Origin of the sequence: Micromonospora costi (assembly GCF_003626655.1) — a bacterium.
Classification (GTDB): domain Bacteria; phylum Actinomycetota; class Actinomycetes; order Mycobacteriales; family Micromonosporaceae; genus Micromonospora; species Micromonospora costi.
Genome location: NZ_RBAN01000002.1, coordinates 1 through 57,671 on the forward strand (window position 1 = coordinate 1; position 57,671 = coordinate 57,671).

At 69.5% G+C, this 57,671-nt stretch carries 52 protein-coding genes and 2 pseudogenes (1 of these 54 running past the window's edge); 31 read left to right on the forward strand and 23 right to left on the reverse strand.

What is annotated here, in order from left to right; translation table 11 throughout:
- Window positions 1–325: 325 nt before the first annotated feature.
- From D7193_RS10890 to D7193_RS34135, 3 genes are all read right to left on the reverse strand, one after another.
- Window positions 326–1,927: an FAD-dependent monooxygenase gene (locus D7193_RS10890; RefSeq protein ID WP_120779402.1), complete on the reverse strand. Its 1,602-nt coding sequence runs from the start codon at window positions 1,925–1,927 to the stop codon at window positions 326–328.
- A gap of 774 nt (window positions 1,928–2,701) precedes the next feature.
- On the reverse strand, window positions 2,702–3,928 hold the full coding sequence (locus D7193_RS10895) for an RNA polymerase sigma factor (protein ID WP_120779403.1): 1,227 nt from the start codon (window positions 3,926–3,928) through the stop codon (window positions 2,702–2,704).
- Window positions 3,925–4,515: a YciI family protein gene (locus D7193_RS34135; protein ID WP_147434356.1), complete on the reverse strand. Its 591-nt coding sequence runs from the start codon at window positions 4,513–4,515 to the stop codon at window positions 3,925–3,927. The genes D7193_RS10895 and D7193_RS34135 overlap by 4 nt, the downstream gene beginning before the upstream one ends.
- A 29-nt stretch (window positions 4,516–4,544) precedes the next feature.
- Here D7193_RS34135 and D7193_RS10905 point away from each other — a divergent pair, with 29 nt between their 5' ends.
- From D7193_RS10905 to D7193_RS10920, 4 genes are all read left to right on the forward strand, one after another.
- The gene (locus D7193_RS10905) at window positions 4,545–4,958 is read left to right on the forward strand and encodes a DoxX family protein (protein WP_120779405.1); all 414 of its coding nucleotides are present in this window, start codon (window positions 4,545–4,547) and stop codon (window positions 4,956–4,958) included.
- Window positions 4,959–5,004: 46 nt separating this feature from the next.
- Window positions 5,005–5,445: a DUF1579 family protein gene (locus D7193_RS10910; RefSeq protein ID WP_120779406.1), complete on the forward strand. Its 441-nt coding sequence runs from the start codon at window positions 5,005–5,007 to the stop codon at window positions 5,443–5,445.
- 385 nt (window positions 5,446–5,830) lie between these two features.
- A complete protein-coding gene (locus D7193_RS10915) occupies window positions 5,831–7,528 on the forward strand; it encodes a PHP domain-containing protein (protein ID WP_120779407.1) in 1,698 nt (565 codons plus the stop codon).
- Complete coding sequence (locus D7193_RS10920) at window positions 7,525–8,037, forward strand: hypothetical protein (protein WP_241562934.1); 513 nt, start codon at window positions 7,525–7,527, stop codon at window positions 8,035–8,037. Before D7193_RS10915 ends, D7193_RS10920 begins: the two co-directional genes overlap by 4 nt.
- Window positions 8,038–8,206: 169 nt before the next feature.
- On the opposite strand, the gene D7193_RS10925 is transcribed toward D7193_RS10920, so the two are convergent.
- Entirely contained in the window at window positions 8,207–9,469 is a 1,263-nt protein-coding gene (locus tag D7193_RS10925; protein ID WP_158674790.1) for an MFS transporter, read from the reverse strand.
- 75 nt (window positions 9,470–9,544) lie between these two features.
- Here D7193_RS10925 and D7193_RS10930 point away from each other — a divergent pair, with 75 nt between their 5' ends.
- Window positions 9,545–10,510: a DUF5937 family protein gene (locus D7193_RS10930; protein WP_120779409.1), complete on the forward strand. Its 966-nt coding sequence runs from the start codon at window positions 9,545–9,547 to the stop codon at window positions 10,508–10,510.
- 261 nt (window positions 10,511–10,771) lie between these two features.
- On the opposite strand, the gene D7193_RS10935 is transcribed toward D7193_RS10930, so the two are convergent.
- Window positions 10,772–11,617 (reverse strand): helix-turn-helix transcriptional regulator, encoded by an 846-nt coding sequence (locus D7193_RS10935; protein WP_120779410.1) that lies wholly within the window; start codon window positions 11,615–11,617, stop codon window positions 10,772–10,774.
- A gap of 102 nt (window positions 11,618–11,719) precedes the next feature.
- On the opposite strand from D7193_RS10935, the gene D7193_RS10940 reads away from it, so the two are divergent.
- Both D7193_RS10940 and D7193_RS10945 read left to right on the forward strand, forming a co-directional pair.
- A complete protein-coding gene (locus D7193_RS10940) occupies window positions 11,720–12,694 on the forward strand; it encodes an SDR family NAD(P)-dependent oxidoreductase (RefSeq protein ID WP_120779411.1) in 975 nt (324 codons plus the stop codon).
- Between the two features lie 57 nt (window positions 12,695–12,751).
- Window positions 12,752–13,315, forward strand: coding sequence for a histidine phosphatase family protein (locus D7193_RS10945; RefSeq protein ID WP_120780328.1), 564 nt, complete (start codon window positions 12,752–12,754; stop codon window positions 13,313–13,315).
- Window positions 13,316–13,644: 329 nt separating this feature from the next.
- Here the strand turns inward: D7193_RS10945 and D7193_RS10955 are convergent, their stop codons facing one another.
- The 4 genes from D7193_RS10955 to D7193_RS10965 form a co-directional block, all read right to left on the reverse strand.
- The gene (locus tag D7193_RS10955; protein ID WP_206611880.1) at window positions 13,645–14,532 is read right to left on the reverse strand and encodes a YwqG family protein; all 888 of its coding nucleotides are present in this window, start codon (window positions 14,530–14,532) and stop codon (window positions 13,645–13,647) included.
- A 35-nt stretch (window positions 14,533–14,567) separates the two neighbouring features.
- Complete coding sequence (locus D7193_RS34550) at window positions 14,568–14,699, reverse strand: hypothetical protein (RefSeq protein ID WP_277749897.1); 132 nt, start codon at window positions 14,697–14,699, stop codon at window positions 14,568–14,570.
- A gap of 457 nt (window positions 14,700–15,156) precedes the next feature.
- Window positions 15,157–15,318 (reverse strand): hypothetical protein, encoded by a 162-nt coding sequence (locus D7193_RS33405; RefSeq protein ID WP_158674791.1) that lies wholly within the window; start codon window positions 15,316–15,318, stop codon window positions 15,157–15,159.
- A gap of 385 nt (window positions 15,319–15,703) precedes the next feature.
- Complete coding sequence (locus tag D7193_RS10965; RefSeq protein WP_120779414.1) at window positions 15,704–16,084, reverse strand: hypothetical protein; 381 nt, start codon at window positions 16,082–16,084, stop codon at window positions 15,704–15,706.
- A 303-nt stretch (window positions 16,085–16,387) separates the two neighbouring features.
- Between D7193_RS10965 and D7193_RS10970 the strand changes: the two genes are divergently transcribed.
- The 5 genes and pseudogenes from D7193_RS10970 to D7193_RS34555 form a co-directional block, all read left to right on the forward strand.
- Complete coding sequence (locus D7193_RS10970) at window positions 16,388–16,951, forward strand: dihydrofolate reductase family protein (protein WP_120779415.1); 564 nt, start codon at window positions 16,388–16,390, stop codon at window positions 16,949–16,951.
- 271 nt (window positions 16,952–17,222) lie between these two features.
- A complete protein-coding gene (locus tag D7193_RS10975; RefSeq protein WP_187356250.1) occupies window positions 17,223–17,828 on the forward strand; it encodes a Chromate resistance protein ChrB in 606 nt (201 codons plus the stop codon).
- 5 nt (window positions 17,829–17,833) lie between these two features.
- The gene (locus tag D7193_RS10980) at window positions 17,834–18,289 is read left to right on the forward strand and encodes a YkvA family protein (protein WP_120779416.1); all 456 of its coding nucleotides are present in this window, start codon (window positions 17,834–17,836) and stop codon (window positions 18,287–18,289) included.
- Between the two features lie 21 nt (window positions 18,290–18,310).
- Window positions 18,311–19,042, forward strand: coding sequence for a sulfite exporter TauE/SafE family protein (locus tag D7193_RS10985; protein ID WP_120779417.1), 732 nt, complete (start codon window positions 18,311–18,313; stop codon window positions 19,040–19,042).
- Window positions 19,043–19,158: 116 nt separating this feature from the next.
- A pseudogene (locus D7193_RS34555) lies at window positions 19,159–19,739 on the forward strand (transposase); the annotation flags it as partial.
- Window positions 19,740–19,829: 90 nt separating this feature from the next.
- On the opposite strand, the gene D7193_RS10995 reads toward D7193_RS34555, so the two are convergent.
- The gene (locus D7193_RS10995) at window positions 19,830–20,267 is read right to left on the reverse strand and encodes a DUF2267 domain-containing protein (RefSeq protein WP_120779418.1); all 438 of its coding nucleotides are present in this window, start codon (window positions 20,265–20,267) and stop codon (window positions 19,830–19,832) included.
- A 744-nt stretch (window positions 20,268–21,011) separates the two neighbouring features.
- On the reverse strand, window positions 21,012–21,419 hold the full coding sequence (locus tag D7193_RS11005; protein WP_120779419.1) for a DUF2267 domain-containing protein: 408 nt from the start codon (window positions 21,417–21,419) through the stop codon (window positions 21,012–21,014).
- 346 nt (window positions 21,420–21,765) lie between these two features.
- Between D7193_RS11005 and D7193_RS11010 the strand changes: the two genes are divergently transcribed.
- On the forward strand, window positions 21,766–22,656 hold the full coding sequence (locus tag D7193_RS11010; RefSeq protein WP_120779420.1) for a hypothetical protein: 891 nt from the start codon (window positions 21,766–21,768) through the stop codon (window positions 22,654–22,656).
- A 360-nt stretch (window positions 22,657–23,016) separates the two neighbouring features.
- Window positions 23,017–23,253 carry a hypothetical protein gene (locus D7193_RS11020; RefSeq protein ID WP_147434357.1) on the forward strand — a complete coding sequence of 79 codons (237 nt, stop codon included), beginning with the start codon at window positions 23,017–23,019 and terminating at the stop codon, window positions 23,251–23,253.
- 36 nt (window positions 23,254–23,289) lie between these two features.
- On the opposite strand, the gene D7193_RS11025 is transcribed toward D7193_RS11020, so the two are convergent.
- The gene (locus D7193_RS11025) at window positions 23,290–24,288 is read right to left on the reverse strand and encodes a mechanosensitive ion channel family protein (RefSeq protein WP_120779423.1); all 999 of its coding nucleotides are present in this window, start codon (window positions 24,286–24,288) and stop codon (window positions 23,290–23,292) included.
- Between the two features lie 303 nt (window positions 24,289–24,591).
- Window positions 24,592–25,251, reverse strand: coding sequence for a DUF1345 domain-containing protein (locus D7193_RS11030; RefSeq protein WP_206611881.1), 660 nt, complete (start codon window positions 25,249–25,251; stop codon window positions 24,592–24,594).
- An 805-nt stretch (window positions 25,252–26,056) separates the two neighbouring features.
- Between D7193_RS11030 and D7193_RS11035 the strand changes: the two genes are divergently transcribed.
- Window positions 26,057–26,827: a hypothetical protein gene (locus D7193_RS11035; RefSeq protein ID WP_120779424.1), complete on the forward strand. Its 771-nt coding sequence runs from the start codon at window positions 26,057–26,059 to the stop codon at window positions 26,825–26,827.
- Window positions 26,828–27,185: 358 nt separating this feature from the next.
- On the opposite strand, the pseudogene D7193_RS11040 reads toward D7193_RS11035, so the two are convergent.
- A pseudogene (locus D7193_RS11040) lies at window positions 27,186–27,955 on the reverse strand (IS5 family transposase); the annotation flags it as partial.
- A gap of 293 nt (window positions 27,956–28,248) precedes the next feature.
- On the opposite strand from D7193_RS11040, the gene D7193_RS11045 reads away from it, so the two are divergent.
- The 3 genes from D7193_RS11045 to D7193_RS11055 all read left to right on the forward strand — a co-directional run bounded on the left by D7193_RS11045 (window position 28,249) and on the right by D7193_RS11055 (window position 33,956).
- Window positions 28,249–28,953 carry an NEW3 domain-containing protein gene (locus D7193_RS11045; protein WP_241563000.1) on the forward strand — a complete coding sequence of 235 codons (705 nt, stop codon included), beginning with the start codon at window positions 28,249–28,251 and terminating at the stop codon, window positions 28,951–28,953.
- A gap of 332 nt (window positions 28,954–29,285) precedes the next feature.
- Window positions 29,286–31,214, forward strand: coding sequence for a glycoside hydrolase family 97 protein (locus tag D7193_RS11050; protein WP_206611882.1), 1,929 nt, complete (start codon window positions 29,286–29,288; stop codon window positions 31,212–31,214).
- Between the two features lie 162 nt (window positions 31,215–31,376).
- The gene (locus D7193_RS11055) at window positions 31,377–33,956 is read left to right on the forward strand and encodes an NPCBM/NEW2 domain-containing protein (RefSeq protein WP_158674792.1); all 2,580 of its coding nucleotides are present in this window, start codon (window positions 31,377–31,379) and stop codon (window positions 33,954–33,956) included.
- Between the two features lie 782 nt (window positions 33,957–34,738).
- Here D7193_RS11055 and D7193_RS11060 read toward each other — a convergent pair.
- Window positions 34,739–35,956: a low temperature requirement protein A gene (locus D7193_RS11060; RefSeq protein ID WP_120779427.1), complete on the reverse strand. Its 1,218-nt coding sequence runs from the start codon at window positions 35,954–35,956 to the stop codon at window positions 34,739–34,741.
- Between the two features lie 490 nt (window positions 35,957–36,446).
- Between D7193_RS11060 and D7193_RS11065 the strand changes: the two genes are divergently transcribed.
- On the forward strand, window positions 36,447–36,965 hold the full coding sequence (locus D7193_RS11065) for a cupin domain-containing protein (RefSeq protein ID WP_120779428.1): 519 nt from the start codon (window positions 36,447–36,449) through the stop codon (window positions 36,963–36,965).
- Window positions 36,966–37,719: 754 nt separating this feature from the next.
- Here D7193_RS11065 and D7193_RS33195 read toward each other — a convergent pair.
- Window positions 37,720–37,920 carry a hypothetical protein gene (locus D7193_RS33195; protein WP_147434358.1) on the reverse strand — a complete coding sequence of 67 codons (201 nt, stop codon included), beginning with the start codon at window positions 37,918–37,920 and terminating at the stop codon, window positions 37,720–37,722.
- 817 nt (window positions 37,921–38,737) lie between these two features.
- Between D7193_RS33195 and D7193_RS11085 the strand changes: the two genes are divergently transcribed.
- Window positions 38,738–40,492: an alkaline phosphatase D family protein gene (locus D7193_RS11085; protein WP_206611883.1), complete on the forward strand. Its 1,755-nt coding sequence runs from the start codon at window positions 38,738–38,740 to the stop codon at window positions 40,490–40,492.
- A gap of 201 nt (window positions 40,493–40,693) precedes the next feature.
- Here D7193_RS11085 and D7193_RS11090 read toward each other — a convergent pair whose 3' ends face one another.
- From D7193_RS11090 to D7193_RS11115, 5 genes are all read right to left on the reverse strand, one after another.
- A complete protein-coding gene (locus D7193_RS11090) occupies window positions 40,694–40,930 on the reverse strand; it encodes a hypothetical protein (RefSeq protein ID WP_147434359.1) in 237 nt (78 codons plus the stop codon).
- A 220-nt stretch (window positions 40,931–41,150) separates the two neighbouring features.
- Entirely contained in the window at window positions 41,151–41,855 is a 705-nt protein-coding gene (gene deoC, locus D7193_RS11100; RefSeq protein WP_120779432.1) for a deoxyribose-phosphate aldolase, read from the reverse strand.
- Window positions 41,852–42,580, reverse strand: a complete 729-nt coding sequence (locus D7193_RS11105) for a GntR family transcriptional regulator (RefSeq protein ID WP_120779433.1) — start codon at window positions 42,578–42,580, stop codon at window positions 41,852–41,854. The genes deoC and D7193_RS11105 overlap by 4 nt, the downstream gene beginning before the upstream one ends.
- Window positions 42,581–42,899: 319 nt before the next feature.
- Window positions 42,900–43,853, reverse strand: coding sequence for a TRM11 family SAM-dependent methyltransferase (locus D7193_RS11110; protein WP_377456329.1), 954 nt, complete (start codon window positions 43,851–43,853; stop codon window positions 42,900–42,902).
- Between the two features lie 5 nt (window positions 43,854–43,858).
- Window positions 43,859–44,731 (reverse strand): hypothetical protein, encoded by an 873-nt coding sequence (locus tag D7193_RS11115; protein ID WP_120779435.1) that lies wholly within the window; start codon window positions 44,729–44,731, stop codon window positions 43,859–43,861.
- 689 nt (window positions 44,732–45,420) lie between these two features.
- Between D7193_RS11115 and D7193_RS11120 the strand changes: the two genes are divergently transcribed.
- From D7193_RS11120 to D7193_RS11160, 9 genes are all read left to right on the forward strand, one after another.
- On the forward strand, window positions 45,421–46,287 hold the full coding sequence (locus D7193_RS11120; RefSeq protein ID WP_120779436.1) for a hypothetical protein: 867 nt from the start codon (window positions 45,421–45,423) through the stop codon (window positions 46,285–46,287).
- A gap of 603 nt (window positions 46,288–46,890) precedes the next feature.
- Window positions 46,891–47,223: a PadR family transcriptional regulator gene (locus tag D7193_RS11125; RefSeq protein WP_120779437.1), complete on the forward strand. Its 333-nt coding sequence runs from the start codon at window positions 46,891–46,893 to the stop codon at window positions 47,221–47,223.
- A complete protein-coding gene (locus tag D7193_RS11130) occupies window positions 47,220–48,278 on the forward strand; it encodes a hypothetical protein (protein WP_120779438.1) in 1,059 nt (352 codons plus the stop codon). Before D7193_RS11125 ends, D7193_RS11130 begins: the two co-directional genes overlap by 4 nt.
- A 742-nt stretch (window positions 48,279–49,020) precedes the next feature.
- On the forward strand, window positions 49,021–49,401 hold the full coding sequence (locus D7193_RS11135) for a pilin (protein ID WP_120779439.1): 381 nt from the start codon (window positions 49,021–49,023) through the stop codon (window positions 49,399–49,401).
- A 5-nt stretch (window positions 49,402–49,406) separates the two neighbouring features.
- On the forward strand, window positions 49,407–50,327 hold the full coding sequence (locus tag D7193_RS11140) for a TrbL/VirB6 family protein (protein WP_120779440.1): 921 nt from the start codon (window positions 49,407–49,409) through the stop codon (window positions 50,325–50,327).
- 739 nt (window positions 50,328–51,066) lie between these two features.
- Window positions 51,067–51,393, forward strand: a complete 327-nt coding sequence (locus tag D7193_RS11145) for a PadR family transcriptional regulator (protein ID WP_120779441.1) — start codon at window positions 51,067–51,069, stop codon at window positions 51,391–51,393.
- Window positions 51,390–51,746 (forward strand): DUF1048 domain-containing protein, encoded by a 357-nt coding sequence (locus D7193_RS11150; RefSeq protein WP_120779442.1) that lies wholly within the window; start codon window positions 51,390–51,392, stop codon window positions 51,744–51,746. The genes D7193_RS11145 and D7193_RS11150 overlap by 4 nt, the downstream gene beginning before the upstream one ends.
- A 1-nt stretch (window position 51,747) precedes the next feature.
- The gene (locus D7193_RS11155) at window positions 51,748–52,062 is read left to right on the forward strand and encodes a DUF1048 domain-containing protein (protein ID WP_120779443.1); all 315 of its coding nucleotides are present in this window, start codon (window positions 51,748–51,750) and stop codon (window positions 52,060–52,062) included.
- On the forward strand, window positions 52,059–52,859 hold the full coding sequence (locus tag D7193_RS11160; RefSeq protein ID WP_120779444.1) for an alpha/beta fold hydrolase: 801 nt from the start codon (window positions 52,059–52,061) through the stop codon (window positions 52,857–52,859). The genes D7193_RS11155 and D7193_RS11160 overlap by 4 nt, the downstream gene beginning before the upstream one ends.
- A 20-nt stretch (window positions 52,860–52,879) precedes the next feature.
- On the opposite strand, the gene D7193_RS11165 is transcribed toward D7193_RS11160, so the two are convergent.
- Window positions 52,880–54,925 carry a recombinase family protein gene (locus D7193_RS11165; RefSeq protein WP_120779445.1) on the reverse strand — a complete coding sequence of 682 codons (2,046 nt, stop codon included), beginning with the start codon at window positions 54,923–54,925 and terminating at the stop codon, window positions 52,880–52,882.
- Window positions 54,922–55,344 carry a DUF5372 family protein gene (locus D7193_RS33200; RefSeq protein ID WP_338324086.1) on the reverse strand — a complete coding sequence of 141 codons (423 nt, stop codon included), beginning with the start codon at window positions 55,342–55,344 and terminating at the stop codon, window positions 54,922–54,924. Before D7193_RS33200 ends, D7193_RS11165 begins: the two co-directional genes overlap by 4 nt.
- On the opposite strand from D7193_RS33200, the gene D7193_RS11170 reads away from it, so the two are divergent.
- Both D7193_RS11170 and D7193_RS11175 read left to right on the forward strand, forming a co-directional pair.
- Window positions 55,302–56,276, forward strand: a complete 975-nt coding sequence (locus tag D7193_RS11170; protein ID WP_120779446.1) for a PrgI family protein — start codon at window positions 55,302–55,304, stop codon at window positions 56,274–56,276. The two genes, D7193_RS33200 and D7193_RS11170, sit on opposite strands and share 43 nt — an antisense overlap.
- Window positions 56,273–57,671, forward strand: the 5' portion of a protein-coding gene (locus D7193_RS11175; RefSeq protein ID WP_120779447.1) for a VirB4 family type IV secretion system protein. 389 nt of this gene lie beyond the right edge of the window; 1,399 of the gene's 1,788 nt are visible here — the first part of the coding sequence; the start codon lies at window positions 56,273–56,275; its stop codon lies off the right edge, out of view. Before D7193_RS11170 ends, D7193_RS11175 begins: the two co-directional genes overlap by 4 nt.

Sequence of the window (57,671 nt, forward strand, 5' to 3'; positions counted from 1 at the left end):
TCGCACGAGGAGATCCTCGAGATCATCGGGATCGTCATCAACATGAACGTCTGGACCCGACTCAAGATGGCCGAGGGCGCCACCCCCGGTCTCGCCGAGCAGTCGATGTTGTGAACCCGCCCACCTGTCCCGCTTCAGTGCACGCCGTGAGCGATGACTTGCCGGGCTGCTGCCCGACGCCGAGCGAGACCCGCTCGAGGACCACCTACTGCGACAGCTGCTCATGCGCCAGATCAGCCAGCAGTGGCCGGTGCCGGGCACACGAGTCCGTCGTGTGCCGGCTGTCGCGGCCGTCCGAATGGTGGTGACCCAGGTGGGGCGAGCCCTACGAGGCCTCGGGCGGCCTCCCGACCCATCGGTCGAGGTAGGCAAGCAGCCCGCTCAGGTCGTCACCGCCCGACCGGTACCCGATGTGCCCGTCTGGGCGGACAAGGTAGAGAGCAGCCGACCCGTTGGTAACGCCGAGCCGGCGTATGGCTGGAGCAGCAGCTGACTGCCCCGCCGCCGTCGGGTCGGGTGCGCCCAGGCCGTGCACGGTGAGCGCATAGCGGTCCAGCTGGGCGGTCGCGGAGGAAGGCCAGGCGTGTGGCGGCCCGCACAGCACCAGATGCCAGCCAGAGGCGGCCGTGAGTTGGTGAAGCGTCGGCCCGTCGCTGGACAGGGGGGTATCGGGCAACCGGTCGCCCGGGCGTGGCCCGCGGCGCGGCGCGCCGTGGCCTTGCGTTGACAACGGACTGTGCCGGTAGGTGATGCTCAGCTCCGAGATCGTCCGGAACGCGATGGAGCGCACGAACCGTGGTGCCATCACGACGGGGATCAGCGCGGGCGCGACCCGGGTACGGGCGAGCCGGACCAGCGGGTTGGTGGAGGTGGCGATGGTGAACGCCCGGTCGGTGAAGCGCAGGACCATCCGGCCGACCGGTGCCCGCTCCAGCTCGTAGGTATCCAGCAGCGCCGGGTCGCTGTCACCACGTAGGGCGTGGGCGATCTTCCAGCCGAGATTGACCGCGTCCTGGACGCCGGTGTTCATGCCCTGCCCGCCGGCAGGGCTGTGGATGTGCGCGGCGTCGCCGGCGAGGAACACCGGCCCGGCGCGGTAGCGGGCGGCGGCGCGGTGGTGCAGCCGGAAGTTCGTCATCCACACCGGGTCGTGCAGGCGTATGCGTCCTCCGGTGTAGGAGTCTGCCAGTGTCTGCATTTCGTTGAGGGTGACCGGCGCATCCGACGGTGTCGGGTCGGCGGGCGGGCGCATCAGCAGCATCCGCCAGCTGGCCGGATGGCCAAGCGGGAAGAAGAACAGCATTCCCCGCTCGGCCAGGAACGCGTGCGCGGCTCCCCCGTCGAGGCTGTCGGCCTCCAGGTCGGCCAGCACGAAAGTCTGCGGATAGGTGCCGCCCTCGAACCCGATCCCTGCGAGGTGACGGACGGTGCTGTGCGCGCCGTCGCATCCCACCACGTATCGGGCCGTCACGTGCTCCTCCCGGCCGTCGCCGTGTCGAAGGGACGCTACCGCGCCGTCGACACCGCGCTCGAGGCCAACCAGCTCGACGCCGCGCTCGATATGGACACCGACGTCGTTCAGGTGCTGACCGAGCAATCGCTCGGTCTCCGCCTGCGACAGAAACAGCAGATAGGGGTACGCGGTGTCCTGCATGCCCAGGTCGAACAGCGGCACTGACCGTTCCCTGCCGTGCGTATGCAGAGACATTCGCATCGCAGGATTACCGGCCGCTACCAGCTTGTCCGTCACACCGAGATTTCTGAGCACCTCAAGGGTGCGGGGCTGGATCGCCAGCGCCCGAGATTCGTGAGCCCGGTCCCAGGCCCGATCTATCAACCGTACCTGCGCGCCGAAGGCCATCAACTGGCTGGCAAGAGCCAAGCCGGTTGGTCCCGCGCCGACCACCAACACCTGGACGGAATTCATTGGTTGAGGCTTGTTCGTGAGGACGTCATCGGGAACCTCCCCCGACCAGCCGCGTCCCGTCGCTTACGCCGACCACGAGACACCTCCTCGCGTCGTGGGACTGGTGGTGTCCAAGCCCGACGATAGCCCGGCTGGCCGCACGTAGGGAGACGCATATGCGACCTCACGGCGGTGGCTACCAGACGACGGGTTGGCATCTGGCGGCGTGAGCGGGGCGGCGGTTGCAGAGTCAGGCACTGTTGCGGAGGCGGCGTACAACGGCGTCAGACCTATGCGGCTGAGTTGTTTCCCACCGGCCCTGAAGCGCATCGACGATCGTGGCCGTCGCCGTCATCGCGGGCATCATCGCGCTCGTGGGCTGACCCCAACCGGCCCCACGACGTCACCAGTTGGCGCGTCAGCCCGCCGGCGCCAACGTTGGGGGCTTCGGCTTGAGCCGGAACGTACACGCAACTTTCTGCCGGTAGATCTCCTGCGTCTACGGGTCCAGGGGTTGCACCAGCGGCCGAAACGCCGGGCCACTGGGGCTCGGCCCAGGCGAAGCCAGGTGGAGATGGCGTCAGCGGCGAGGCTCCGACCCACGCCCGCTGCGGGAACAACCGGCCGGTGTCGTGGAACGCCTTGGCCGTCTTCATGGCCGAGCAGCCGGACCGTTTCCCCGCGGTGATCGCGACAACCAGAATCGCCGGACACACCGTTACCGAGACAGCCCCGGCCGATCAACGATGAACTCGAGGTTGTCCGAAATAAGAACTTCGACGAGTAAGTGAAGGGTTACCGGGACGCGAGTCGGGCCTGTCGGAGCAGGTACTCGCGTTCCGGGATGCTCGCCGTCTGCTGTGCGGCGGCGCGGTAGTGGGCGGCGGCTGCCTGGTGATCACCGGCTTGGTGGAGCAGGTGGGCTCGTACGGCGGCGAGGCGGTGGTTGCCCGTCATCCGAGAATCGGAGTCGAGCGTTTCCAGCAGCGCCAGGCCGGCCTTGGGTCCGTAGACCATGGCGGTGGCGACGGCACGGTTGAGGGTGACGACGGGGTTGTCGTCGAGACGCTGGAGCATTTCGTACAGGTTGAGGATGTGCGGCCAGTCAGTGTCCTCGGCGCGGGCGGCTTGGTTGTGCGCCGCGGCGATCGCCGCCTGGATCTGGTAGGGGCCCGGTCGGCGGTGTGCCAATGCGGCGGTGAGCAGCATGACGCCCTGGTGGATCATGCGGCGATCCCAGCGGCTGCGGTCCTGCTCTGCCAGTGGCACCAGTTCACCCGCGGGACCGGTGCGCGCCGCCCGGCGGGCATCGGTGAGTAGCAGCAGGGCGAGCAGGCCGGCGGCTTCGGCATCGTCGGTGCGGGCCTGGTGGAGGGTACGGGCGAGCCGGATCGCCTCGGTGGCCAGGTCCGTGCGCTGCAGGGCAGCACCCGAGCTCGCGGTGTGTCCTTCGTTGAAGATGAGGTAGAGAACGTGGAGTACCGCCCGCAACCGACCGTCGTAGTCGTCCGGGGTGGGCGGTTCGAACCTGGCGCCGGCGTCCTTGATGCGCTGCTTGGCGCGGCTGATTCGCTGTGCCAGCGTTGCTTCGGGCACGAGCAACGCGTGGGCGATCTCCGCCGTGGTCAGCCCGCCCACCGCTCGCAGGGTCAGCGCGATCTGCGAGGCTGCGGTGAGCGCGGGATGGCAGCACAGGAGAAGCAGCGTCAGGGTGTCATCGGACGGTGTGTCGCCGATGTCGGCCGCCGGAGCCAGCCAGTCGGCGGGTGTTGTCTGCGTCGCGAGTGCCGTCTCGCGGCGCAGGCGGGACTGCTCGCTGCGCAGGTGGTCGATCAGGCGCCGGGAGGCGACGCGGATCAGCCAGCCACGCGGGTTGTCTGGTACGCCTTCGGCGGGCCATTGCGTCGTCGCGGCCAGCAGGGCTTCCTGAGTGGCATCCTCGGCCTCGTCGAAGTGCCCATAGCGGCGCGTCACCGCTGCCAAGACCTGAGGCGCCAGTTCGCGCAGCAGGTCAGCGCTCATCCGTGCACGGGTCGCAGTTCGACGCGGGTGGACACGACGCCGGCGAACCGTGCTGCCAGCTCCACCGCCCGTTCGTGGGTCGCCACGTCGATGATGCCGAACCCGGCCAGAAACTCCTTGGTTTCGGCGTAGGGCCCGTCGGAGACCACCGGCGTGCCGCCGTGGTTGTCGATCGTCTGCGCGGATGCCGGTTCGGACAGCCCGAAGGCGGTGACCAGCTCGCCAGTGGCGGCCAGTTCCTTCTGCAGCGCCTGCATCGCTTCGAAGTGGGCGGCGATCTCCGCGGGTGACATCGCGTTCGGGCCGGTACCGGCCAGCGCTTCCCAGGCCGACGGGCTGCCGTAGGTCATCACCATGTACTTCACCGTCACCTCCGCGTTCGCTCGATCGGACATTGATACCAGATGACAACGGTCGGCTCCGGCCGGCGGTCGCGGGCCTACCCGGTGCGGTGCGTGTTCTCCACGCGCCAAGCCCACGCCGGTGGCACAACCCTGACCGTGGGCCTCCGCCGCGGCGGAAAACATCTTCAAAAAATCTCGACCGGCGTGTAGAGAACCGGTGGCCGGCTCCGACGTCTCGGGCACAGCATCGATGATCCGACGAGGAGAGCCCAATGACCGCCAGCATCACCACCCGTTCCGCCAGCCGCTCGACCGCGCTGCGCCGCACCGGATCGATCGCCCGATGGGTACTGCAGGTGTTCCTCGCCGTGCAGTTCGCCTCGGGCGGGGTCCTCAAGCTCATCGGCGACGCGCGAATGGTCGACCTGTTCACCGACATCGGGGTGGGGCAATGGCTGCGCTACCTCGTCGGCGTCTGCGAGGTGGCGGCTGCCATCGGCCTGCTGGTTCCGCGGCTGGCTGCGCTGGCCGCCCTCGGCCTCACCGGGCTCATGCTCGGGGCCGTGGCCACCAACCTGCTGATCGGCGCGAACCCCGCGATGCCAGCCGCGTTCCTGCTGGTCGCCGGCGTCATCGTCTACAGCCGGCGCACTCAGCTGCGCCGCCCCATCGCCCCCACCCGCTGACACCCCGACCGCTCACCCACCCAATCTGGTGAAAGGAACCACGGCCATGACCGACGAGATCCTCGGCGGCGCCCCGTCCGCCAACACCCCCCGCCCGACCCTGAAGACCCTCGACGTGCTGGTCGGCACCTGGCACGTGTCCGGGCCCGGGCACCACGGCACCGTCACCTACGAGTGGATGCCGGGCGGTCACTTCTTGGTCCAGCACGTCGACCTGATCCAAGACGGCCGTTCCACCACCGGCGTCGAGTACATCGGGTACGACGCCGACAGCGGCACGCTGAAATCGCACTTCTTCGGCAGTACCGGAGACATCCTGGAGTACGTGTACGAGATGAACGACCGGGAGCTGACCATCTGGTTCGGCCAGCCGGGCTCGCCGGCGCGGTATCGCGGGACCTTCGACGCGGAGGGCACCAGCGCCACCGGAGCGTGGGCCTGGCCCGGCGGCGGCTACGAGTCCGCCATGACCCGCGTCCGCCCCTGAACCGGCAACGCCGGGCGGCTCGACACCCTGTGCAGGTGTCGAGCCGCCGTGACGGGAGTTGGCCGGGCTGCCGCTGCCGCTGAAGCGGGATCGGCCGGGTCGGACGTGTTGGCGGTGAAGGTGGCTGCCCGAAGGGGTGCCGGGATGGCCCGCGGTCAGCGGTTTACCACCGCCGACACTCTGCTGGTGGCCGGCGCCGCCACGCTGGCGGAGCTGCCCTGACGACGAGCATCCTCCTCGGCACCTTCCGCCCGCCCCTGGGCTGAACCGAGACATGCGCGGAGGCGCATGTTCGCATACCTGCCGTGCACGTGACACGCGCTGTTCCCTTGACCCGGCGAGATTGTCCGGCGGACCACTTTCCCTGATCCGACTGGAGCAGCACATGGGCCACGGCCACGCGCACGATCACGATCACGATCACGACTCGGCAGCCGGCGGCGACGTACGCCCGGCGCTGGACCTCGCCGTCCCGGACGCGGAACTGGCGCCCGGCGACCTCAGCCGGCGCGGCTTCCTGCGCAGCGCGGGCCTGCTGGGCGCCGGCGCGGCCACCACCGTGCTGGCGAGCGGCACCCCGGCCTTCGCGGGGGGCCACGACCACGGGCCCGGCGGCGACCACGGCCGCACCGGCGAGTTCCAATGGCTGGCCGGTGACCACCACATCCACACCCAGTACAGCTCGGACGCGATGTACCGGGTGGTCGACCAGGCTCGCCACGCCCGGGCGTACGGGCTGGACTGGATGGTCGTCACCGACCACGGCAGCGCCGCCCACGCCAAGATCGGTGTGGAGAAGGTCAACCCGGACATCGTCGCCGCCCGCGCCCAGCTCAAGGACCTGCTGATCTACCAGGGCCTGGAGTGGAACATTCCGGCCGCCGAGCACGCCACCGTCTTCGTCCACCCGGGACGCAACGAGGTGGCCGTGCTCAAGGAGTTCGAGAACGCCTTCGACGGCAGCGTCAAGAACGCGGGCGACTCCGCCCCGGCCAACGAGGCGCTCGCCATCGCCGGCATCAAGTTCCTCGGCGAGGCGGTCCGCAAGCGCCGCGTCGAGGGTGCGCTCTTCCTGGCCAACCACCCGGCCCGTCGTGGCATCGACTCCCCGCACGAGATCCGCGCCTGGCGGGACGCCGACCCCAGCGTGGCGATCGGCATGGAGGGCGCCCCCGGCCACCAGGCCGCCGGTCTGCCGGGCGGCGGCCGCAACCGCGGCTACTACGACAACAGCCCGTCCGCGGCGTCGTTCCCCGGCTACCCGCTGGAGAGTTACCGCACCTGGGGCGGATTCGACTGGATGACCGCCACCGTCGGCGGCCTCTGGGACAGCCTGCTCGCCGAGGGCCGGGCCTGGTGGATCAGCGCCAACTCCGACTCGCACGTCAACTACCTGGACACCTCGCAGCGGGGGCCGGACAGCAACTTCGACCTCAACGGCAGGCACGACGACCCGGTTTACGGCCCGCTGCTCAGCACGGCCGGCGACTACTGGCCGGGCCAGTACAGCCGTACGCACGTGGGCGCGAGCTCGTTCAGCTACGGGTCCGTTATGGACGGTCTGCGCGCCGGGCGGGTCTGGGTGGACCACGGCGGCCTGATCAAGGCGCTCGACGTCCGTGCCCGGGTCGCGGGCGACCGGCGCCGGGACTCGGGTACGCCGCTGGGTGGTGTGCTGCGGGTCAAGCGCGGCACGGTCGTCGAGGTGACGATCGACATCGACCTGGCGGACATCCCGAACTGGTCGCAGTTCGTGCCGGTGCTGGCCCGGGTCGACGTGATCGCGGGCCGGGTGACCGGCCCGGTCGCCGACAGGGACGCCTTCACCGCCCCGAACACCAAGGTGGTGAAGTCCTTCGAGGTCGCCAAGGGCACCGGCAAGGTCTCCTTCACCTACTCCTTCGGCCGCGTGGACCAGCCGTTCTACCTGCGCGTCCGGGGTACGGACGGCAAGCGGAGCCAGCCCGGCCTCATGGGCGCGGCGGTCGACCCGTTCGGCCCGGCGCTGGACGTCACCGGCGCCGCGGACCCGTGGGAGGACCTGTGGTTCTACGCCAACCCCATCTGGATCCTGCCGCAGTGATCCTCGGCCTCAGCCTCGGCCACCGGACCGTCCGCGAGGCGGAGCACTGGCTGGCCGCGTACGTCGTGTCGCTCGGCCTGCCGGACCTGGTGGCCTGCACCCACCTGGTCGCCGCGCCGTACCCGCACGTGGCGCTCAGCGTGGCCGTGCCGGCGGCCACCGAGCGGTTGGCCGAGCTGCCGGCCACCCCGCCGGAGCTGCGCGACGCGGCGGACCGGGCGGCGGCCGCACACGAGGCCCGCCGGTCGGGCCGGGCCGTGCGCTATCCGGGCGTGGACCGGCTGGTCGGGACGCTCACCGTCGGCGAGGTGCTGGCGGCGAGCACGATCGAGCGGATCGTGGTGCTCGGCGGTGCAACCGCCGGATCCGACACGCCGCTGGACACCCGGAACTTCGTCCGGCCCGAGTGGCGCGACGGTGAGTTGGTGCTGATGACCATGCCGCACCACACGGGGGGTCTGGCCCCGTTCGAGGTACCCGACCCGACGCCCTGCTGCGCCGACCACTGAACCCGGGCGCGGTCCGCTCGTGTGCGGCGGACCGCGCCCGGGCCTCGGCGACGGTCAGCTGCGCCGGAAGGCGTACCGGCGGGGCTGGCTGGTCCGCTGGCTGCTCCGGGCCGGCGCCGGTCGGTCCGGCGCCGGCCGGTGGACCGGCCACCGGTGCAGCTGCCGCTTCTCAAGATGCGTCGAGGGTCTGCTGGCGCATCGGGGAGCGCAGGATCGGCACCCACACGAACGCGAGCGCGGCGCAGGCAACCCCGGTGGCCGCGCGCGGGCCGGCGTAGTCGCCGACGAATGCCGCCGTCGCCGCGCCGAGTGTGAGCGCGCCACTGAACATCACGCGCAGGGTGCCGTTGACGCGTCCCAGGAGGCGTGACGGCGTGACGTGCTGGCGGAACGACATCAGGACCACGCTGTCGAAGCCGACTTTGAAGATCACCAGTGCCCACGCGGACGCGGCGACCAGCCCAGGAACGGGTTGACCGACGAGCGGCAGCACGAGCGAGGCGGGGGTGATGGCCAGCCCGATGGCAAGCACCGATCGGCCGGCGCCGAGGACCCTGGACAACCGCTCCCCGCAGAAGGCCCCGAGCAGGCCACCGACTCCACCGGCACCGAGGAAGAGGCCCAGTTGGCTTTCCGACCAGTGCAGTTGCTGAACCAGTAGCAGCGGCAGCATCGCGACCGTGCCTGCCGTCGCGAAGTTCACGAGGGCGCCGGCGACGGCGATCGCACGTAGGGTGTGGTTGCGCCGGACGAACGACAGGCCCTCCCGTACCTCGGCGACTAGCGAGCGCCGTACGGCGCCGACCCGGGGCGGCTCGGGCCGCTCGACGCGGCGGATCCACAGCGCCGACCACAAGTAGCCCAGTGCCGTCGCGACCAGAACTGCCGCCGCAGTCGACAGGCCGATCAGCCAGCCGGCCAGCGCGGGGCCGCCGATCAAGGCCATCTGGTCCACGATGCCGAGCCGCCCGTTGGCCGCGACCAGGCGCCTCTGGTTCCCAGGCCCGACAAGGTCCGGCAGGTGGCTCTGCATCGCGACGTCGAAGAAGACGGTCGCGACGCCGTTGAGGAACACCACCACCCAGAGTTGGGTCATGGTCAGAGCGGAAGCTGCGGCGGCGATTGGTACGGAGCCGATCAGCACGAACCGCGCCAGGTCCATGGCGATCATGATCGGGCGACGAGCAACCCGGTCGAGCCACGCGCCCGCTGGTAGCCCAAGCAGCAGAAAGGGGGCAGTGCCGACAGCGGCAAGCGCACCCGCCGCGCCCGGGCCAGCGCCGAGCGACGTAATCGCGACGAGCGGAACGGCCACCTTGGCGATGTTGAAGCCCCATTTCGCGGCTACGGCGGCGACGAGGTAACGAGCGAAGTCACGGGGCAGGGCGGGCGCGGCGTCGTGCCCACGACGAGAGGCGTGCTGGATCGACATGGCCGAACCTTCGGCGCCAGCCGCTGCCGGGCGCCAACGATTCAGACTACGGTGAATCCTCATGAGGTCGGTCTGATGCTGAAGATGTCGTTGTCCCTGGCCGATCTCGCCAGTGTCAGGTTCGCCATCTCTCCCGCCTGGGAGGTTGTGGCGAGTCTGCGCGTACTGCGCGATCCCGGTGCGCACGCCGTACACCTGCCGTGGGTGATCCGGCACCGGGCCACGGTGCTGGCCTCCCCGCAGCTGCGTGAGCTGCGGGACCTGATCATCGCGCCGGAGCGGCACCTGCCGGGCTTCCTGGCCCCGGCGCCGCTCTCACCCGTCGCCGAGCCCGAGGCGGAGTTCGCCGCGGTGCGGGAGACGCCGGCGGCGGTGGTACGCGAGGAACTCGCGGCGGTGTACGGCGACCGGCTGCCGGCCTCACTGTCGGACCTGCGTCGCGCGCCGCGCCGTAACCTGCCGCTGATCGTCAACCAGATGCGGACCTACTGGGGTCTGACGCTGGCGCCGTACTGGGAGCGGATCCGGGGGATTCTGGAAGGCGACGTGATGTTTCGGGCGCGGCGGCTGGCGGACGCCGGCCCCCACCGGATGTTCCCCGAGCTCGATCCCGCGGTCTCGTGGTCGGACGACGTCCTGTCGGTCGACCGGCCCAATCTGGACCGGGACTACGAACTCGGCGGCCGGGGCCTAGTGCTCGTACCGTCGCTGTTCGCGTGGCCGAACGTCTTCGTCAAGGCGTCCGAGCCCTGGGCTCCGGTGCTGCGATATCCCACGCGGGGCGTGGGCTCGATGTGGCAAGCCCCTTCACCCGCGCCCGAGCTCGCCCCGGTGATCGGTCAGGCTCGCGCGGCCCTGCTGGTCGAGCTGGCGACCGCGTCGACCACGACGTCGCTGGCCCGCCGCACCGGACTGACCCCGAGCGGAGTCTCGGCCCACCTCGCGCGGCTCGTGACCGCCGGCCTGGTCACCCGGCAGCGAGCCGGGCGTCTCGTCTACTACATGCGCACCCCGCGCGGCGACGCGCTCCTCGGCGACTGATCCGGCTGACACACGAGCGACGGCCGCCAAGGCGATCTCGTCCAACCCCGCGTCCGAAAGCCGACCGGGTGCCCACGACGCAGCCAGCGGGACGCTCGCCGCCATGGTCGAGCATCCGCTCATCAGCACGTCCGGGGTGCCGGCGGCCGTCACCGAAGTCACCGTCGGCGACGAGCGTTTTGCGGCATGAGCGGGACGTTAGGCAGAAACCCAGACGGACTCCCCGACGGCGCGTCACCCAACACGTCCGAACCTTCGTGTTCAGAGCTGTAGCGGCTGGGTGCCGAGGACGGCGGCGAGGGCCAGGCGGTCGGCGTCCTCGGTGCCGGGCTCGGCGGTGTAGACGCTGATGCGCAGGTCGCCCAGGGCGACTAGCAGCGTGTCGCAGTCGAGGGTGATCGGGCCGACCGCCGGATGGTCGATGGTCTTGCGCCGGGACGGGTCGGGCAGGGACGGCGGGGCTTCGGCGTCCCAGAGTTCGGCGAACCGCGGGCTGCCGGCGGCCAGGTCGGCGACCAGGCGCCGCAGCGCGCGGTCGGCGGGGTAGCGCGACGCGGTGAGGCGCAGGTCGGCCACGAGCCGGGCCTCGTGTTCGGCCTGTTCCCGCGGGGTGTGCACGACCCGCGAGGGCAGCCGGGTGACGTTGCGCCAGACGGCGTTGCGTTCCAGCCCGTGCCAGGTGGTCGTGTCGCCCATGAGCGCGTGGTACGGCGCGTTGGCAAGCACGAGCGTCCAGCTGGCGTCGTAGACGACCACCGGCGTGTCCGACAGCCGGTCGAGCAGCCGCTGCACGCTCGGGGTGACCCGCGACGGCACGACGTCCGGGCCGGGCGCGGCGTGCCCGGCCAGCCGGTAGAGCAGGCCACGGTCGGTGTCGGCCAGGCGCAGCGCGCGGGCCAGCGACTCCACGACCTGCGTCGACGGCGCCCTCGCGCGTCCCTGCTCGAGGCGGGTCAGGTAGTCGGCCGAGATGCCGGCGAGCGCGGCCAGTTCTTCGCGGCGCAACCCCCTGGCCCGGCGCCGCCGGCCTGCCGGGACACCGACGGCCTCGGGTGCCACCCGGTCGCGCCAGCGGCGCACCGTCCGGCCGAACTCCCATGCTTCCATGCGGTCGATGCTGCACGAGTCTGCACCGGTTGTCCTGGTCCTGGCAGTCCTACGAAAACCGGACGACTGGCCGCGACCCGGTCGTGCTCGGAGGCTGGAGCCATGACCGAAGGCGGAACCGTCCTCATCACCGGCCCCACGCGCAACTTGGGCCGCCACGCCGTGCTGGCCATGGCCGCCCGCCCGGACGGGCAGCGACCCGACCTGCTGCTCGTCGGCCGCGCCGGGCGCGACCTGACCGCGGTCGCCGACGAAACTCGTGCCCTCGGGGCCCGCGTTCACGAGATCGGCTGCGACCTGGCGAGCCTGGCCGACGTCCGTGCCGCTGCGGTCACCGCCCGCGGCCTGATTGCTGACGGCGCCGTCCGTCCGCTGCGCGCGCTGGTCGCCAACGCCGGCAGCATGTCAGCCGACACCCGGCGGGTCTCGGCCGACGGCTACGAGCTGACCTTCGCCGTCAACCACCTCGCCCACGCGCAGCTCATCGGCGACCTGCTCAGCTCGTTCACCGCGCCGGCGCGGGTCGTGCTGATCGGCTCGAACACCTACCACGCCAACTTCTGGCGCAGGGTGCTGCACGTGGCCGAGGCCGAGTGGGCCGACCCCGTCGAGCTCGCCCGCCCGGCCGGTGGCGAGCGAACGCCGGGCATGAAGGCCTCCGGCGTCGCCTACTCCAACTCCAAGCTCGCGATCCTCTACTACGCCCATGAGCTGCAGCGTCACGCCGGCCCGGGGATCAACGTGTCCGTGTTCGAGCCGGGCTGGATGCCCGGCACCGCGCTGGGCCGGGGCGCCCCCGCGGCGCTCCAGGCGATGAGCCGCGCCCTGGGCCGGCTTCCCGGCGTCTCGACGCCGCGGCGCTCGGGGCCGCTACTGGCCGCGATGGCCCTCGACAGTCACTGGGCGCACCTGCGTGACGGCGCGTTCGTGGTGAAGACCAAGCTGACCGAGGTCCAGCCAGTCGCCCACGACCGCGGCCGGGAGCGACGCCTGTGGGAGGCGACCGCCGAGCTGTTGGAACGCGCAGGCGCGTCGCGTACCCCGGAATGCTGTTCGCGGTCAGATCAGCGCTCCTGATCTTGCAGGCCGCATCGATGGCCGCCGCAGGATACCGGCTGTGCGAAGATGGCGCCGATGGCTCGTACACAGCTCTACCTCGTCCGCCACGCCGAACAGGATCCGACCGCGCCTGACGGAGGTCTTTCGCAGCTCGGTCGAGTGCAGGCGGACCGGCTCGGACGGCGGCTGAGCGCGGTGCATTTCTCAGCCATCCACCACAGCTCACTGGTCCGGGCGGCCCAGACCGCCGACGTCATCGCACGCCATCTGCCGCATGTCCCGAGACACCCCTGCGACTTCGCCGCAGACCGAACGCCGGTGCCGTCCTCGGCGCAGCGAGGGCAATACCCCGACCGGTGGCTTGCCTGGCTTAACGACGTGCCCGACGACGAGCGCGACGAGGACGCGACCGCCCTGCGGGCCGCCGTGGAGCACTTCAGTGCCGTCGGCTCGGAGGACCGGTGTGAACTGCTGATCACGCACAACTTCGTGATCGCTTGGTTCGTGCGTCACATGCTCGACGCCCCGGTTTGGCGTTGGATCGGCCTCAACCAGGCCAACTGCGGAATCACCGTCGCACGATGGGATTCCGATCGGCCTCCCACCCTGGTCAGCTTCAACGACACCGGGCACCTGTAGCAGCAAGCCATCCGCTCATCGGCTACTTCGCCATCGCCGAGGCGCTCACCCGCGACGGCATTCCGTCGCCGTCAGCCGCCGATCCCGCCCGCAACCCGCCGCCCGGTTCTCCGGTACGGGTCCGGACATGAGGAAGACCAGTGCGGTGGCCTGGGGCAGGCAAGCCTGGATGATGATCCTCACGATGGCTGGAATCCATTCGTCATCACGCAAGCCACATTCGAAGACGCGTGGGAACTCCGCTGGCGGCTAGCCCGAACCCTGATGACAGCGCGCCTCGCGGCTAGATCCGGATGCCGGTTCGGGCGCTGTCGGTGACTCCTGTCGGGTCAGGAACAGTCGAATCGGTGGTCGTGCGGACGCGCTGGACATGATGTGCAGACGAAGATGTAGACGCCGCCGGCGTCGCCGAGCATCAATCCGGCCGGGTTCTGAAGCGACCGCCACGGATGGTCATCCGGGCTATCGAAGCCCCAGCCGATCATTGCCGGCCGGTCCTCCAACGGGACCCAACGTCGCTCGTCGCCCCGGCTGAACTCCCAGCTGGCGATGGTGAGCAGATGCTCCATCCGAACCCCGCACATGCACACCGGCCAGTCAGGCGACTGCGTCCAGCCGGGGTAGCCGCCGACCTTGATCCCAGAGGCGACCGCCAAGTCGGTGTCGTACTCCCAGCCGTGGTCAGCCTCGACCCGGCGCGCCGCTTGCTGGATCTGGGACCGCACCTCACGCGGCAGGTCGTACGACGGGTACTCGACCACCCGCTCGGGATCGACGACGCACGCGTCGGGCACATACCACGCTTCGGCGTCCTCGTGTGGCGGGGGCATCGCCGCCAGTCGGGGTCCGATCGCTGATCGTCGCCGCCAGCGCAAGCGCGGAAGCGGAGCACTCCAGGGATCATGGTCAAAGGGGCACCACAGCACCTGCAGCACGTCCGAGCCCTCTGGGAATGGCAGCTCGGGCACATCGTCGGCGAGCAGTTGCAGGACCGGCACGAGTGGCACCCCAGCCTCGGCGGGATGATCGTCCAGACCTTCACCGTCACAGGTTGGCCAGGGCTCGTTCGCCGGCCACAGCAGCGGCCCGCCCACGGAGCTCTGCTCGACCGACGGCGAGCCCTTACGTGGATGCAGCCGGATGGTCGTCCGCGCAAACGCACGCAACTGCGGGAAGACCGCGTCCATATCGATCGAAGCCAGCGGGGTGGTATGCACGGCCGAGATCGTACGGGCAAGCAGCGCCCCGTCTCTCAGAACGCCTCGCTGGCAAGCGCGATCGGCGGCAGATCCGGATGGCGCCGGACGGCGAACAACATGTGCTCTGGCACACTCAGCGGCGTGTTGACCACCCTCACCCTGCGAAACGTCGGCACCGCCGCCATCGTCGTTGGACTACTCGTCGCCGTCCTTACCCTCGGCACCGCCACCGACCGTCCATTCATCCTGGCTGGGCTCCTCGTCCTCGTCGGTACCGGCCTACGGTTGGAGGCTGCCGTCCGCGCCCGAGGCACACACCTTTAGGGCACCAGCCACTGATCTTCACAGCACTGCACGCCGTATCTCCAAGTAGGCGCGACCGATGCGGCCAGATCACACGACTCCACGCCGGGACGCCGCCGCCCGTCCGCTACGTACCATGACGCCGGATTGGGCGGTTGTTCTGCGGTGCGTCGGGCGGAACGCCGCCTTCGTAGACGGGCACCAGCAAGGAGCCGCTGACCAGGCCTCCAATCGCCCAGTTTCCCGGCAGCCACGGGAAGTCGCTGAGTCCCGCGCGAACGTCCTGAGACGACGCGTCGCCGTGACAGTGGAGGTCACTGCCACGGCGATGCTCTGGCGTCAGTCGCGGATCGACTCGCTCAGCACCCGACCCTGCGCGCCCGACGGCGGCTGGATGCCGAGCAGCGCGGCGATCGTCGGGGCAATGTCGACATGGTGCGGGTCGACGGGGTGCACACCGGGCAGGACGCCGGCGCCGGAGAGCACCAGCGGGATGTGCAACTCGGTCCTGGCGCCGCGACGGCCGGCGACGCCGCCCGCCGGGTCGCCGCCGATCGACCAGCCGGTCTCCGGCTCGATGACGAGCTAACCGGTGGAGTCGACAGCGATGTAGCCAGCCTCGAAGAGGGCGTCGCACCCGAACAGGCATGGCGGCATGGCGAGTGGTCGAGGTCGCGTGCTTCCTGTTCCGTGCAGGCGGCGCGCCTCCTTGATGTGGCCGGCGCGGAGAAAACGAACGGGATACGTCTGACCGCAGATGGCGCAGTCGGCGTTGGCGGCTGATCCGAAGAGGGGTTGGCGCAGCAGGGCTTGTTCACCGCGGTGAGTGGCTACAGCTGGCGGGCGGCACCGGCTCTAAGACCCTCGCGGATCGCGGCATGAGCGATCATCCGGGCACCTCAACCCAGCGGGCGGCCGCGTCGAAGGTTTCCGACGGGGTGGCGTTGAATGCGATCGCTGCGTCGGGCGCGTGTCGCCGCACCAGATTGACCACCAGCTCGAACAGTTCCGGCTGATTGCGCACCCCGCCACCAATGACCACGCACTCCCAAGGCTGGGCGCAAAGGGCAGTGGTGACGACCGCCTCCACATCGTCGCTGCCGTCGAGGCCGAACAGGCAGAACACAGCCGCCACGCCGTGTTCGACGAATCGGGCCCTCCCGACTTCGATGCCGTCTGCGACTGGCTTGGGGTCCCATGGCCCCGGCACCCGATACGGATCCAGCCCGATCACCAGCACGCGGGGCGTGGGGGCCGTTGTGTCCACTGTTGAAGACTACGTCGCGGGGTGCATGGTCATTGGCATGTCCGCACGCCGATCAGCCAAGCAAAGCCGTCACGTAGCGTAGCCATCGGATCGCGGCAGAAGCGGACACCGCTGGCGTGCGCCGACCCAGCCGACGATCCCGTGGATCTTTTTCTTGGGATGGTGTCGGATCCGGGCCGAGTCGTTCGTAGAACGGGCGGGAGGCGGAGAGGTCTGCCCGGTCCCGAAACAGACGTGACGCTCAACCAGCTAGCAGGCGAGGGTGACATCCCATCGGGTCCTACGTGCACCGGAGGTAGAGGCATGGCAAAGCTGATCTACGTGACCAATGTGTCGGTTGACGGCTACATCGAGGACGAGAGTGGAGGCTTCGACTGGTTCCCGCGCGACGACGACGTGTTCACGTTCACCACCAACCTCCTGCGGTCGGTCGGTACGTTCCTCTACGGGCGGCGCCTGTACGAGATGATGGCTGTCTGGGAAACCGACCCTGCTCTAGCCGCGCAGTCCGGCCTCACGGCTGACTTCGCGAGCGCCTGGCAAGCGGCGAACAAGGTCGTCTACTCCACGACTCTCACCGCGGCGTCAACGGCCAGCACCAGCTTGGAGCGCCGTTTCGACCCCGCCGCCGTACACCAGCTGAAGGCCACGGACGACAGTGACATCACCGTTGGAGGCGCCAACCTGGCGGCGCAAGCCATGCGGGCTGGGCTGGTTGACGAGTGCCAGTTGTTCGTCTGGCCCACGGCCGTCGGAGGCGGCAAGCCGGGGCTGCCTACCGGCGTACGCACCGACTTCGCGCTCCTCGACGAGCGCCGGTTCCGAAACGGCGTCGTTCACCTCCGTTACCGTCTTCTCGGCCACTAACCAGGGTTACCACCCTGATCTGGGCGCTGCGGCCTGTGTGACGAGCGCCCGCCCACCGATCCGCCGCATGTGAGATCTGAGACCCATGAGCATTCGCGGGCTGTTCCCAAGCATCGGAGGACCATCGCATGACCCAGTGAACCCCTCTCGGCACAAGTGGACTTTTCGCTGCCCCGACAGCCATCGGCCGTGACGCCTTCGGGTCCGCCGAAGAGGTCACCAGCGCTCGTGGCCGGTTACTTGTGCGGCGACCGGGTGTTACGCTCGTTACATGCACGACGGTTTCGAGGAGGCCGAGCAGTTCCTGCTCGTAAGCGTGTCTACCGCCGGTGGCCCTCCAAGCCTGCGCGTGCACGTCTGGCGCAAGCTGCGTTCCCTCGGAGCGCTCTACCTCCAGCAGTCGGTGTGCCTCCTGCCTACGCGTGAACTCCCGGTTCGGCAGATACGTCGACTACTCGCCCGGGTCACCAGCGAAGGGGGGACGGGACGGGCCATCACCATCACCGTGCCCGACCCGCGGGAGCGCGCCGCGCTGGTGGCCGAGTTCAACGCCGCTCGTGACGCCGAGTACGCGGAAGTCGTCGAGCGCACCCCCGACATGCTGGCGGAGATCACGGCCGAGACAGCGCGCGGCCGGGCCAGCTACGCCGAGGTCGAAGAATCCGAAGCCGACCTGGAGCGCTTCCGTTCCTGGCTAAGCAAGATCATTGCCCGCGACTACTTCAACGCCCCTGGCCGAGCCGCCGCCGAAGCCGCGGTCGCCCAATGCGCGCGAGCGCTCGCCCAGTTCGAAGCCGCCGCCCTGTCCGCCGAGACCGGCACGAACCACCCGCCCAGCCCACCTGCAGCAACCGCAAACGCGTCCAAGGGCAGGTAAGCACCATGAACTGGTACTGGCAGATACTCATCGGCCTCGGGACCGCGCTTCTGCTGGCTTGGTCTGGCCTGGTCATTCTCCTGCTGCTCGCCAAGCCGAAAGGTCCACTACTGCGCGAGGCACTGCGGCTGCTGCCTGACCTACTACGACTACTGCGCCGCTTGGCCACCGACCACACTCTGCCCCGAGGAGTGCGAATCCGCATCGGCCTGCTGCTGGCCTACCTGGCCATACCGATCGATCCGATCCCCGACTTCATCCCCGTTCTCGGCTACGCCGACGACGCAATCGTCGTAGCCCTCGTCCTGCGCAGTACCGTTCGCCGAGCCGGCCTCGACGCGGTCAAAGCCCACTGGCCAGGCACCGACGACGGGTTCGCCGCCCTCTGCCGCCTGACCGGCCTCACCGCATCTCCAACCGCCGGGGACAGACACGTCACCAAGCCCGGATCAGCGGATTAACGACCGCCACCGGAGCAATGGATGAGCCTGGACCTGGCCGCCACCCTCGCCGTGGCATCGGTGGCGACTTTTCTCCTCGCATGGCTGTCAGCCGTCGCCGGCTTCGGTGGCGGGGTACTGCTACTACCCGTGTTCACCGCCTTGTTCGGCCTCCGCGCGGCCGTGCCCGTGCTCACCCTCGCCCAACTGTCCAGCAACGGCAGCCGCGTCTGGCTGAACCGGCATGACCTCAATCGGCCGATCATGGGCCGATTCGCCCTCGGCGCGATCCCGCTCGCCCTCGCCGGCGGCCTCCTGCTCGCCGCCGCGCCACTGGTCCCACTGAAACGCCTCTTGGGCGTCTTCCTCCTCATCGTGGTCGCCTGGCGACGACTCAACCCCCACCCACGCACACCCTCGGCCGGCGCGTTCGTCGCCGTCGGAGCCGCCTCTGGCCTCGGCTCCGCCCTCCTGGGCTCCATGGGACCGCTCACCGCCCCGTTCTTTCTCGCCTACGGCCTGGTCCGCAACGCCTACATCGGCACCGAAGCCGCCTGCGCGCTAATCATGCATCTCACCAAGCTGGCCGCCTACGGTGCCGGCTCATTGCTCAGCCCGAGGATCCTGCTCCTCGGCCTCGCCCTCGCTCCCGCTACCCTCGCCGGAGCCTGGGCCGGTAGACGGACAGTCAACCGAATCAGCGAACGCCTGTTCGTCCACATCGTCGAAGCCGGTCTCGTCGCTGCCGGCCTGCTATTCCTCCTCGGCTACTGAACCCCAGCACGAAGGTATGAGGCACCTCCTCCCTCGATCCTAGTTTCGAAAGCGCGGGGAGCGGGCGCGCCCGCGCCTCCGGCACCGGTTGCCGGAGCCGTTCCCTATGCTTGCGATGGCCGCAGGTGCTGACGGAGTTGAAGAACCGCGACGTCGCCGACGCGTGCATGGTGGTCTGCGACGGTCTCAAGGGCCTACCGGATGCGATCGCCGAGGTGTGGCCGGAAGCGAGACCTGCGTGATCCATCTGCTGCGAGCCTCGTTCCGGTCGGCCGGCAGCACCGGAACGCCATCGCCAAGGTCCTCAAGCCCGTCTACACCGCGCCGACCGAGTCGGCCGCCCGGGCCCGGTTCGCTGAGTTCGTCGAGGCGTGGGGCGGCAAGTATCCGGCGATCGTCCGGCTGTGGAAGCAGGCTTGGGCGGAGTTCGTGCCGTTCCTGGAATTCGACGCGGAGATTCCCACCGTCGTCTGCTCCACCAACGCGATCGAGAGCGTCAACGCCCGCATCCGCCAAGCCGTGCGAGCCCGCGGCCACTTTTCCAACGAGGCCGCCGCCCTCAAAGTGCGTCTACCTTGCGGTGATGAGCCTCGACCCGACCGGGCAAGGCCGCCGGCGATGGACTCTGCGCTGGAAACCAGCCCTGAACGCCTTCGAGATCGCCTTCGAAGGACGCCTGTCCTCAGGCCGAAAGTAACTATCGACAACCCGAGTTACACCGTTCGTTTGACAGACCCCTCCTGCCGGGGTACTCCCAGGCCAGGCGGCGGGACACACCAACGGCCGGTCAGCCGGCCGGCTCACTGTGCGTGCTACGAGCCGAGCGCCGCCCGCCACCGGCAGCGACCGGTTCGATGGCCTGCCGGAACTCCTTCGGGAGCTGGGCCAGCGCATTCTCGAACTCGTCGCGGGTGACAGCCTCACAGAGCGTGGTGAGCACGGCGCCGACCCCGGCATCGGCGAGCGCAGGGTCGACGTCCTGGCGATCCGCCACTCGCTGCATGAAATCTTCGAACCCGAGCGACGCCTTGACCTGGTCCTGTCTAAACGGTTTGCGCAGGCAGTCGTCAAGCCCGTCCGGAAGTTGATAAGCAAGGTCCTCAGCCTGGCCGGCACTGATCCGATCTGCCAATGCCTGCAACGTCGCGCGGGTGACTGTCGCCGCCTGATCGGTCGACACCTCTGCCCGCGTGGCCACTGCATTGATGAAGTCCTGGTATTCCACCTGGTTCCTCCCCCTCGGATCGCCGTCGAAGCACCAGTTACGAGCCGCTTCGGTGCGCCTTGCCCACATGCTCCTGCAGCGGTGGGTGACCCCGCCTCATCCCGATCGGGCGACCACCAGGACGCCCTACGCCGGGCATCAGCCGATCGCACAGGACTCAATCGTGCAGATTCTGGTCATCCTCGGCGATTGGCGAAGAGGTCCGGCGCGTCGGCGGCGACGACGGCAAGCCGGGCCGACGCCCACCACCATGCCGGTGACCAGGGCACGGTGGCGCGCGTCGTGGATGAGGTAGACGGCGGGGAGGTACGCGCACACGCCGATCGCGAACAGCCCTGTGTAGATGGAGGTGGGATTGAGCCAGCAGCGCTAGATGTCACCCTCGGCGATGCCGGGCGGGACGCGACCGGAGGTGACCGCGCCGACGATGTTGCTGAGGAAGAACGGGTTAGCCACCAAGGGGGGCGCGAAGGTGGCGCCGTAGAGGCGTTGCTCGGTGAGGGTGTGACTGGCCGTTCGGAGAGCGAAGGCCGCGCCATGAGCGATGATGCCCGGCGCGGCCAGGGTCAGCGGGATTTAAAGAGTGGAGGCGAACGCGGCGAACGCGGACGGAAAGGTGGTCCAGCACAGGGTGATCACCAGGATCAGCGAGACGTGTTGGCGTCCCACACCGGGCCGATCGGCGCGGCACGGCGCCGCCCTGGCCTCGGGTGGCGAGGAGGTCACCGTGAGCAGCCGCGCCCGCTAGGTGCCGACCCGGCGCGGCTCGAGCTGTCCCGTGCCCGGCCCGGTCAACTGCCAGAACTCCTGCGGCAACTGGTCGACGAGGTCCCCGTACTCCTTCGCGCTGGCCGACTCACGAAGAGTGTCCAGCACGGCGCGTGCTCCGTCGGCGGCCACCTGGCGATCCACTCCGGCCCGTGACTGCACCCGTTCGAAGAATTCGGCCAGCCCGAACCGTTCCGGATCTTCGGTGGGCCTACGCACCAGGCCTCCTAGCTCCTCAGGGAGCTGGGAGGCTAGGTCCCTCGCCTGGCCGCCAGTGATCCGTTCTGCCAACGTCTCGAGCGTGGCGCGGGTGAGCGGTTCCCCCTGCCCCGGCGGAACCTTCGGTCGCGCTGCCACGGACTGGATGAACTCGGTGTAGTTCACCTCGGATCCCCTCTCGAACCGGATTGCGGCGGGTACCCGCGCCCGCCGGGGTGAAACGGCAATTCGCCCGCCCTCAGGCGGGTGGTGGCGGAGGGCGGTGGATGATGCGGCGGGCCACCTGCGACTGGCACAGGCCGGCGCTGGTGACGGGGTTGTTCCTGCTCACCCCTCGCTTGCCGGCGCAGCTGATTCGCCGCCTCCTCGGCCACGCCCCTGAGCCGTTTGATGCGTCGGCACACGGGTAGACCGCGACTCGGTCCGAGGGGGTGGGCCGAGGGTCGGAGCCACATACCTATGGCGAGCCCCATCCGGTCCCCATGCGAGGCGGGGCCCCGAGGAGTGCGGGATGGCCGAACCAGAGAGCCGGGACACGGGCGCACGGAAGGCGCCCGCGCAACCGCGCGAGGAGGTCGATCGGCAGCGCGACGTCGAGGAAGGCGGGGAAGCCGCCGGTCGGGGCCAGAACCTGCGTCCCGCCGGCGGGCAAAAGGACGCCGAGCCCGGCAAGCGCCCCAACGTCCCACAGAGCGGTGAGCACGGCCTTCCCCAGCCGGCCGCTGGGCACAGCAGCAAAACGATGTCAGACCCGGACGTCGTCCTCCAGATCCCGCAGGTCAAGGTCGAACAGATCTACGTCGAGGTCGACAACCTGGACGCCTCCGTTTCACTGCGAGCCCGGCTGGGCAGCCTGCTCCAGCTCGACGTGGGCGTTCACGCGCAACTCGGCACGGTGAAGATCGACATCAAGGGCGTCGAAACCCAGGCGATGCTCGAGGTTCGGCTCGAAGAGCTCCGCGGCATTCTCGACAGCGCCCTGCGCACCATCGAGCGCAACCCTCAAATCATCGAGTCGGTGGCGAAGACGGTGGACACCGCCGTTAACCAGGTCGGGCAGACAGCTCAGCAGGTGCTCGGGCCGCAGGGGCCGCTAGCGCGGACGCTGGACCACGTCGGGCAGACGGCGCAGGAGGCGCTGGGACCCAATGGGCCGCTGTCGCAGACGCTGCAGCAGGCCACCCAGCAGGTCGGTCAACAGCTCGGACAGACCACCCAGCAACTGGCTCAGAACCGCCCGGCGGCGGCTGGCGGCGGTGCGGGGGGTATGGGTGGCGTGATGGGCGGATCTCCGGCCCGAGCGGCGTGGCATCGGATGAAGAAGATCGTCAACAGCAGCCAGCCACTGAGGCAGGTCACGGCGCGGCTGATAGGACTGCAGGGGCAACAGCCGCAAAGCTGATCAACGTCCGACGTGGTACCTAAACGCAAAAAATTCGATTCGCCCGATAGCCTCCGGTTTCCTGGCACAGTGTAGGGGTCGATCCGCCTTCGTGGTCTCCGCGAACGCCTGGATGGCCCAGCCGCGCGGCTTCGACCTGGTCACCGGCGAGGATGAGGCCGACGTGCGAGAACGCCTGAGGAACGGTGCCAAGGGCTTCCCCGCCGCACGGGTCAATCTGCTGGCGAGTACGCCGAGGTCGTTGACCCAGGCGGCGAGCCGACCGAAAGCTGCCCGGCCTGGTCGCGCTCACCAGCCAGCGCCGGCAGCTGAAACAGCTGAACGAACAGCTCACGGGTGACCTGCTCCTTCCTTGGCGAAGTGGACGAGGTCCGGCTCGCGGCAGCGGACCGGGGCGGTGTGGGCTGTTCCACGAGGGAGTGCCTTGACCGCTTCGCGGAGGTCTACCTGGTTCCCTCCTGGGACGAGCATCTGCGGCAGCACGGCGGGCGGCTGACCGGCGCCGCCCGGGAGGCCGCGGAGGGGGCGCGGCACCCTGTCGACGGGCAGCCGGAGGTGCCGCGCCTCCGGCTGCCGGCCGCCGCTGGCGCCGCTTGACCGACCACCGGGAAGGGAGCGAGGCGGGTGTGCGGCTCAGGGGTGGTACTCGCTGCGAGTGCGGGGCATCCACTCGGGGTGGTGATCGCGCAGGTACCGGATGAGGCCCTCGCGCAGGTCGCAGCGGAGGTCCCACGCACTCGGACCGTCGGCCGCCGATGCCTGGACCTGGACGACGACGGTCTGGGGCGTCGCGTCCACCATCTGTAGCACCCACTGGTGCCGATCCCACAGCGGTGACGATTCGACGAGCCGCCTCGTCTCGGCACGGATTTCGTCCAGGTCGGCGGTGTGATCGACGTGGATCCGGATCTGGCCGATCACCCGCGTCTCGTGCCGGGTCCAGTTCTGGAAGGGGTGTTCGGTGAACCAGGTGGTGGGCAGGATGAGCATCCGGTCGTCCCAGAGCCGGATGACCACGTTCGTCAGCTTCACCTCCTCCACGCGCCCCCACTGCCCGTCGATCACGATGACGTCCCCCACGTGGAGGCCATCGGCGAAGGCGACCTGGATGCCGGCGAAGGCGTTGCCGAGGGCGGTGCGCGCGGACAGGCCGAGCAGCGCGCCGACGACACCCGCCGAGGTCAGCACGGACAGACCGATGGTGCGCAGGGCAGGGAAGGTAGTGAGGATCAGGCCGATCGCCGCGACCGTCACCATGACCGAGGTGAGGCGCCGCACCGGTCGGATCTGGGTGCGGGCACGCCGGACCCGACGGTCGGCCCGCGTCTCGCCTGCGAGCCGACTGAACGCGACCCGCTCTGCGACATGCAGGGCGCGAAGGACCAGCCACGCCACGCTCGCGATCAACAGCACGACGACGACGCGCCGGACGCCCGGGTGCGCGCGGAGTCCCGCGTACAGCGCCGCGAGGAGCAGCACCGCGACGGCGGGGACCCGGGATGCGCGGTACAGCGGCGCGAGCAGCCAGCGGTAGCGACGACCACCTGGCCGACGCTGGACCCGACCGCCGGCCAGCAGGCCAGCCGCGACGACCACGGCCACCGCGACCGCCAGGATCGTCCTCGTGCTCATCAACTGACCTCCCTGCCCGAGGCGACCGTCATCCCATACACATCCGTCCGCTCGCAGCCATGCGGCGCTTTCGGAAAGGGCGCGTGGCGATCCGAGCGGTCATCGGTCCTCTCCGGCGCGACCAGCCCTTTAGTCCACCCCAGCTATTTCTTCAGTACCGCCTCGACGCACTCGTCCTACCCGTTGCTGAGGGTGTCGTCGCCGTACGAGGCGTCGTGAGCGCCATCGTATGGGTAATGACGAAGCTCGATCTCACCCTTGCGGATCCTTTCCAGCAGCGGGCGCTGTTCACGATCGGCGGGGTCATGACTGACCCAGGTTGGTGACCAGGTTGACGGCGACGGCCAGGATGCCGGTTCCGAAGGCGTACGAGAGCAGCGCGTGCCCGAGCGCGACCCGGCGCATGCGGTTACTCGTCGGTTCGTTCTCCCCCGGGCCGAAGGACATGCCAACCGTGAAGGCGATGTACGCGAAGTCGGCGTACGCCGGCCGGTCCTCCCGCTTGAAGTCGATGTCACTGCCGTCCTCGCGGTAGTACAGCCGGGCGTACTTGAACGCGAAGACGCTGTTCACCAGCGCCCACGCCAGGACCACCGCGACGACGCTCAGGATCACCAGCGTGACAGCCACTGCGTCTTGCTGGTTCGAGGCGCGGACGAGAGCCTCGGCCACGGCCGCGAGACTGATCACGGACGCTATCAGGATCGCCGAGTCGGTGGAACGCGAGCGCCGCTCCGCCTCGGCAAGCCGCTCCGTGCGCTCCGGGCTCGCCGACCAGCAGGCCCGCCACACCCAGACGAGGATCGTGCCCGCCGCGACCGTCCAGATCACCAGCGGCGTCAACTCCGGCGCCCCGACCAGCGCAGTGGCCACCCCGGCGACGACACCGATGGCCAGCGACCACAGGGCACGCCCGACGGACAGCAGGCGTCCCAGCGCCGGTCGTCCAGATCGCTTCTCCACGCGTTCAGGGTTCCGACTCCATCACGTCGCGCAGGGGAAACCCAGAGCGATCACCGGATCGGGCTGCATCGAGGGTGGCGAGTCGCCGCGATCCGCGCACGAGCCTTGGGCGACCATTTCATCCACCAGGACGCCCGGCGTCTCACGCCGAGTGCGGCGCCGTGCGGCAAGCTGTGTCTCGGTGCGGCTGGCTCAGTCCAACACACGGAATGACGGACGTCCGTGCGAGCAACTCCACCAACATATCGCCCTCCGCCGCCCGGCCAGCTGTCACCGCAGTCAACGGCTATATTGATGTCAAGCCACGCATCTCGCATGAATCCGCCGTGATCTCTCCGGGTGGCTCGGCTGACCCTCGGTGCGAGGACGATTACCAGCCGTGTCGTACACCGCCGAACGCGCCCTCCTTGTCAGCGCCGCGGTTCGAATCGCCGCAGTCAAAGGCGCCGTTACCGGCCGGGCCCACGTTGGCCAGCGCCCCCGCGGCTAGTCCCCGCGCGCGCGATGTTCTACGAGCCAGGCTGTCGCCGCCCGCCGGCGATGAGACAGGCGGCCGGCGAACCGGACGAAGGCTCGCGGGAGTTGCACCCACGAAGAAGTCCCGAGCAGGAGCCTGACCGGCTGGCTGGCGTACAAACAGCCCCCGAGGGCAGTCGGCCCCGGTGGCGAACCCGCAGGAACGGCCACCCGACCAGTCCGGTTTCGCAGAGAATGTTCTGGCGAGCGAGTAGGGCCGGCTCGAAAGGATCGCAACTATGCGCAGGCAGGGGCCGCAACAGGCAGGCATTCGCTCCCGCACGCTCCGGTGACACTCACCCGGGAGGGCAGCCTGTGGGCGACGCTGCTGGTGGCGCTCGTTCTGGGGGCACTTCACCTGCTCGCGCCGCACATCCGCCGACGGCTCCCGGTGTCCACCCACGCAGCTACCTCGCTCGGTGGCGGCATCGCCGCGGCGTACGTCTTCCTGTACCTGCTGCCGCGCCTCGCCGAGGGCAACCAAGCCGTGGCCCACGTGCTCGAGGAAACGGTCGAGGCCACCCCGGCGCGCAGATTCATCCTGTTCTTGGTGGCGCTGATCGGCTTCTTCACGTTCTACGTGTTGGAACGCGCCACCCATCGCCCAAACGGCCACAAGCAGGAGCCCACCCGGGTGGTCTTCGCGTTCCAACTCGGCTTCTTCGCCCTCTACAGCGCGTTGATCACGTACACCCTGGCGACCAAGCTGGACGCCGGGCTCGGGCCGGCAGTGCTGTTCGCCGTCGCTATGGGGCTGCACGTGCTGGCCACCGACGGCGTGCTGGCCGAACACTTCCCGGTCAGCCTCACCACCCGGTGGCGCCTCGTCCTCGTCGCCGGCGCCGGCGGCGGCTGGCTGACCGCTGTCGTCGCGCAGCCCACTGGCGTGCTGATGAACCTGCTCACCGCGTTCCTGGGCGGCGGGATCCTGCTCAACGTCTTCATCGACGAACTGACACCCGAACGTCACTCGAGCCTCACCTGGTTCATCGTCGGCCTAGCCGCCTATTCCGGCCTTCTCGCGATCGCGACCATCACCACCAGTCGGGGCGCCGCATGAGGACGACAACTCACGTCGCCCGCACGCCCGCCCAGCGCCTCGACCCCAACAGAGAGGTATGGCGCACGCCATGCCAGCACCGTCTGCCGGATCGCACTGACACGACGGCCGATCGACCCTTGTCACCACCCGCCTGGATTGCGCGTAGCCGGTGCACAGCGACCCGATCCGCAGCCCGGGAATGCGGTCACTCACGCCACCTCCCGCGCACCGATCCGGGCGTTGGAGCCCCAGGTTGGTCGTCAGTCATCGGCGACCTCCGTGGTTAGTTCGGGCCGCCGGACTTGCCGGCCTCAACAGAATGTTGAGGCCGGCAAGTTGTGGTTGCGGCAGTGACTAGGGCCTGTGTCGAAGTCGGTCACAGCCACTCGTTGATGGCCGCGAGGTGGATGGTGGCTCCGTAGCGGACGGCGATTTTGTCGAAGCGGGTGGCCACGGCCCGGTTGCGTTTGAGGCGGTTGATTCCGCACTCCACGGCGTGACGTTGCTGGTAGACGTGCGGGTCGAAGGCTGGAGCTCGGCCACCCTTGGATCCCTTGGCCCGCCGGTGGGCGTCCTGGTCGAGCTTGCTGGGGATCGTCGAGGCGATCCCGCGCCGGCGCAGGTAGGCCCGGTTGGCTTTCGACGTGTACGCCTTGACGGCCAGGACTTGGTCCGGGCGAGTCCTGGGACGGCCGGTGACCAGGCGAGGGACACGGATGGCGGCCAGGACCGGGATGAACTGCGGGCTGTCGCCGCGGTGCCCGGCGGTCAGCACGATCGCGAGGGGTTCCTGGCCTTGCTCGCAGCCCAGGTGCAGCTTCGTGGTCAACCCGCCGCGGGACCGGCCCAGCGCATGGTCGTCCGGCTCGACGCTGACACCGCCGGGTGGTTCGGCCTGCAGATCCCCCTTTTCCTCGCCCCGGCCGCGTGCTGGTGGGTCCGAGCGCTGGTCGAATCGACCGACACGTCCCAGGTGACCCTGCCGGCCGCGTCCGCAAGGGTCTGCAACGCGGTCAGCAGCTGCTTCCAGGTGCCGTCGCGCTGCCACCTGCGGAACAGGGCATACACCGCCGCCCAGGACCCGTACTGCGGTGGCACGTCCCGCCACGGAGCGCCCACCCGGATCCGCCACCGGATCCCGTCGATCGGTCACCTACCGGGGCGTCACGGCTCCGGAGGCGGGCACCTACCGGCTGCAGGTCGACCACACCGGAGCTGGCGCCGGGTCCTCGCTCTCGGTGAGCGTCAACGGCGGGACCGCCGTGGACGTCCCGGTCGCCGCGGACAACCCCGAGGTGCCCGTCGCCTCGGCGGTCGCCGTGCCGCTGCGGGCGGGCGCCAACACCGTCACGGTGTTCAGCTCTGCCGCCCGGGGGCCGGGGGTCGACCGGATCTCGGTCGGGCCGCTGCCGCCGGCGTCGTACGTCCCCCGGACGACGATGACCGTGGAACCCTCCGGTGTGCAGTGGGTCGGTCCGGGGCAGCAGTCGGTGACCGTCACGGCCCGGTTGCGGCTCGACGTCGACGACGCGCTCGACGAGGTCAGCATGGCCCCGGTGGTTCCGGCGGGTTGGTCGGTCACCGGTGCCGCGGTGACGTCGAGGGAGATGCGGCTGGGCCAGGTGCTGGAGGGCAGGTGGACCGTCACGTCGCCGGCCGGCGCGGACGTCAGCTCGGCGAAGATCCCCGTCGTGGCGTCGTTCGAGACGCTCGGCAGGCCGAACAAGGTCAGCCGTGACCTGCGGGTGCAGCTGCGGCCGGCGGACCGGGTGTTCATGCGGGAGGCCGAGGACTCGCGCAACCAGCTGGGCAGCTCTGGCATCACCAGTTGCTCACCCTGCTCAGGGGGGCAGAAGGTGCGCAACATCGGCGGCAGCGCGGACGCGTACGTGCTGTTCGAGGACGTTACCGTCGACACGGCGAGCGAGCACGCGCTGTTCATCGACTTCACGGTGAACGGTGACCGGTCGTTCTTCGTGACGGTCAACGGCGGCAGCCCGATCGAGGTCGCGGTGAGTGGCGTGGGCAACAACACGCCCTACACCACCTCGGTCCCCGTCACCCTCCGGGCGGGCGCGAACACCATCAAGGTTCACAATGACGAGGACTCCGCGCCGGATCTCGACCGGTTGTCGCTGAGCTGACCCTCGGTACGGCACCACCCACCGTCGATGCCCTGCTCACCCCGGTCCAGGGGCGGGCAGGGCATCGGCCTTTGTGGCCGTCAGCCGTGCGGGTGGAGCGGGAACGCCGTGATCAGACGTCGGATGTTAGTTTATGTCGATACTTGATCGAACGTGTTTCGGTCGATACGCTCCAGGAACGCTCCCTTTCGGAGCGGGGACGAAAGGTCCTGCACGTCCGGCAAACGTGGCATCCAGCCGGATGTGGGCGAGCCGAAGCGTCCCGGTGCGCGGCCAATGCTCGCCGCGCCGACTGACCGGTCTCCCCGCCCCATTCGTAGGAGGAGTCACCTGTGACGCACGTACCAAATCGGTCGACGAGGGCAGCTGTCGCCGCCCGCTCGACCGCGCGGATCGCGGCCCTCGCGGCCACCCTCGTCGCGGCGCTGCTGGCCGGAACTCTCACGGCGGCACCCGCCCGAGCCGGCAGCGCCCGATGGACCGTCGCCGCCCCCGGCTCCGACGCTCCGAGAGCGGAAGTCATCCACAACCGGGCGGCGGGCACCGTCTCGCTGGCCGTGTCCCGCGGCGACCGGACCGTGCTGGCGCCCAGCCCGCTGGGCATCCGGACCGAGAACGCCGACCTGACCGGCGGCCTGCGGTTCCTCGGCCGCAGCGACCGCGCCGACGTCGAGCGCTACACGACGACCGTCGGCAAGCGGACCCAGCGCCTCGCGCTCTTTAGGGAGGCGCGGTTCAAGTTCGTCGGCGCGAATGGCGCCCGGGTGGACCTGGTCGTCCGGGCCGCCCGCGACGGCCTCGCCTACCGGTACGAACTGCTCGGCGACTACGGATCGGTGCTCGGCGAGGCGTCCGCCTTCACGGTGCCCCCGGACAGCACCGCCTGGCTGGCGAACCACCGCCGCGACTACGAGAACCCGTACGTGCAGACCACCGCCGCCGCGGCGGACGATCGGGAGTACCTTGCTCCGGCGCTGTTCGACGTCGACGGCACCTACCTGATGCTCGCGGAGTCCAACCTCGACGGACGGTACTCGGGCGGCAGCCTCGTGCACGACGGCACCGGCACCTACCACGTGAAGCTGTGGGACCAGAGCGTCCTCGTCGACGGGCCGCTGGCGACGCCGTGGCGGGTCATGGTGGTCGGTGGCCTCGACACGATCGCCACCTCGACGCTCGTGGACGACCTGGCGCCGCCGTCGCGGCTAGCCGACACCTCGTGGGTACACCCCGGCCAGGTGCTCTGGACCTGGCTCGCCGGCGGGCGTGGGGCCGGCCAGAGCCTGACTCGCCAGATGGGATACGTCGACTACGCCGCGCAGCGCGGTTGGCCGTACGTCGCGGTCGACGCGGGCTGGTACTTCGACCCGCAGCAGTGGGACGTCACCGACCCGAACTGGCGCACCAACAGCTGGATGCCGGAACTCGTCCGCTACGCGCGGGAGCGCAACGTCGGCATCCTCGTCTGGATCCACTACCGGGACCTCGACACCGCCCAGGAGCGGGCCGAGTGGTTGCCGACGCTGCACGAGTGGGGGGTCAAGGGCGTCAAGATCGACTTCATGGACTCCGAGTCGCAGGACCGGCTGCGGTGGTACGACGAGATCCTGCCCGCGACCGCGCAGAACCAGCTGCTCGTGAACTTCCACGGCTCCAACGTGCCGAAGGGTGTGCACCGGGTCTGGCCGCACGTCATGACCATGGAGGGCGTCCACGGCGCGGAGAAGAGCAGCCTCACCACGAGCCACATCACGACACTTCCGTTCACCCGTAACGTGATCGGCTCGATGGACTACACCCCGATGGGCTTCCACCGGACCCGGCCCACCTCCGACGCGAACGAGCTGGGCCTGTCGGTCGTCTTCGAGTCCGGCCTGCAGAATCTCGCGGGCACCCCCGAGTCGTACGACGCCCGGCCGGAGGCCGTGCGCTTCCTCGAACAGGTGCCGACCGTCTGGGACGAGACCCGGCTTCTCGCCGGCCGTCCGGCCGACAACGCCGTCTTCGCCCGGCGCAGCGGCCAACGCTGGTTCCTGGGCGGGAGTTCAGCCGGTGCCGCCCGGACCCTGAACGTACCGCTGGACCTGCCCGCCGGGCGGTGGCTGGTAGAGCTGATCACCGACGGCGAGGGCGGGCTCGTGCGCAGCCAGCGGGTCGTGCGGGCCGGTGACACCCTGCCCGTCGAGGTGATCGCCAACGGCGGCTTCGCCGGCCTCGCCTGCCGGTGGCGCCCGACGATCACCACCTGCGACCAGCCCTGAGCCCGCGGCGTCGCTGTGCGGCGCCGGGCCCGCGTGGCCCGGTGCCGCACGTGCCTCCCTCGACCGTCCGACCCGATCCCGTCACCGAAGAGGAGAGCGATGCGCACACCACCACCAGGCAGTCCGCCGCCGAGGCGGCGCACCGCAGGCAAGGCCGTGGCCGTGGTCGCGGCATTGCTGCTCACGCCAGTCGCCACCGCGGCCCGCGCCGCCGGTCCGGGCGCCACGGCCGGGCCCGACGAGGGAACGCTCACCGTCGCGAGTTCCTCGGCGCAGCTCGCCGACGCCGTCAACTGGGCCAGGGCACGCGCACTCGAGCACGTGCAGACCGGCAAGCACGGCTCCGTCAACGGAAACGGCAGCAACCCCGGCACGGGCGAAGCGGACTACATCCCGTCGTACTGGGCGGGCTACGCCCACCGCACCGCGTTCTACTCGCGGGACTTCGTCCACCAGGCCGCAGGCGGGCACCTTCTCGGCCTCAAGGAGGAGAACAAGTCCATGCTCACCGCCTTCGCGAGCACCGCGAACGAGGCGCGCGCGTGGTACCCGCTCTGGGCGCTGAACTTCGACGGCAGCCCCTACAACGTCGACTACCGCAGCGACACGAACTTCGTACGCGAGGTGCCCGCGGTCTTCGAACTCGTGCAGGAGGCCGAGGAGCAGTACCGCTGGACGGGCGACACCGGCTACCTCGACGACCCAGTGCTCTGGCAGTACTACACCAGAGCGGTGACCGACTTCGTCGCCCTGCACGACACGCAACTACCCAACGGTGTCGCCGAGGGCACCGGCCGCGGCATCTTCCAGGGCGCCGCGAGCTACAACGAGCGCGGCGACCAGGCTGTGATCGAGGCCGGGGACGGGCTCGCGTCCCAGTACCGCGCGTACCTCGCCTACGCCTACCTCGCCCGCGAGAAGGGCGATGCCGGAACGGCCGCGGCCTTCGAGCAGAAGGCCGCGGCGCTCAAGCGGTACTTCGAGGACGACTGGGGTGTCGTCCGTGACGCCTGGGAGTACGTCCGCGGTCGCGGCCCGGCGAACGAGCCGTACACCGGCTTCGGCCGCGAGAACTCCGTCTTCTACGCCCTGAAGGAGTTGCTCGACGCCAGCGACAAGCGCACGTGGGACTACCTCGAGTACCTCGACCGCATGTACGTCGAGGACCGGCCTCCGAACATCGAGGCGACGACGTACGTGCCCGACGCCCTGTTCAACTACGGCTTCGACGAGCAGGCGTGGACCTGGATGAAGGACATCATCGCCAAGCTCCACCTCCCCCACGAGGTGCCCACGCAGGGCACGAACGGCGACTACCCCGAGACGAGCTTCACGCTCGTGTCGCAGACCGTCGAAGGGCTCGCCGGGGTCCGGCCGAACGCGCCCGAGCACGCCGTGTCGGTCCGCTCGCACCTGCCCGCAGAGATCGGATGGCTCGACCTCGACCACATCCGGGTCGGCGAGCACGACTTCGGCGTGCGCCACGACGGGACGACGAAGACGGTCGTCAATCACAACGCTGGCCCCCAACCGCTCGAGGTCACCGTGCAGTTCCCCGGCGGCTGGCCGAAGCTGAAGGTCGACGGCAAACCCGTGAAGCCCGAATACGTGCACGTGAACGGCAGGGCACTCTCCCAGGTCACGCTGACGGTTCCCGCCGGTGCGTCGGTCACCGTCACCACGAGCGGCGACGCGAACCCGGACCGGCACGGAGATCTCATCCTCACCCACCCCCAGAACTTCGCGCTGCTCTCGCCGGCCGACGGCGCGACGGGACTGCCCGGCACGGGTGTCACCTTCGAGTGGCAGCCCTCGGCGAACGCCCGGGAGTACCGCCTGCGGGTCGCTCGCGACGCCGCCATGACCCACATGGCGGCCGAGACGACGGTCCGGCAGCCCACCGCGACAATTGACTCCCTCGACGCTGGGCGCACCTACTACTGGGAGGTCACGGCGGTGAACCCGCGAACCGGGCAGGAACTGGTGGTGCCCGGCGGGGAGTGGCGCTTTCGCACCATGCCCACGGCCCCGCCCGGGGCGCCTTCCCCGGTGGCCGCGTACCGTGTTGGTGACGCCGTCGGCGTCACCTGGACGGCGGCCGAGGGGGCGCTGGAGTCCACCGTCTACCGGGCACCGGCGGGAAGCGACGACTTCACCGCGATGGCCACCGGCCTGACCGGCGGCTCCTTCCTCGACCGGGCCGCCACCGGCGGGCCCTACCGGTACCGGGTGACGTCGACGAACGAGATCGGTGAGGGGCCGGGAACAGTCGTCGAGGAGCAGGCCGCCCCGGCCGACGGTCCCGTCGAGTACCTGAGCGACCGCGACTGGGTTTCCGCGACCGCGGGGTGGCGGTCGGTGCTGAAGGACCGCGCCGTGTCGGGAAACCCCATTCGCCTCGCGGGCACGGAATACGCCAAGGGCATCGGCACCCACGCGAACTCGGAGGTCGTCTACGACCTCGAACCGACGGACACCAGGTTCGTGGCGACCGTCGGCATCGACGACGTGCAGCGCACCTCGCCCAACGCGTCGGTCGTCTTCCAGGTGCTCGCCGACGGCGAGGTCGTCTACGACAGCGGGCTCATGCGCGCGCAGCCGTACTCGCCGCCGCAACGCGTCGAACTCGACGTCCTCGGCGTCGAGCGGCTCGTGCTGCGGGTCACCGACGCCGGCAACACGAACAACAGCGACCACGCGGACTGGGCCGACGCCAAGGTCATCCGACTCCCGGGAAGCTGACGCGCGTCGCGGGCGGGAAGTCGAAGGATCCTTCCCGCCCGCGGCGCGGCAACCTGACCATCACCCGACGCCGAAGGCCCATCAATCCGCTCACCGAGCGGGCTCGCCGAACGGGCCAGCGGGAAGGACCGGATGGCAAGGCCTGGTTACCCCTGGCCAGGTGAGCTCGTCGAGTGGGTGACCACTTCGCTGGTCTGCACCCAATCTGCTCCGAATGCGCAGGCGGGGGTGGGAGCAGTTTATTGCCGTTTCGGTGCCGATGGGCGCCGTTCAAGGCCGTTCGGAGCTGCCTGTTGCTCCCAACCTGCTCCCCGATTCGCGTCTTGAACGAACCTGCCGCCGGTCGCCTTCGCTGCTATCCCTGTCGCAGGTCGTCCCCCGCCCGATAATGGGAGGCCAGGGCCAGCGGATCTGCCGTGGCTCCATCGAGAGCACGCGCACGAGTTCGAGGATCAACTCGACCGGCGTGATTGGTGCCGGCACCCGTTGCGGGTCAACGAACCCGCTCCCACTCGACACTATGCACGGCTCCTCATAGGCGGGCGTCGAGCAGTCGGTCGAGGTCCAGCACTGCGCCGATGAGAGAGATGGCTCAACGCCTGCGGGAAGTTGCCGGTCTGCTCGCCGGTGGGAGCAATCTGCTCCTGCGTGCTACGAGATCAGGACGGACGATCCGGCAAGCGGCGCGAATGGTCTCGTAGCACCGAAACACCTTTCGGTGTCTCTCACCACTTCCCCTGCCGTCCGTGGACCTCTTGCGGACTGGATGCAGACCGCCTCTGCTAGGCGGACGGGGACGGGGCTTCCGGTGGGCGCCCGGCGGCGCGTCGCGCGTCCGCGATGGCGACCCCGAGCAGCACGACGGCAGCGGCGACGGCGGCGACCAGCGGCGGGGCGAAGACCAGCGGCGGCGCCAGCAGGATCAGAACGCCGATGCCGACGAGCCGGCGCACGGCGAGCCGGTCGAAGACGATCCGTTCCAGTCGACTGCGGCCGAACAGGAAAAGCGCCGGCCCGCCGAGGATGACCGCGAGCCAGGCCGGCACGGAGGGCCCGGAGGGGTGCGCCAACACGATCTCCGAGCCAGCCGCGGTCAGGGTGATGCCGAGCACCATGAGCAGATGGGCCACGCCGACGATCCCGCCCGCAGCTGCCCGGTTCGACGCCTTCTCGACGGCTTCGGCCAACACCTGGCCAGCGCGATAGAAGTAGATCCGCCACATCAGCACGGACGACAGGAACGTGACCACCAGGGCCGCCTTTGCGGCGAGTGTGGCGGGGTGGTTGGCGTAGGTGAGGCCGATGGACAGCACCGTCTCGCCGAGCGCGATCAACAACAGTTGCTGGTAGCGCTCGGGGAGGTATCGGCTGCTGGCCATCGCCCACGCACTGGTCGGCGGGCGGCCCATTCCGGGTACCGGCCATCTGATCCGCGCGACGACCAGGTCCACGGTGATGGCGATCGACCACAGGGCGATCCGGTGGTTTCCGCGCATCGCCGCCCCGGCGAGCCAGATGACGCCGGAGATGCTGGTCCAGATGGCCAGGCGGGTGTAGAGCGCCCGTACGTTCTCGTGCTCCCGCAACAACGGCCGGAGCACCAAGGGGCGTCCGACGTGCAGCATCACGTACACAATGGCGAAGGTGGCGCCGCGTTGCTCGAAGTCGTACAGGGACGTCGCCATGACCAGCAGGCCGAACGCGCTGACCAGGACCAGCAGCTGGATCCAGCGGTTGCGGTAGTCGAACCGGCTGGTGAGGTACGCGGTGGTGGTCCACAGCCACAGCAACGGCAGGGCCAGGACGAACGTGTACAGCAGCGACAGCCAGCGCACGCCCACGTCGTCGGAGAGAAGGTCCGGCCCCATCCGGCTGACGACCCCGACCAGGGCGAAGACCAATACCAGGTCGAAGAACAGCTCCAGGAAACTGGCTTGCTGGGCGTCCTCCTCGCCGCGCAGGATGCCCCCGGCCTGCGCCGGCTCCGATGGTCGCCCCATCCGCTCATGGTCGCGTGATGACTGTCCTGCCCGCGCCAATTTCGCCCGTTTTATCGACCTGGCGCGTGAGCCAGCAGCGGAATTAGCGGCATGTTCCTCTTGTAACCGAGGCGTCAGGCAGCGAGCCCAGCACGGGCATTGGTGCGGGTCGACCCCGAACGTCAACCGACGACGCTACTTGCTCGCCGATGCCGGCTGCCAGCGGCTGGCAGCGTGCGACGGGATCCACCGACCGGCGTCGGAGCTCTGGCTCGGCCTGATCGCCATATAGCTGAGAAGTACCGCAACCGGCGACATCATCGCAGCCCTCGGCGAACCAACCGGTTGAGGATGGCGATCTGTGCATCGGGCCGTCGGCAGCGCCTCGCCGGCAATCCGGTTCAAGTCAGCGGTTCTGCCCTCGAGTGGCGCACCCGGAGCCGAGGGCGCCGGTTTAGCTAGAGGCCTGTGCGGTACTTACGCCCAGGCCCGACGATTGAGGAGAGAGCCGGTGGCCAATGCCGCGATTCCACCCGATGACCCGAACCGTACCCTCGTCCACGCCCGGCCCGATGATCCGAGCCTGGACCATGTTGCCATCGCTGGCGGCACCTACACCATCCTCGTCAGCGGCGAGCAGACGGCCGGCCGGTACTGCCTGATCGGTATGCGGGTTCCGCCAGGCGGTGGGCCGCCACCGCACCGGCACGACTTCGAGGAGATGTTTACTCTGCTTGAGGGGGCGGTGGAGTTCACCATTCGGGAACAACGGACTACGGTCCGGGCCGGGGAGACGATCAACATTCCGGCCAACGCGCCGCATTTCTTCCGTAACTCCTTCGATCAGCCCGCGCGGATGCTTTGCATGTGCGCCCCGGCTGGCCAGGACGAGTACTTCGTGCGCGTGGGCGACGCGGTCGACGGTCCCACGGCGGCGCCGCCGGCTCTCACCGGCGAGGAGCAGGCCGAGCGCCAGAATCGTGCTGCCACGCTGGCGGCCGACTATCGCACGGAGTTACTAATTCCTTAATGGCCTACTTCTCTGACGAGCCAATTCCGCCTAGCGTTGACCCCTCCGGCAGGTCGAGGCGCTCGAAGTTCAACAGACGCTCATGGCGCTGGGCCTGCTCGGCACCTACGCCCTGCCTGAGGACCTCGAATACCAGGTGAGACAGGCTATGGAGAGTGACCTCGACTGCCTGAATGTCGGCGCGGCCGCGAGGCACGTACCCGCGCAGGAGCTGACGGGACGGCGGTTGGGCCGAGTGATGTCTGGTCGCCGCGGTCGAGGGGCTTGTCCGGGCCAGCCCGTTGCAGCAGGCGACCGGCGAACTCCGGTTCCGGCATCCGCTCGTGCGCTCGGCCGTATCCGGACCGCGCCGGCCGACGAGCGAAACCCGACGACGAGCTGGCCGAAGCGCTGGAACGCAGCGCCGCCCGGCGCGTATGGCGCCGTGACATCGCCCAAGTCGTGCGTCGGGCGACCGGCAGGGGCGTCTGCCTGGCCTTCGCCGACGCGCTGCAACTTCGGGGTGCCCGAAGACGTCCTCACCGACAACGGCAAGCGGTTCACCGACCAGTTCGGCAAGGCCCCTCGGGAGAGACCTGGCACGTTCTACAGGGCAGCACAGCATGATGGTCCGTGCCAACCACCGCACCTGGCGATCTTGCTGCTGTTCACAGCGGTGGGGGCACGAAGCCTCCGACGATCGGAGGGTCTGTGTCGACGTCGGTCGCAGCCACTCATCGATGGCGACGATGTGGATTCGGCAATGAGTCCAAGATCAATGCCGTTCCACCCATTGCAGTAGCAGGCCAAACAGGATGCACCCGCCGCCCAAAACAGCCATCGCGACGGCCAGCTTGATCTTTGTGCGCCAGTAGATGCGACCGAAGTCATCGTTCTTGGCCTCGGCGCCCATGATCCGCGAATAATCATCCGGGTTCTGGGGATCACCCATGATACGTCCGTATTCGTCCGCCATGACAATCCTCCCCGCTCGTCGTTAGTCTCAGGGTTTCCCGGCTCGGCTGCGGCCCGCTGTGCCTCCACATTTTGCTTGCTCGGCATGTCTGTGAGGTCGCCACTAGCGCCTGCGTCGAAGTCGGCTGCGGCCATTGATTGACGGCGGCGAGGTGGATGGTGGTCCCGTAGCGCACGGTTAGCTTGTCGAAGCGGGTGGCCACGGCCCGGTTTCGGTTGAGGCGGTTGATGCCGCACTCCAACGGCGCGACGTTACTGGTGAAGGTGCGGGTCGAAGGCTGGTGGCCGGCCGCCCTTGGATCCGTTGGCTCGCCGACCTACGCATAACGAGTCGTCCTCGGCCCCTGGTCCACCTCCTGGTCCTCGAACCCGACATGGCGTAAGCGTCCGTGATCGTCCGCTCCATCGCCGGGTTGGTCGCTCATGGCACCCCGGTTGCTCGCCGTCCGCGCCCCGAGCCGACACCGACACCGGGCCGCTGTCGGTCAGCCGAGCCCGTTTGTCCACAGCTCATCTGCCACGAACAGCAGGCGTAGCCAGGATCGACTCGAGTTGTCAGCGCCGGCTGGGGACAGCCAGCGCTCGCCTTCAGCCCTGACAGGCACTCCTCAGCCCAGGTTGAGTCTGATGGGCTTCGATTAGGGGCGAGGCCCTACGGGTGTCCAGGCCAGCGCCGCAAAACTACGAGGGGCGCGAGTCCGGTCACTGAAGATCATTTGTCAAGCCATCGTTTCCCTGCCGGTTGCGTCCCGTTGATCGGATCTGTGCCGCCGCCTGCAACGGTCGGACACGAAATTGTCGGGCTGGCGGTGATTGGCGTGCCGCTGCTGCGGCCGAGACTCGGTGGGACCTCAGGTCCCGCTCCTATCACCCAGTCGAGGCTGACCGTAAACAACGCTGCCGGCGCGCAGCTGACCTTCACGTCGCCCCCGACCTGTGATCAGAATGGGAAGGACGGCGAAACCAATATGAGCCACCCGGATGCCGCGCACTCCAGCATCTCTGGCCTGAGCCGGCGAAACCTGTTGGCCCTGGGAGGACTCGGAACGGCGGCCGCAGTTGTCGGCGGCGCCGTCGCCCGGCCCGCCGGGGCGGCAGCCAGTCCGCCCTTCTTCGACAACCCTTTCAGCCTGGGCGTAGCGTCCGGCGACCCCCTACCGGATGGCGTGGTCCTCTGGACCCGACTCGCCCCTGATCCACTCGCCGCAGACGGCAACGGCGGCATGCCCCCGGAGACGTTCGGGGTCCGTTACGAGGTAGCCGAGGACGAGAGGTTCTCCCGGATCATCCGCCGGGGGGCGGTTGAGGCCACACCGGAGTTCGGTCACTCGGTACACGTCGAGCTTTCCGGACTGGCGCCAGCACGCGAGTACTTCTACCGATTCCACTTCGGGCCGGTAGTCAGCCCGGTGGGCCGGACCAAGACGGCCCCGGCCTTCGACGCGTCCGTCGCACGGCTGCGGCTCGCTGTCACCAGCTGCCAGAACTACCCGGCCGGCTACTTCGTCGGCTACCGCGACATCGCCACCCAGGACCTGGACCTGGTCGTTCACCTCGGCGACTACATCTATCAGGGACCCTCCGCCGGCAACCCGGCGATCAACCGACCCCACGTGCCCAACGTCGAGATCATGACCCTGGCCGAGTATCGCATCCGGCACGCACAGTACAAGACCGACCCGCACTTGCAGGACGCCCACAGCTCGGCGCCCTTCATCGTCATCCCCGACGACCACGAGGTGACCAACAACTACGCCAATGACATCGGCGGCGGTGCGTCGGGTGACGTGTTCCTCGCCCGTCGCGCCGCCGCCTATCAGGCGTACTACGAGAACATGCCACTGCGGCGATCGTCCCTGCCGGACGGCCCGAACATGCGACTGTACCGTCGCGTGCGCTATGGCGATCTCGCTCAGTTCCATCTGCTCGACACTCGGCAGTACCGCTCTGACCAGGCCAAGTGGAGCAACTCCCAAGCCATCAACGGCTACTCCCCCGGTGCCCTTGACCCGACCCGCACAATCCTCGGCGACGCCCAGGAGCAGTGGCTCCAAGAAGGCTTGGCGACGTCGACCGCCCGATGGAACATCATCGGAAACCAGACCAAGTTCGCGCCGTTCGACCACAAAGCCGGACCGGGAGTGGTCTACGACTCGGTAGATAGTTGGGGAGAGGGCTACGTCGCCGACCGCGACCAGCTGCTCCAGTTCATCGCCACGCACAGGCCGTCCAACCCGATCGTCATCACCGGAGACGCGCACCGCAACTGGGTCTTCAATCTCAAGGCCGGTTTCAGCGACCCAACCTCCGCGACGCTGGCCACCGAGTACCTTGGCACCTCGATCAGCAGCGGTGGTGACGGCCCCGCCACGACCATCTACGGCCCCACCGCGGACAACCCGCACATGATGTTCTCCAACAATCAACGGGGCTACATGCAGGTCGACGTCACTCCGGAGCAGTGGCGGGTCGACTTCCGAGTCTCCGACACCGTCCTGAACCCCGACGCACCGATGTACACCCTCGCCACGTTCGTGACCGACGACGGTAAGCCGGGCGCCCGACGGATGTGACAGCAAGGCGCAGACCCGTCCATGGGCGCGGCCGCTCAGGTCGCGCCCATGGCGGCGGTCCAAGCTGGTGCCAGCTCGCCTCCACGTCCCTCCTACGGTGGGTACGGCGTATGCTGCACATTCGGGAGGATGCGCGCCCCGACCGGTGCCGTCGACGCGGGCTAGCGGCCCCGACTCGCCCGCATCCGATGGTGCCCGTCGTCAACGGCTGAAGAACCACTCGAGCGCGGGCGCGAGCACCCCGGGGGCGGCCACGTGGGTCTGGCCTTCGATCACCCGACGGTTCGCGTTCGGCACGCTCACGGCATGACGGCAGAGCAGGAGACGCAGGGCGGTCGCCGCTTGGGCGGGGACGACGCCGTTGCCGAGGACGCGCAACGCGCCGGTGCGGGGGAGATCGGGCGTGGGGCCGGTGACCCAGTGAGCGGGTAGGCCCATGAGCCATTCCACGAACGACGGTGCCAGCAACGGCTACGCATCGACCGCCAGCTCGAGGAAGCCATCACCGCCGGCGCCGACTCGCTACACCTGGCCGCCGTCTTCGGCTTCAGCGAAGGCACCGCGATCCGGTAGGCCACCAACGCGCGCCCACCTGCTCAACGAGCCATCTAGCCGCGTCCCATGATCCGGCTACCGCGTGCGCGCCTTGGTCGTTTCGTCAGTAGCCGCCATCTGCTGCCGACGTGGTAGCGGCCGGGAGTTCCCCACGCTCGCGGGCGGCGAGGTCGTCGAGGATGGCTTCGGTGGCGGTCGCGCCGAACCGGGTCGCTCCGGCCTCGTGCAGCGTGAGCAGGGTGTCGAGACTACGGACTCCACCGGCGGCTTTGACCTGGACGTGCGGGGATACCGCAGCGCGCATCAGCTGGATGTCGGCGAGGGTGGCGCCGCCCGGGGCGAACCCGGTGCTGGTCTTGACGAAGTGAGCGCCCGCCTGCTCGGTGAGTCGGCAGCCGAGCGTCTTCTCCTCGTCGGTGAGGTAGGCGTTCTCCAGGATCACCTTGACCACCCGGCCCCCCGCGGCGGCGACGACCGCGGCGATGTCGTCGAGCACGTAGCCGGTGTCACCATCGCGCAGCCGACCGATGTGCAGGACCATGTCGATCTCGTCGGCGCCAGCCTCGACCAGCGCGCGAGTCTCGGCAGCCTTGATCGCGGTGCGGGTGTCGCCGTGCGGGAATCCGGCCACCGTCCCGACCAGGACCCCGGTGCCCGCCAGTGCGGCTGCGGCGAGTTCGACGTCGGACGGGCGGACGCAGACCGAGGCGACCTCGCGACGAGCGGCGATCTCGCAGCCGCGCTTGATGTCGTCGAGGGTCAGTTCGGGGCGCAGCAGTGAGTGGTCGATCATCTTGGCGATGCTCATCGGGTTTCTCCTGTTAGGGGTGGCTGCACGTCGAAGGTGACGTGCAGGTCGTAGCGTTCGCCGACGTAGCGGCTGACGGTGTACTCCAGCGGCGCTGAGTGCTGGTCGACGATGAGGCGGGTCTCGACCAGCAGCGGCTCGTCCGCCGGGACGTGCAGCAACTCTCCATCGGCGCCGGCCCGCTGCGCGGTCAGCCGCGACGAACCAAGCGTGGGCCGAAGGCCCCTCTCATGCAGGGCGCGGTGCAGCGATCCGGCTTCGAGATCGAGGTCGAGCAAGGAGCTCAGGTGGGACGGGAAGCAGGCGTACTCGACGGCCAGCGGAACCTGATCGGCCAGCCGCACCCGCACGATCGAGACCACCTGCGGCACCGCCGCGGTCAACTGCAACGCCGCAGCCTCCTCGGCAGACGCCGCCCGCACCTCCGCTTCCACCAGGCGTGACGCCGGAGTGCGGCCCCAGCTACGCACCTGGTCCTGGAAACTCATCAATGTCCCGGCGGCACGCGGCTCGGGTCGCTGCCGCACGAACGTGCCCCGCCCCTGGATCCGCTCGATAAGACCGTCGGACTCCAGCTCGTTGAGCGCCGCCCGCACGGTCATCCGGGCAACCCCGAACTCCTGAGCGAGCACCGACTCCGCAGGCACCACGTCACCCGGCCGCGCTCGGGCCAAGCGGGTCCGCAACTCGCGTTCGATGCGTACGTACAAGGGCGCCTTAGCCATCAATCCTCCAGGTCGTCTAGACAACCAAGAAGATGGCATAATGCCGGAACATGGTCAACCAGGCTGTGGGCTACCGCACCAGCTAGAAGCCCAGATGATCGACCGCTAGGCGATACGACTCGACCTGCTCACGGGAATCGCCGTATGCGACGGATGGCAATGCTTCCCACCCGATCGCTAACCGGCCAGGCCGCCCTCACGAGCGCTACCTCGACCACCCCGGTCGCCTCGAACCCGGGTAATCCAGGCGGCATGATAAGCCCACCGGACACCCGGGTTCGCCATGCGAACGCCCGGGTTCGCCGGAACCCGCGGAGTTTTAGGGGCGGCGGAAGATGAGCACGTCCTCGTGGGTGATCAGGTGCAGCGGTGTGCCGGCGGTGCGGGCCTTGCGGACCTGCTGGAGCTGGAAAAACGACGGCCGGGCGACGAGGTGCCCGTCGCGGAGGGCCGCGAGGAGGGCGACGCATCGCTCCGTGGGGGCGAGACCGGCGCGGACGCCGGCGGCGATGACCGCGGACGGCAGGTCGACGAGCTGGCCGTTCTTTCGCCACGGTCGGGCGGTGACCACGACGGTGCCGCCTGGGCGCAGCAGAGCTGCGCAGCCGCGCAGGATCTGTTCGAACCCGGCGGCGAGGCCGGTGAGGTCCCGGTAGGCGAGGTTCCCTCGGTCGGCGCCGTCGTTGTAGGCGTTGTCGAACTTCGCCACCCCATCTGGGGTGGGGCGGACGAGGCCGTGCACGGTGGGCCCGTACGGCGGTGACGTGACGACGAGGGCGACCTGCCCGGTCAATGCCGCGGGTAGCAGCGAGGCGAGTCGTGTGGCGTCGCCGCGGACCACCGACGCCCGTGCGCTGGCACCCTGGGTGTGAGCGTGGGCGATGTTGGCGTCGGCGATGTTGGCCCAGCGCGGCTCGTACTCGACGCCGATGGCGTCGCGGCCGGCGTGGATCGCTTCGATGAGGGTGGTGCCGATCCCGCACATCGGGTCGAGGACGAGGTCGCCGGGATGGGTGTAGGCATGCACCGCGTGGGCGGCGATTGCCGGGAGCATCCTGGCGGGGTGCTTGACGGACTCGGGCAGGTACCGGCCGCGCCGCTGCACCGGTCCGGTCTGCTGGGCGGTCGCCCACACCGACAGGCCCTCCGGGACGGCCGGGTGGGGGCGTCCGTCGGTGTCGCGGTGCCGGCCCTCGTCGCTCCGGTGCCGGCCGCGGTAGGTGTCCTCGTCCTGCCCGTTGCGGTCCGCGGGGCTCGCGGATGGCTCAGCCACGGCGCTCACCCCCGTCCCGGCGCGCGGTGTGGTCCTGCCACCGGCGAGAAGACGAGGAGGTCGGCGTGGACGCGCAGGTGCGCGACCTCCCACCGCCGCTGATCGGCTTGATGCGTGAGGGTGAGCAGTTCCTCGTCGGTGACGTGGTAGACGAACGCGTCCCGGTCGGTGTCGGCGGCGACGGCAACGATGTGCTGTAGGTAGCCCAGGCCGACCGCGGCGGCGGCGGTGGCGATCGAGGTGAAGTCCTCCGGCCCGCCCGTCGCGACGGTGGGAACGGTGACGATGAGGACGAGACAGCCGCCGGGGCTCAGTAGCCGCACGCACGCGGTCAGCAGCCACGCCAGCCGGACCCGGTTGACCGTGTCGGCGTCATCGAGCGGCCAGCAGACCACGACCAGGCTCGTCGCCCCGGGGAGGGGCGTGTGATCGGGGGATGTGGACGGTTCGGTGGGTAGGGCGGGGTCGGTGAGGTCATCACCGAACCAGGCGGTCATGTCCGGCACCTTGCTGGCGTCGCCCGGGGAGGCCGGGTCGGGCCGCGCCGGTGGGCTGGGTGGTCCGACGATCAGGCTGGACGCGTCGGTGAACCAGGCCGGGTGGTGCCTGCGACTTCCGGCCGCGCTGACGGCGGCCAGGGCGTGGTCGGCGGTGAGGTCGACGACGACATCACCTGGGCGGGTGTAGGCGGCGACGAGGCGGTAGGCCAGTCGGGCGCCGATGCTGCGGCCGACGTCTGACGGACCGTGGGCGGTGCGCCACACGGTGATCGGGACCGGCGGGTCGCCGGCGACCAGGTCGATCGGGTACGGGTCGACCGGCTGCGGGCCGACCGAGTGGGCAGGGTCCTTGCGGTTCTGCGGCGTGTGCTCGCTCATGTGATGTCGGCTCCGCGCCGCGCGATGATGCGCTGACACCCTCAAACCCGGCGCTGTCAGCTCTGGCGAACGCCCCGGTGTCTGACACGCCTCTGACAGCGAAGGGTGCAGGCTTGACAGCGCTGACAGGAGGCGCGGTCGGTCACGGTGTTGTCTCCTGCACCGCTCTGTCACCGTGGCTGCGCCGGCGCCGGGGGGTTGTGACAGCCGACGGACGCGCGGCGGTCAGAGTCATCCCGGCGCCAATGCCAGCCCGCGTCGCGTCACGCCGACCCCGTGTTGGACGACGGCGGCCTGTCCGCCGCTCGTTGTCCGACTCTACTGATCTGACAACGGCCCCGGCTGTCAGATCCGCCGGGCCTGACAGTGGTGTCTGTCAGACCGCCCGCCTGTCAGGCGTCCGGCATCCGGCCTCGCCGACTGGCCGTTCTGACAAGGGAAAGCGGCAGCGGAACACGCAGGTGAGGGGTGGCCGGCTAGGTCGACGCGATCAGGGATGACCGATGCCGTCAGGTCGTGTCGGATACCCCGTCCTGTCGGCTCGCGGATGTCGCGTCGCCGGTGGGACCTCGGTCAGCAGCGGTGTCAGAGCCTTGTCAGGCCGTCGTGGCGCAATCGCTGTCACCGCAACCGCGAGACAACACGCATCGGCGTGCTGTCGACCTTCTTCGTTACCGGGAGTTGTTGAGATGGCTTCGTCCGACACGATTTGGCCCGACTCGCCGCTGGATGCCATCGACGCCGCCTTCACGGCACTCACACGCGACCCCGAACCGCTGACATTCGATCTTGACGGGGTGGACGGTGACACCGGCCTGCCGGGCGGCGTCATGACGCTCCCGACACTTCGCCGCTGGCTGCTGACGCACCCACGCGCCTACGCGGCACGCGATGCCGTCTGGCGGCAGCTGGTCCTGCGGGCGCGGCTGGAGGGGCCGGCATGGGTGGTCGCTGCGGCGGGAATGGCGCTGCCGGCGCTGCGCCGCTGCGCCGGCCAGCTACGTGCCGGCTGGTCCGGCGACGCCTATGACATTGACGCCGAGATCCTCACCGGATTCCTGGCGGCGCTGCGCGACCGGGTGGACCTGTCCAAGCCGGCGCCATACGCGTCGCTGTGCATGGCCGGGTGGCGAGCCGGGTTCGCGCTGCGCCAGCGTGTCGGTGAGGCGATGCCCGTCGACGATGTGGAACACGTAGCCGGGCCCCGCACTCCCGCTGTTCCCTACGGTCATCCCGACCTGCTCGTGCGGCGGGCGGTCGCGCTCGGGCTTCTCGACGCCTGCGATGAGCAGCCCTACATCGACCTGCGGCTGGGCCGGCGGGCGATCGAACCGATCGCCGCCGCCATGGGCATCACCGTCGACGCCCTGCGCATGCGGGTGCGGCGCATCGACGAGCGCCTCGCCCGGGCCCTGGTCACCGGTGTGCTCACTGGTGTGCCGTCCCCGCAGGCCGCTGCGGAACTGGCCGCGAGTGCCTCACACCGGGCGCGGACCCGCGCTGCGGTCGTCGCCGCCGGCCAGATACCCGCTGCGCCGACAGGCATGGCCGCCTGAGCACCGAGCTATTTTGCGGGCCCGACCGTAGTGGTCGGGCCCGCCGCCCTCGACCGCATGAGGCATCCGCTTCTGGCCAAATGAGAGCCACACGACCAACGTGGGCAGCCGAAATGAGAGCGACAGCCCGGGCGCCTCGACCGAAGCCTGGCCGGGCAACGGTCGTAGGTCGATGAAACAAGTAGCCGAGATGCGGTCGTTTGCTCGGCGTCCGGTCCCGTTACGGATGATCGTGGTGCGCTGCCCGTGAATCCTCTCCAGCTGCGCCGCCAAGGTCACTGCTTGCGACTGGTGGCAGCGGCCGAACCCGTTGCGGGGTCCGGGGCAGTAGGACCTGACCGCTGTATCCGGGACCCAGGACGATGGCCGCCCCGTTTGTGGGTGGGGCGCCGACGACGCTGCTTTCCACCGCCGGTAGGGCAGGAGCGAAATCCGGCCCGCCCAGGTCTCCGGCGTCCGCCGCGTCACCGTCGCCCATGATCACTCCTTCTTGTGGTGGGCTCCGCGCGTGCCGGGGCCCGGTGAACCCGCCGGCGCCAGCACGGCTTCCGGCACACAGCATATCTTGTCTTCCACTATATTGGGTGGATGAGTTCTCGGGCGATGACGGAACCGGCCTTCTTCATCCTCACCGCGCTGCTCGACGCTCCGCGCCACGGCTACGGGATCGTCGCGGAGGTGGCGGAACTGTCGCGGGGCCGCGTGCAGCTGAAGATCGGCTCCCTGTACGGGGTCTTGGACCGACTCGTCGGTGATGGCCTGGTCGAACTGCACCGCGAGGAGGCATGGCAAGGACGGTTACGCCGGTACTACCGGTTGACCGAGCGGGGTCGCCATGCCCTCGAAGCAGAGGCTCAACGGCTGGCCGCCAACGCGCGCCTCGCCTCGACCCGGTTGCGCGAGCGGCGGAACCCGATCACGGGGACGCCGTCGTGAGCCGGCTGGAGGAGCGCTACCGGTTCGTTCTTCGGCTGCTGCCCGCCGCCTACCGGCAGGAATGGGAAGACGACATGGTCGCCGCCTTCCTGGACAGCATGGACACCGGCGACTCTGAAACCACCGCGTACGTCATGGACTACGGCCGGCCGAGCCTGTCCGAGGTCGCCAGCATCGTGTCCCTCGCCGTTCGTTTGCGTCTCGGCGGGGCTGACGCGCCACCCCGCTCGTTCGCCTGGGGGCAAGCCGTGCGACTGGCGACCCTGATGGCGATGCTGGCCCACGCCGTGATGGTCACCGCCAGCATCGCCGTCACACTGTGGCTCTCCGGGAAGATCGCCTGGTTGCCGGCTCCTGCAGTGGAATGGCCGCTCAGCCCGCCGTCGAACATCTGGCACACCGCGTGGAATCTCGCCGGCTACGCCTGGCTACCGGCCTACATCGCGCTTGTCCTCGGACACCGGCGCGTGGCCCAAGCGGTCGCCCTGCTCGCCATCGTGCCTCCGGCCATCACCACCGCCGTGGAACAAGCCACCGGTGACGTACCGCTGTCCGTGTCGCCCTGGGCGATGCGGCTCATCGACGTCTTCCTGCTACTCGCGATGGCGGCCTTTCACCACGGCGCCCCACCGGTGCCGCGCCGCCCGTGGCTCCTCGCGCTGCCGATCGGCATCCTCCTCGTCCCCGTGCCGCTGTTCACCATTCAGGCGACCACACCGGCGCTGAGGCTCCTGGACTGGCCGGGCCTGTCCTGCGCGGCGGTCACTGCCGCCATGGTGGTCCACCTGGTCGTTCGAGTATCCCGTCGTCCGCCTCGCACGCTGCCATGGTCACTGGCGCTAACCCTGCTCGCCGTAACCACGCTCGCCCTGCGAACCGCAACCCTGCCCGACTACAGCGACCAGGCGCAGCGCACAACACTCGCCACGATCGCTTCCGTGGAGGTTGCCGCCGTCATAGCGGTAGGCGTACCGCTCGCCGTACTAGCCATCCAGGCCCTGCGCCGACTTCCATCGATCCCCACCGTCGCCCCAAGACCCACCACACCGTCGTAGGAACTCGCCCAACCTCGGCACCACCGGCCCGAGACGCAAGTCCCATCGGCCGCGCAGACCACAACGGAACGCGCTGTCATGCCGCGATGTGCGTGCCAGATCGGGCCCGCCAAGTCACCCTCAGTTACCGCGGTCGCGGCTCAGACAGCGGTAGTCGTTGAGTTCGATGGCCGGATCGACGGCAGGTTGCCGGACCTCCTGTATCGATCGTCACTATGGACATGTACACGTCCGGGTGCACCCGGTTAGGCATGCTGTTCCGTACGGCGACACCTGTTGCACCCAGGTGCGCGTACGGAGCCCGGATGGTGTCGCCGGGGTGCCGCGCTGAAACGGCAAACACCGCCAAGCTGTTCTGTCAGGTCCTGTATGGGTGGTCTGCCAGATCGGTGTCAGACCAGAGGGCGTTCGCCAGAGCTGACAACGGCCGGTTTGAAGGTGCGGAAGTTCCCCGGAGGCCGTCAACGCCGGAGCCGGGTCAGGCTTCCGCCCGCCGCCAGGGGACCGGGCTCATGCCGGGCCGCGTCGCGTGCCGGGCGCCTCGGGTGCCGCGCCGTTTGATGCGCTGACACCTCATCGAACACCGCAACCCGACGAGGGAGGACGTGCTCCTCTCGGGGACGGTCCGCGTCCGTGGCGCTGCCCAGGTCCGCTCCCCTGCGGCGGTTTACCCATTCCTGTCCGCCCCGCGATCGCCACTGACAGCTGTTGCACGGCCGTCAGGGGCCGGAGGTGACCCGCCATGTTCCGCACCCCGGCACGTCTTCGTGCCCTCACCCGCCACCGCGCCATCCGCCGCACCGCCGCCACCGTGACCGCCGCGGTGGTGCTGGTGCTGTCCGCGCCCACCGCCGCGCACGGCGACCCCGGCGCGCCGATGGTCCGGGCGGCGAATTCCCTGCCCGTCGTCATCGGAAACCTGCAGTCCTGGCTGATGGGCATCCTCGCCGCCGTGGCCACCCTGTTCCTCGTTCTGGCCGGCGTCTACTGGGCCACCGCCGGCGGTGACCCGGCGCAGGTCGAGCGGGCCAAGGGAGCGTTGAAGAACGCCCTGGTCGGCTACGGCCTCGCCGTGCTCGCGCCGGTGCTGCTGCAGGTCGTGCGCGGCATCGTCGGAGGCTGACAGCCGTGGCAGGCCTGGTATTCGATCAGCTCTTGGACTGGCTGGCCACGGCGATCCTCGCGACCCTGGACGCGCTGTTCGGGGTGATCAGCGACGTTCTGCTGATCACCCCGAACGTCACGAGCTTGCCGCAGGTGCAGGCCCTGACCGGCCGTTCCGTGCTCGTCGTGGACACCGTCTTCGTCCTGGCGTTCCTGGCCGCCGGAGTGCTCACCATGAGCGCCGGCGGCAACGAGACCTCCCGCTACACGATCAAGGACCTCCTCCCCCGCCTGATCGTCGGTTTCGTCGCCGCGCACTTCTCGCAGCTGTGGTGCGGCCTGCTCATCGACCTGGCCAACGCCGTCACCGGTGCCGTCACCGCCGCTGACGCAGGCGGCGACGGCGCGCTGAAGGCAGTCGAGACCCATATCAGTGCCGGGCAGGACGAGATCGCTGCGCTGCTGTTCGTGATCTGCGTGGCGATCATCGCGGTGCTGCTCGCGGGCACCGCGTTCAGCGTGATCGTCCGCTTCGCGGTCGTGCTCATCCTGACCGCCGCCGCGCCGCTCGCCTTGGCATGCCACGCGCTGCCGCAAACCGACCCGGTCGCCCGCCTGTGGTGGCGCGCCTACACCGGCGTCCTCGCGGTACCCGTGGTGCAGGGCTTCACCCTCTATGCCGGGCAATGGATGCTCACCGACCCGCAGCAGCTGCTGCCCACGCTGGGCCTACCGGTCGAACCCGGCGGGGTGATCAACCTGTTCGTCGTCATGGTCATGTTCTGGACCACGCTGCGGGTCCCGGCCCTCATGCGCCGCTACGTGGCCACGGGCAGCAGCGGCGGAGGGAACATGCTCGGCGCCGCGGTGCGGGTGATCGTTGTGCAGCAGGCCACCCGCTCCCTTCCCGGCCTCGGCCGCGCTCTGCGCGCGGCGGGCCGGTGACCTGCCACCACGACAACGCCGCGAGATCGAACCTCTGGGCTGCCAGACGCCCAGCAGACCGTGACGACCCGACACCGGTCGCCGCTGACCGACCAGCTGAAGGGGTGCGCATCCACCGATGAATCCCATACAGAAATCCGACCCAAAGCCCTACCGGGCCCGTGTCCCGACGGGCGCTTCATACTGCCTTCTCTGCGAGTGTTGTTCGGATTGTGAACGGTTCTGTCTTCAGGACGTTCTCGGCGAGAGCTGCCGGACTTGGAGGCTACTGCCCGGGTCGGCCGCCGTGGGCAAGCGGGGCCGGGGCGGGCAGCCGAGGGTCGCTGCGGTAGGCGTCGGCAGCCTTCTGCGGGGCCGCCTGCAGCGCTGACGGTGGCGATGTCGTCGAGCAGTGTGATGTCGGCGGACTCCAGTGGTCGTAGCGGATGGGGATGAGGCCCCACTCGTCGGGGAAGGGTCTCGACGCGGTTGAGGGCGGCGAGGTCGCGGACGACGTTGCCTTGGACCTTCCTGCATGCCGGTCAGGCCGGCGGCGCTGGTGCCGATGCGATCCAGGTCGCGGCTGCCGGTCCCACATTCCTGCCAGGGCCTTGCCCTCTCGGAGCGTGACGCACGCCTGGCCAAAGGCCCGGGCCAAGGAACCCCGGTACTCGGTGCTACCACATAGCGGTATTCGGTGCTACCGTATACCGGTACCCGGTGGTACGGGGTACCGGATTTGGATTGGAGAGGAGGCGCGATGGACGACCTGACGGAGATGCTCAAGGGCACCCTCGAAGGATGCGTGCTCGAAATCATCAACGGCGAGGAGACCTACGGATACGCCATCACGCGCCGGCTGAACGAACTCGGCTTCGCCGACGTCATCGACGGAACGGTGTACACCATCCTGCTGCGGCTGGAGCGCAACGGACTGGTCCAGGTGACAAAACGGCCGTCCGAGGTGGGCCCACCGCGCAAGTTCTACACGCTCAACGACGCCGGGCGCGAGGAACTCGCACGGTTCTGGGCGAAATGGCAGTACGTCTCATCACGCATCGACAAGCTCAAGGAGGGCGGCAGATGAGCTTCTGGGAAACCATCACCGGCAGTGATCTCACCCGGGAATGGAAGGCATTCGAAGCTCGGGCGCAGGCGTTGCCTGCCGACTACCAGGCGGCGTGGGAACAGATCAAGGGCAGCCTTTTCCCGTACGGGGACTTCTCGGGTCGCAACCTGACGCCGATCGTCGACGCCGCCCTGGGGCTGCTCGAAGAGACAGCGGCGGACGGGCAGAGCATCGGCGAGGTGCTTGGCGACGACATCCCCGGCTTCTGCGCGGCGCTGGCCGGCGGCAAACAGGCCCGGACCTATCGCGACCGCTGGCGCGAGCAGTTGAACAGGAACGTGGCACGGAAACTGGCTCGGCTGGGAGGCTGACGTGGGCATCCAAGACATCATCGAGGGCAAGAAGCAGTGGCGGGCGCACATGGCCCGGGTCAAGGCGCTCCCGCCGGACTACCAGATCGTCTACAAGGAGATGCAGCGCTACCTGTTCAAGGTCGGGCCGGTTGACCTGGCCGACGGACACCTGCTCGCCGAGATCGTCGACTTCTTCGAGCAGGGCGCCGCCGGCGGCAAAGGAGTCCTGCAACTCGTCGGCACCGACGTGGCCGCCTTCTGCGACGACTTGATCAAAGACTCGCGCACCTACGCGGACGTCTATCAGGAGTCCCTTCGGAAGGAAACCCCATGACAGCATCCCCCTCGGCGTGGACCGGCATGGTGCCGGTCGACGACACCGCTCTGGCCGTCACCGACACCGGCGGCCCCGGCATCCCCGTCATCTACCTCAACGGCCAGTTCGCCACCCAAGGGTACTGGCGGCGGGTCATCGCCGGCCTGGGGCCACAGTGGCGGCACATCACCTACGACGAGCGAGCCCGCGGCAGGAAGTCGAAGACGTCGTCTGACTATTCCTTCGCCGCCGCCGTCCGCGACGTCGACGCGGTCCTCGCGGCCCGCGGCGTGGGCCGGGCGCTGGTGGTGGGCTGGTCCTACGGGGCGTTCGTCGCGGCGCACTGGGCCAGCCGGAACCCGGACCGTGCCGTGGGCGCGGTCCTGGTCGACGGCGCGCAGCCGTACGACTGGCTCAACGAGGAGATCGAGCAGCGGATCCGGAAGCTGTTCCGGCGGATCGGCTGGTTCACGCCGGTCCTTCGCCCGTTCGGCCTGGCCGCGCGGATGACCGCCGAACAGCAGGCGGAAAGCAACATTGAGCTCGGCCGGATCGCCCGCGAGCGCGAGCTGGGTCCGGTGCTGGACGACATCACCGTGCCGACGCGGTACGTCGTCGCTTCCGGGGCGTCGTTCGGAAGCAAGGGTGACGAGCAGGAACGGATCCGCGCCGGCCTCACCGCAGTGACCGAGCGCAACCCGAACATCAGGATCAGCGCGAAGGTCGCCAGCAACCACGGCGCCATCCTGCGCAAGGACGCCCCGGCCATCGCCGAGGCCGTACGCGAGGTCGCCGCTCTCGACGACCCCACCTGATCTGTCCGGACTCGCTCAGGTCAGGACGGGGACCGCTGCGCAGGTGGCAGCGGAGTGAGACGGAACGAGCCGGCGACCTTCTGCTGGTAGATCTCCTGGGTGGCTGGGTCCCAGGGGATGCACCAGCGTCCGCTGGGGCCGCGCCGGGCCGGGACCTGGTCGAGGCGCAGCCAGTTGTAGACCGCGTCGGCGGGGATGCCCAGTTCGGCGGCGGCCTGTTTGACGCTGACCTCGCCGTCTTGGACGGCGACGGTGCGCGGGCCGAAGATCTTGTAGGCGTCGCGGACTCGGGCGACGCCGCCGGCGGTGAACGGCTTGCCTTTGCCGGTGGTCAGCCCGTCAGCGTTGAGCATGTCGGCGATTTCGGCGCTGGTGTGGGTGGCACCGTGTCGGCGGATCACCTCCAGCGCCGCTTCCGGGGTGCGGCCGGGGCCGGGGCGGGCGACGGCCAGTTCGTCGGTGGCGCCGGTGTGCCAGCGCACCCCGATCCGCATCGTCTGCGCATCCGGCTCTGGCAGCAGCGTGACGTCGGCGACCAGCGAGCGCAGCAGCCGTTTACGGTCGCGGGGGCTGGTGGTCTCTGCGTGCCACAGCCGCGGCAGGTCATGGGCGAGGGCCTGCAACGAGTCGGTGGCCGGCAGCGGCGGCTTCGCGGCCTTCGCGGTGGCCAACGCGGCCTCCGCCTCGGTCAGCGCGGCGAGTCTTGCCTCCCACCGCGACTCCAAAGTCCTTGCCACCAAACGGTTTTCCGGCTCCACGTTGCTGAAGGCCCGCTCGGCGCGGTCGGCCTCGTAGCGGGCCTGCTGCACTGCCAGTTCCGCGGCGCGGTGGCTGCGGGTGTGCCGCTCGGCGACCTCCTCGGCCGCGGCCACGGCTACCGCGATCTGCTCCGGTGTGATCGTGTCCAGGAACAGCGCGGCGACCGCGTCGTCCACCGCCGTTGCGGAGAAGTTGCGGCATGCCGGTGTGCGGGCGGAGTCCTTGACCTGGCAGCTGTAGGTGACCTTGCGGTCGCGGCGGTCGTAGCGGGTGCCGACTCGGCCCCCGCACACGCCGCAGAAGATGATGCCCTGACACAACGCGGTGCCTTCGCGCACTGGACGGGCGTTCTTCTGGGTGTTGTTCGCGGCCAGTTTCGCCTCGACGCTCAGGTAGTCCGACCAGGTCAGGTAGCCCTCGTGGTGGTCTTCGATCACCACCGTCCACTCCTCGCGCGCCCGCTTGCGGCGCGCGGAGCGCACGCTGCCGTCGGGCTGCACCCGGCGCACGTCGCGGGTCTTGCCGAACGTGTACGCGCCGGCATACGTGGGATTCTTCAACGCCTGCAACACCCGGGCATGGGTCAGCTTGCCCCACTTGAGCTGCCCGGCCCAGGCGCCGCCCCACGCCCGCTGCGGGAACAACCGGCCGGTCTCGGCGAACGCGCGGACCACCCCCAACGCCGACCCGGTGCGCTCAAACTCGGCGAACAAGTCCGTCACCGCCCGTTGGACCTGCTCGTCGGGGTCCTTGACCACCGTGTGGTCGTAGTCGTAGACGAACCCGACCGGCAGCGGATGCCGCAGCTCACCGCGCTGCGCCGCCGCCAGCTTCGCCCCATGCAACCGCCCCAACAAGAAATGGAGTTCAATTTCCGACATTTGCCCCTTGAGGCCGAGCAGGATGCGGTCGTTGACGTTGGCCAGGTCGTACACGCCGTCGGTGTCGATCAGCAGCGTGTCGGTCAACCGGGCCAACTCCATCAGCCAGGTCAGGTCGGCGTTCGACCGGCCGAAGCGGGAGACCTCCAGGCCGAACACCGCGCCAACCTCGCCCATGCACATGCGGGCCACGATCTGCCGGTAGCCGTCGCGTTCGGCGCCGAACCGGCCGGACACCCCGAGGTCGGCGTCGACCACGACGATCTGCTCGGCCAGCCAGCCGAACTCGGCGGCGGTGCCGACCAGGCCGTACTGCCGCTGGGTCGACTCGGTGTTGAACCGCACCTGCGCCACCGTCGACTGCCGCACATACACGATCGCCAGCCTCGACAGATGCAAGCTGCTGATCTTCGCCGTCGGGTTCACCGCCAGCCTGCCCGCTGCCGCGCAGCAACGACTCGACCATGTTCGCCACCGCCATCACCGCCTGGCGACGATCCCACCCCAACATCTGCTCCCGTTCCCTGACGGTCACCCCTGTCCTCCCGAGCGCCGGCCGACTCGGCCTGCGACAGCCCGGTGAGGTCGATCGCATCGACCAGCGACCGCGCCGCTGTCAAGCCGTCCACCGCGAGGCGATCAGCCGAGGCCGGTACGCCGCGGTCGGTCCATTCCTGAGCCACGGTGACCCGTCGCCTCCCCTCGACCTCGCACACGAAGAACAGTCCAGTGCGCTTGCGCTGCGAAAACAGCACGGTCAAGCGCTGACCTTTCAATGGATGGAAAGGGTGAGTGATCACCAATGAGTCCGAAAAGTACCTTGACTGACGAGCCGTATAGGGCACGGGTTCCCGCCGACGTCGACGCCCCCGACAAGGTGCTCTACGGGCTGACGTTCCGGCAGCTGGCGATCCTCGCCACCGCCGCTCTCGGCGGCTACGGCGCCTGGCGCGCCCTGCACCCGTTCGTGCCGATACCGGTGCTCGTCGGTGCGGCCGTGTTGGTCGGCGGCCTCGCCTTCGGGGTGGCGGTGGGCCGCCGCGACGGCCTGCCGCTGGATGTCTGGCTGCTTGCCGCAGTCCGCCACTCGCGGGCCCCGCACGCGCTGTCCACGACCGACACGGGCTCCCGGCTCCCGGACTGGGTGGAGACCCCGACGTCGACGATGGTGTTGCCGGCCCCGTTGAAGCTGCCCGCCGATGCCATCGACGACGGCGGAGAAATCCGCCTCGACGGTGGGCGGGCCGCGATGGTCACCGCGTCGAGCGTCAACCTCGCGTTGCGTACCGCCGACGAGCAAACCGCACTAATCGACACGTTCGGCCGCTGGCTCAACAGCCTGTCCACACCGACCCAGATCGTGGTGTCTGCGCAACCGGTGGACCTGCACTCCGCCGCCCAGGCACTGTCCCGGGCGGCGGACGATCTACCGCACCCGGCGCTGGCGAACGCCGCGGCCGACCACGCCCGGTTCCTCGACGACCTCGCCCAACACCGAGACCCACTGCGCCGGCAGGTCCTCATCATCACCCGCACCAGTAGCGGCGAGCGCGGTGAACACGCGACCCGCCGGCGCGGCGACGACACAGTCCGCGCCCTGTCCGGCCTCGGCGTCACCACCCGCGCTCTCGACGGGTCAGCCGTCACCGCCGCGATCGCCGCCGCCGCCGACCCCTACCGGCCCGCACGCCCCGGCGGCCTCGCCGCGCCGGACGCCGTCATCACCTCACCGACACCCCACCAACGTCACCGCCCCGGAAGGAACCGACACACATGAAAATGCGTCCCCACACCCGGCGCGCCGATCATGGTGGGCGGCCCCAACGGCTGGCGGCCACCGTCGCGCCTGCCTCGGTGGAGGTCACCCCCCGGTTCCTGCGGATCGGTGACGGCTACGCCGCCACCCTGGTGGTTACCGGCTACCCGGCCGAGGTCGGCCCCGCCTGGCTCGAACCGCTCCTGTCGTGGCCGGGCCGGCTCGACCTGGCCCTGCACATCGACCCGCTACCGGCGCCGATCGCCGCGGCCCGACTGCGCAACCAGCGCGCCCGGTTCGAATCGTCCCGCCGCGCCGACGGCGAACGCGGCAAACTTGCCGACCCAATGGTGGAGGCCGCGGCCGACGACGCGGCGGACCTCGCGGACCGGCTCGCCCGCGGCGCGGCGAAGCTGTTCCGCGTCGGCCTCTACCTGACCGTGCACGCCCGCACCGAAGACGAGTTGCTGGAGGCGTGCGCGCAGGTGAAAGCCGCGGCCGCGTCAACGCTGATCGAGGTGCAGCCGGCCACCTGGCGGCACCTCGCGGGGTGGACCACCACCCTGCCCCTGGCCACCGACAGCCTGCAGATGCGCCGCACCATGGACACCGCCGCCCTCGCCGCGGCGTTCCCCCTCGCCAGCGCGGATCTGCCGGCGCCGCTGCCCGGCGACCCACCCGCCGACGGCGGGGTGCTCTACGGGATCAACCCGGACTCGCAGGGCATCGTGTGGTGGAACCGGTGGGCCCAGGAGAACCACAACTCCGTGGTCCTGGCCCGCTCCGGCGCCGGCAAGTCGTACTTCGTGAAGCTGGAGATCCTGCGCAGCCTCTACCAGCGGGTGCAGGTTGCCGTCATCGACCCCGAAGACGAATACCTCCGCCTGGCCGACGCGGTGGGAGGCACCGTGGTACGCCTCGGCGCCGCAGGCGTGAAGATCAACCCCCTCGACCTGCCCGCCGGGGACACCCGGCCCGACCTGCTCACCCGCCGCGGCCTGTTCCTGCACACCCTCACCGCGGTGCTGCTGGGCCAGCAGCCGCCGCCAGCGGAGCGTGCCGCCCTGGACCGGGCGATCCTGGCCGTCTACCGGCAGGCGGGCATCACCGCCGACCCAGCCACCCATCACCGGCCCGCCCCGCTGCTGCGCGACCTGGCCGACTGTCTGCACGCCGACGCCGACCCGGCCGCCGGGCAGCTCGCCGCCCGCCTCACCCCCTGGGTGCACGGTTCGTTCTCGCAGCTGTTCGACGGGCCGTCCACCAGCCGCCCAGACGGGCACCTCGTCGTCTGGTCGCTGCGGCACCTGCCCGACGAGCTTCGCGGCGTCGGCACCCTCCTGGCGTTGGACGCGATCTGGCGGCAGGTCGACGCCCCCAGCCGGCCGGCGGCCCGGCGGCTCGTCGTCGTGGATG

Coding starts and splice junctions, on each gene's coding strand:
- deoC (WP_120779432.1), bottom strand. CDS start 41,855: ATGAGCATCGCCAAGATGATCGACCACTCACTGCTGCGCCCCGAACTG.
- D7193_RS33195 (WP_147434358.1), bottom strand. CDS start 37,920: ATGGCGGACGAATACGGACGTATCATGGGTGATCCCCAGAACCCGGAT.
- D7193_RS10985 (WP_120779417.1), top strand. CDS start 18,311: ATGAGCCTGGACCTGGCCGCCACCCTCGCCGTGGCATCGGTGGCGACT.
- D7193_RS11160 (WP_120779444.1), top strand. CDS start 52,059: ATGACAGCATCCCCCTCGGCGTGGACCGGCATGGTGCCGGTCGACGAC.
- D7193_RS11025 (WP_120779423.1), bottom strand. CDS start 24,288: ATGAGCACGAGGACGATCCTGGCGGTCGCGGTGGCCGTGGTCGTCGCG.
- D7193_RS10930 (WP_120779409.1), top strand. CDS start 9,545: ATGCTGAAGATGTCGTTGTCCCTGGCCGATCTCGCCAGTGTCAGGTTC.
- D7193_RS11145 (WP_120779441.1), top strand. CDS start 51,067: ATGGACGACCTGACGGAGATGCTCAAGGGCACCCTCGAAGGATGCGTG.
- D7193_RS10895 (WP_120779403.1), bottom strand. CDS start 3,928: ATGAGCGCTGACCTGCTGCGCGAACTGGCGCCTCAGGTCTTGGCAGCG.
- D7193_RS11090 (WP_147434359.1), bottom strand. CDS start 40,930: ATGGGCCTACCCGCTCACTGGGTCACCGGCCCCACGCCCGATCTCCCC.
- D7193_RS11170 (WP_120779446.1), top strand. CDS start 55,302: ATGAGTCCGAAAAGTACCTTGACTGACGAGCCGTATAGGGCACGGGTT.
- D7193_RS11120 (WP_120779436.1), top strand. CDS start 45,421: ATGGCTTCGTCCGACACGATTTGGCCCGACTCGCCGCTGGATGCCATC.
- D7193_RS10970 (WP_120779415.1), top strand. CDS start 16,388: ATGGCAAAGCTGATCTACGTGACCAATGTGTCGGTTGACGGCTACATC.
- D7193_RS11125 (WP_120779437.1), top strand. CDS start 46,891: ATGACGGAACCGGCCTTCTTCATCCTCACCGCGCTGCTCGACGCTCCG.
- D7193_RS11115 (WP_120779435.1), bottom strand. CDS start 44,731: ATGAGCGAGCACACGCCGCAGAACCGCAAGGACCCTGCCCACTCGGTC.
- D7193_RS10890 (WP_120779402.1), bottom strand. CDS start 1,927: ATGAATTCCGTCCAGGTGTTGGTGGTCGGCGCGGGACCAACCGGCTTG.
- D7193_RS10915 (WP_120779407.1), top strand. CDS start 5,831: ATGGGCCACGGCCACGCGCACGATCACGATCACGATCACGACTCGGCA.
- D7193_RS10910 (WP_120779406.1), top strand. CDS start 5,005: ATGACCGACGAGATCCTCGGCGGCGCCCCGTCCGCCAACACCCCCCGC.
- D7193_RS10925 (WP_158674790.1), bottom strand. CDS start 9,469: ATGTCGATCCAGCACGCCTCTCGTCGTGGGCACGACGCCGCGCCCGCC.
- D7193_RS11045 (WP_241563000.1), top strand. CDS start 28,249: ATGACCGTGGAACCCTCCGGTGTGCAGTGGGTCGGTCCGGGGCAGCAG.
- D7193_RS10905 (WP_120779405.1), top strand. CDS start 4,545: ATGACCGCCAGCATCACCACCCGTTCCGCCAGCCGCTCGACCGCGCTG.
- D7193_RS11105 (WP_120779433.1), bottom strand. CDS start 42,580: ATGGCTAAGGCGCCCTTGTACGTACGCATCGAACGCGAGTTGCGGACC.
- D7193_RS10980 (WP_120779416.1), top strand. CDS start 17,834: ATGAACTGGTACTGGCAGATACTCATCGGCCTCGGGACCGCGCTTCTG.
- D7193_RS11150 (WP_120779442.1), top strand. CDS start 51,390: ATGAGCTTCTGGGAAACCATCACCGGCAGTGATCTCACCCGGGAATGG.
- D7193_RS10935 (WP_120779410.1), bottom strand. CDS start 11,617: ATGGAAGCATGGGAGTTCGGCCGGACGGTGCGCCGCTGGCGCGACCGG.
- D7193_RS11060 (WP_120779427.1), bottom strand. CDS start 35,956: ATGGGGCGACCATCGGAGCCGGCGCAGGCCGGGGGCATCCTGCGCGGC.
- D7193_RS10945 (WP_120780328.1), top strand. CDS start 12,752: ATGGCTCGTACACAGCTCTACCTCGTCCGCCACGCCGAACAGGATCCG.
- D7193_RS10975 (WP_187356250.1), top strand. CDS start 17,223: ATGCACGACGGTTTCGAGGAGGCCGAGCAGTTCCTGCTCGTAAGCGTG.
- D7193_RS34550 (WP_277749897.1), bottom strand. CDS start 14,699: ATGGCGGCGGTGCCGACGTTTCGCAGGGTGAGGGTGGTCAACACGCCG.
- D7193_RS11010 (WP_120779420.1), top strand. CDS start 21,766: ATGGCCGAACCAGAGAGCCGGGACACGGGCGCACGGAAGGCGCCCGCG.
- D7193_RS10940 (WP_120779411.1), top strand. CDS start 11,720: ATGACCGAAGGCGGAACCGTCCTCATCACCGGCCCCACGCGCAACTTG.
- D7193_RS11135 (WP_120779439.1), top strand. CDS start 49,021: ATGTTCCGCACCCCGGCACGTCTTCGTGCCCTCACCCGCCACCGCGCC.